The organism is Flavobacterium sp. Root901, assembly GCF_001429765.1.
Taxonomy (GTDB): domain Bacteria; phylum Bacteroidota; class Bacteroidia; order Flavobacteriales; family Flavobacteriaceae; genus Flavobacterium.
This window is the reverse complement of record NZ_LMJB01000011.1, coordinates 57,672-108,992: the sequence shown is the minus strand read 5'-3', so window position 1 is coordinate 108,992 and position 51,321 is coordinate 57,672. Positions and strand designations below refer to the sequence as shown.

Here is a 51,321-nt window from a genome sequence, read left to right as displayed (position 1 = left end):
CTGATTATCCGCATTTGTGCCATTAGCAATTCTTATATAATCTTGTGCAGCATCACTTACGCCCAATTTTAATAATGTCTCTGAACCCGTTATTGCTGGAGTTTTAATTTCTAAACTAGCAGCAGGAAGATTTGTACCAATTCCAATATTGCCATTAGCCAAAATTCTTAATTGTTCCGTTCCACTTGTAGAAAATCCTAAATAACCACCAGAAGAACTAAGTCCTCTGTAAAATGATATAAAGCTATTATTTTCATTTGGACCATATTTCAATCCAATTCTAAATGTTTCAGAATTTATTCCTGTTGTAAGTGTCTTTGTATATAATGAAAATTGCGATTCACTTGCATTAGCCAATATCGCTCCATATGAATTATCTCCATTATTAATATGCAATTTCGCTTGAGGTAAAGTTGTTCCAATTCCAATATTTCCATTTTCAGGATACGGAAATGTATTTTGAGCAAAACCAATTTGAAAACATACAAGTGATAGCAAAATTTTAAATTTCATGTTTTATATTTTTTTTAATGAATTTATTTCTTTTTTTAATTCCTCATTTTCTTTTTCAACATTATCAAGGCGTTTATTTTGCTCAATTAAATACAAAGTCAGTTCTTCAATTTTTTGCAAAAGCTTAGCATTCATTTCTCCAAGTTTAATTCCATTTTTCAAAACTTCTTCCTCACTTGGGATATTCTCTAAATGTCCACTTTCTGCAATATGTTTCTGAACTTCTTCAAGTGTTGGCAGATTATATTCTTTTTTAAACACAAAATCAGACCAGCCAACCATATCAACTTTTACTTCTTTTGAATGAATTGTTCCATTAACGTCTAATTTGTTTGTTGGATTTGTTATACCAATACCTACATTACCATAGATATCAACTCGCATACGTTCTAATCCAAAAGTTCCAAATACGATATTTCTATTCATATCTGGAATTGTTGAATATCCTGATAAATCAATAAAAGATTTTGTATTAGAATTTGTGCCACCACCTGCTGAAATTCTTAAGAAACCATCATCTGACAAATTCGATGAGTTACTAAAACCTCTAATTTCACCATTTGTTAATATACCGGCATTTATCGATGGTCTTTGTTGTGCATTAGTTAAACCACCATTTAAAGTCAAAGATCCAGCGACAGATAATTTACTCACAGGAGAAATGGTACCAATGCCAACATTTCCCTGATTTATAGTTAAATAAGTTAATGCGTCAGTACCCCATGATTGAATATTATCCTTAGGATCTCTTTCCCACCAGGTTTTTGTATCTAAATTTGGGGTTTTAAAAGATGTATCTACTGAAATACCGTCATGAAGTCTTGCATTAAACCAATTATTTAGAGTTCCATCCCTGTAGATCCATAATTTATTCATTAATGTATTGTCCCCAACATTTCCTGAAATACTATTAATCAGCTGATAAGAATTAACTGTAGTGCTAAGAGCTGTTGGTTCGTAGCTGGTTATTGTACCGACAACATGTAATTTTGAAACTGGTGATAAAGTTCCAATTCCTACATTGGAGCCATCTGTAGGAAAAACGCTTTGAGCAAAATTTACCTGTGCAGCTAATACCACAATTATTAAAAAAGTTTTCTTCATAGTCTATTTTAAATTTTGATTTTTATAATGAGCTTCAATTAAACTCCTTTATTTTTCTGCATGATGACCTCAACAAATAATTGATCTGTATTGGTTTTATAATTTCGTTTTTTAATAAAGTTTAAATGTTTAATGTTACCCAGCATTGGATTATTTTCAACTTTGTTAAGTAACGCCAAGCACCCATTAAATGACCCTTCAAGTGAGAAAGTATAACTGGTTGTAATAAATCCTTTTTGAGAAATAATATGCGGTTCCTTAAAATCCACTATCTTCAAATGAAAGGTGTCACTATAAGTAGTTAATTGTTTTAATAAATCATTTTGGAATGATTCTGAGATTTTGACATCATAATTAGACAAAACCTGATCGAGTTGTTTTTCTTTTTGAACCAATTGTGCTACCAGTTTTGGCATATCACTATCTTCAGCTATCTCCTGTTGTTTATTTTTATATTCATTATAATAATTTAGGGTATTAGAAATAGCAAAAGAATAGCAAATATAAAGCACAACCAAAAAGCCAATCGCTAGCATTTTATTTTTTCTGTTCAGCTTCATTTTACTTAAGAGTTAAATTTATTGAAAAGGTCGTTTCATTTTCTTCATTTTTACCAAAATGCGTAATCAGAACTTTATCCACAAAATTCAGTTTTTCAATCTCTTCAACCCAATTTGTAAAAGCGCCATTTGCAATAGTTGTTCCTGAAATTGCAATGATTTTATCTTTTGTTAATATTGGCTCTTCTATCTTAATTTTTTTCTCCAGAGGATTAAAGGTTAACTCAGTCAATAAAATAGAAGACGGAACTTTATTAGCAATTTCATTAATTATCAAAGAACTCTGCGAGGTCATTCTTCCTTCTATATCCTTAACTTTTGCCTCTTTTACAATAATCCTCTGCTTAATTTTGGAAACATCTTCAATGGAAGATTTATTTACCAAAAGTGTTTCTGAAGTTTCTTGCGCCAGTTTATAATAATGTGTAAAAAACATGAAATTGAACAGTAATATTCCCAAAACAATCCCAATCATTATTTTAATCCCTTTATTGAAAAAGGTTTTCTGATTGTAATTATTATACAATTCATCGCTATACCATACAATTGAACCTGTATTAAGTGTAGTATTTAAGATTAATCGCAAAATTCCGGAAAAAGACAATAGCTGTCGATTCTCGATCTGGAGATCATTTATCGTATAAGTAATCGCAGACTCTAAAGTATTTGAAGAAATTATCTGATTTCCTTCTTTTGAGATGCTTTGATGATTGGTAAAGAGTTCTTTTTCTTCTGTATAATTTATAATGTCAGCAATTGAACAGACACCAAGACTGATTCCTGCAACTGTTATTTTTTGGTTTTCGTATTCTTCAAGCAAAGCAGCAATATATGATTTTCTGGCAATGGCAATAACTGATTTTGTTTTGAGCCTCCAGATTTCATAATAAAATTCATCCCAGTTTATATTGGGAAAAGATTTATGCAATAGCTTTTCATCAGACGGTTCAATACCTATTACCTCTTTTTGAATAACCTGATTGGAATTGACAACTAAAAAAAATGGAAGTTTAGTGTCCCACTTTTCCGCTATCTTTCCGTTATAGCTTACTCTGTCTTTTTTACTAATTACTAATCCTTCTTTTTTTTTCTCCACCAAAAGTAATGCGACTTTATCTTCATTATTTAAAGTAAAGTGTTCGACACCAATATATTGTTTTCCTAGTAAAAAAGTAGGTAGAGAAAATGTTGCCATTAATAAATAACTGTAGGTTTAATCAATACACTTAATTTTTTCTTAGAATCTTCTCTTTTTCTGGAACTAAAAAGCCATTTTAATACAGGAATACGCGAAAGTAAAGGAACTCCTGTTCCTGAATCATTCTTTACAGATTCTTCAAGTCCTCCTAATACAATTAAATCCTGGTCTTTAACTCTGATAATAGAAGTAAACTCCCTGGAATTAATTCCCGGAGGTGCATCTTTATCAACCTTTTGTCCATTAAAACTAGACTGAATCACTTTAATATCCATAGTAATCTGTCCATTACCGGAAACCAGCGGCATTATCGTTACAGATAATTCAGCATCGATAGGCTGATAATTTTTTACTTCTGAAGCCTGTGGAATTTGCGATCCGTAATAATTCTGATTTGTTACCACATAATAGGTTGTTTCGCCTATAGATAAATAAGCTTTATGACCATTTAAGGTAGACAATCTTGGGGATGAACGTACTTTTAAATTCCCGTTTGTTTCCATTGCTTTTAGGCTCAGATAAAAGTTAGGCACTACCTGACCAATGTTTAAAGATCCAAACCCGCTGAAACCGTCAATAATTTTATTGATAGTTGAAGCTCCCAAATTGATATCGGCATTTGGATAAACGGTTCCTTTGGTTGTTACAGGTTTATCACCAATTCCGGCCTGAATACCAGTTTCGACTGTTGCACTTCGATTGACCTCTAATAACATCACTTCTATCAAAATTACAGGAACTGCTTTATCAATATAATTTATAAATGACTCAAATCGTTCGATATTTGCTGCAGGACCATTTACTAAAAAACTATTCAGTTCTTTATCAATTTTAATATCAAGATCTTTTTTTATTTCATCAGGAATAATAGTTAAAATAGATTCTGAAGGGGCACTGCTGCCACCTCCTGATGATGAATAATTATTACTGTTTCCGTTGTTATAATTACTGCTTTGATTAGAATAATTTGGATTAGAAGCAGATCTGTTATTACTGTCAAAAGAATTATAATTGGAATAACTATTCGTATTATTTAATCTTCCCGCACTTCTTCCCTCTTTAGACGGGTCACTTAAAAGTTCAATAGAACGATGCATGAGGGGTATAGATTTAATATTTCGCACTACTAACTGATCTTTTGTTCCAAAGTAATACACCGTACCGCTTCTTTTAAAAGTATAACTGCCTCCCGAAGAAGTCGTAGATAATCCGGAATTATTACTATTGAATTGTTGATTAGTGTTTGGCATTAAACTATTGTCCGTTTTAACTTCGAATAATTTTACCAATAGCTCATCGAAAGTGATGTTTTTAGCCTTAACCGTTCCGTTTCCTGCATTTTCTAATGGACTTGATATGAACATATCAATATCAAGTTCATGGCCAATATCATACACAATACTTGAGATTGGAGTATTTTCAAAATCAACATTTAAAAGCTTCTTATCAGCATCAACAACAGCAAAGTAAAAATTGGATTTTCTTGGGCGCTGTGGTTTATTTTGTCTTATTTCACCATTTTGGCTTCCTGCTCCTTCAATAGCAAAATTTCCTTCTAATCTATCGAAAATATAAAAATTATCTCTGGTCTTCGTCACACTTAAATTATTAGCATAAGCTAATTTATTTAATGCGGCATCAAAGGGTACGCTTTTAATATACGCTGTCAAGGGTTGATTTTCCAATCCGGGTGCAAAAACCAGATTTTTTCCGCTTACATCCATTATCTTTCTGAAAACATCGTACAATTTATCATCCTTCAAATTTAATGAAAGCATCAAATTTGCATAATCATAAGTAATATCAATTTCTTTTGCTTGTGGAATCTCAACGGGTTTTTCATATGATTTTATAGCCAGGATATTTCCTGTAAAATCAATAGTAAGATTATATTCTTTGCATAAAAATATAAGCAGGTCGCCAACTGTTACATCTGAAAAATTATTTACAATATTGATCTGGTTTAAGTTTGCAGCCACGCTAAAATTCAATCTATGCACCTGAGAAACAGCTAATAAAAAACTCGACAAAGAAGCTTCTTTAATGTTAACATTCACTTTTTCATTAAGTCCGGGAGCATCGGCAGAAATGGATTCAATATTATTTTTTAGTTGCAAAATCCGGTTTTCCTGCGCAAATGAAATCTGGAAAATTAGCAGCAATAACAGGGTAATTGTTTTTTTCATGAACTTTATATAAGCTGTAAGATTTTTCAAGGCAATTTATCTACAAGAGTAATGAAAAAACTTCATCAACAGAAGTAATTCCCTCTTTTATTAATAACAGTGCATTTCGTTTTAGTGTAAAAATATTTTTTTCATCCTGATACTCATTAATATCCAATTGATTGTTTTTTATTAAATTTGATAGTTCTGCACCGATAGGGAGAATTTCATATATCGCTTTCCTTCCTGAGTACCCCGTATGGTAGCAGTGTTCACATCCAACGGCAACGTGATGTGATATTAAATTATCCGGAATCTCAAAACCACTTGGAAAAACTGCTTCGGTAATAGGCTCTTCTTTTTTACAGGCATCGCATAACTTTCGAACTAAACGCTGCGCAACACTCATATTTAGTGTACTTGCAATTAAAAATGATGGAATCCCCATATCGATCAGCCTTGAAACCGTTGCCCATGCTGAGTTAGTATGGATAGTGGACAAAACAAGGTGGCCGGTTAATGCTGCGCGAATCGCCATATTTGCAGTATTTACATCACGTATCTCCCCCACCATAATAATATCTGGATCCTGTCTTAAAAAGGTTCTAAGAGTAGCAGCAAAATCAAGTCCAATATTCTCTTTTAGTTGTACTTGATTTATTCCTTCTAATGTATATTCTATTGGATCTTCAACTGTTAGAATATTGGTATTAGGAATATTTAGTTTTTTTAAGGTAGCGTATAATGTAGTAGTTTTTCCGGAACCTGTTGGGCCTGAAATAAGTACTATACCGTTTGGACGTTTTATATTTTCTATGTAAGCAGCCAATTCTTTATCTGTAAAACCAAGTGACTGAATGTCGATATGACTTGTATCCTTACTTAAAATACGCAGTACCACTTTTTCTCCGTGCAGAGTTGGCAAAACAGAAACACGGACATCAAAATCCTGATAATCTGTAACCATAGTAATACGTCCATCCTGCGGGAGTCTTTTTTCGGATATATCGAGCTGAGCGCGGATTTTAATTTTATTTACAATTACCGGATATTCTTCTACCGAAATGTGAAACTGCTCTTTTAACTTACCATCCAGACGAAAACGAACCCTTGCATTTTTTTCATAAGGTTCAAAATGGATATCACTGCTTCCAATTTCTTTGGCATTTAATACAATTTTTTCTAAAAAATCAGATGTATAATGAATCTCAGAAACATTATTGGAAGTTTTTCTGTAATTAGTGCTTAAATAACGGTTTATATTTTCAGTAGAGTCTGTTTCTAACGTAACCTGAAAACTAAGCAGAATACTTAATTCGTTCTGAAGCGCGGCAATATCCGAAGCATCTGTTTTTAATAGTACAGTCTGCTGGTTTTTCCCTACCGGAATAATTCTGTAATAATAGGCTTGTTCTGACTTGACAAGCTGTTGGAGTTCTATTGAAATATCAAAACTTCCCATCTAATAAGCGTATAAAAATGTATTATCTACGATAAATGAAACGGTATATACAACACCAAAAAAAAACGACATATAACCTGCTAAAGGTACTGTAGACGCTTCTTTTTTTGTATTTAAAACCAAGTGAATGACCAATGAAAATACAAGTGAAAAAACAAATAAAACTAAAAAAGAAATTATTGAAAAAGAGGCTGCGATGAAAAGAAAAAACAGGATATCTCCAATCCCGAGTGTGTTTTTAAAATCTAATTTTCTAAATTTTACATAAATTGTACTGACCCCTAAAATCAAAATTACAAATAACAGGTTAATTCCAAAATTGGTCAAAGCGATTGTTAAAGGCAGGACATATAATTGAACAGTAAATGCCAGAATGCCTATAATCGGATATAAAAACCAGTACACTAAACGATCTTTAAAATCCTGATATAAAACAAAAGCAAATACAATTATTAATATGATTTTAAAATACCACATTAATCATTTACAGTTTGCTTAGGAACACCATTTTGGTCGATCTCCCAGACATTAAAAACCCCGTTTCCGTTAAAATCTGTAATTGCTGTAGCTTTTACTTTAAACTCACTGTTAGTGGATTGTACAATTTCGTACACGTAATTAGCACTTCCATTTTCTTTTGTCGTTTTCGGAGCTTCAAAATCTATTTCGGTAAAATTAGGGCTGTATTTAGAATACATAAAATAATACTGTTTTTCAGCATTATAAATTGCTTTTAACTGCACCTGTGCTTCTACACTTTTTGCTTTTGTAATAAGCGGCATTAAGTTAGGCAGGGCTATTAAAAGTAAAATTCCAATTATAGCAAGTACAATCAACATCTCCTGAAGATTAAATGACGGTAGTTTTTTAAATAGATTTTTCTTCAAAGTAAAGTGTAATAAATTTTTACAAATATATCTTTTTTATTGGGAAAATCAAGGTATTAATTATAAGAAAAAATTTGTTAAAAATAAATTAAAATACAATGAAAAATATAGTATCATTGCCTTCGAATTTATGTAATTATTAAATTCAAACAATAAACGGATAATCAGCAAATTACCAAATTAACATGTCTTTAAAAATTAAAATCTTTTGTGCTTTAGTATTTATTACTGCTATAAATATTTCAGCACAAACTGTAACTGGTGCAGAAATTCAAAAAAAATATATGCCAAATGCGCCTTTAACTCCAAGTGCAGCATCCTTATTTAAATTTCAGGAAATAGGACTAAATGAGTACAATGGATCTGCCAATATTAGCATCCCATTAGTACAACTTTCTCAAATTCCTCTTAATCTTACTTATACTGCTACAAGCGGCAATAGAGTTAATGATGAACCTGGAATTGTTGGCTTGGGCTGGGATATGAATCTAGGAACAATAGTACAGAGTATTAATGATATTGATGACTTGCAACCTTTTTATTTTCAATACTTTAAACAGAGACCTGATTTTCAAGGTTATGTTTACCCTTCAGATTATCCATATTCATGTTCTTTTAGGTATAATCAATTTCAAGGATGTGATCCTGATGGGACTTCTTATCCTAAGCTTTCAGAGATACCTATAATGATTGGAAATAAGTTAACCTATGAAGGATATACTATTAGTAATGGAATATTTACCCCAACAAATGATGTTATTAAAAATGGAAATTTTGATTCTGAACCTGATGTTTTTACAGCCAATTTTTTAGGCCATTCATTAACATTTATAAATGATTTTTCTACAACTTCTAATACCTTATCATTTAAAGTTTTAAATAAAGTTGGATACCTAATATCACTTACGTATGTCAGTAAAGATGAAATTAAAATTATTATTACTGCTCCAACAGGAACCATATACGAATTCAATGCGCTAGAAAATATAAAAAATGAAAGCTCAGTTCCTTCCATTGAAAAATCTGTAGATTCAAGATCTTGGAAATTAACTAAAATTATTGAGCCAAATAAAAAAGAAACTGTTATTGATTATATAAATATTGCTAATGTTAGTAATAATCCTTCTTATTCCCAGGAATTTACAAAATCAAAAGTAGATTCAAAAGTACATACTTCCTACCGACCGTTCAATAAAGTCACATTAGATTATTTTGGACAGTCACAAACTTCTTATCCAGATTACGTTTTTATTCCTGCTGAAGGAAGCAATGGGGAATATCTCAAAACATTTTATAATCTCTCAAAACAAAATGTTAAACTAATAAGTTCGATAACATCTAACGAAGGAAAATTAAATTTTTATTATTCCAATAGAACTGATCATCCACTATCTAAAAAATTAGATTCTATAGTATTAAATAATCCGAGTAATCGCAAAATCCAAAGTGTCAAATTTGCATATTCTTATTTTAATGCTGTAACATCAACAAATGTTTTTACAGAATATCAGGCTAATGTCAATCCAAATACAAACATTTACAGGCTAAAACTCAATTCAGTTATAATCAACGATCAACAATATGATTTTACATATAACAATCAAAATTTACCACAAAAAAATTCGTTTGCGATAGACTACTGGGGATACTACAACGGAAGCAGTCAGAATACATCTATTATACCAAATCCAACTCATTTTAAATATTATAGTTTTATAGGAGATAATGGAAATAATTTAAACGCTAATGAGACATTTGCAAAGGCCTCAATATTAGAAAGAATAACATATCCTACCAAAGGCTATACTATTTTTGAGTACGAATTAAATGAGGCTAATAATTTATTTTATTCAATACAAGACGATTCTCAAGTAAAAACAAAAGGAAATGGATTAAGAATAAAAAAAATTACAAATTTTGATTCAAACAACTCTTTTTCTAGTGCAAAAACTTATGAATATTTTGAAGGAAAAACCATGCTCCCTCTTTTGACTGCGAGGACTAATTCTTATGGCAATACAGCAAGTCATCCAAGTTCTACAGGATATTTATATTCTGTTAAAGTAGACCGTTTATCTTCAAATAATTATTTTAATGTATCCCCAAATGGAATATCTAATTATGTTGGTTATGGCACAGTTAAAATAACTGAGTTTAGCAATGTAAATAATGGTTTTATTAAAAAGGCATTTCAAAATAGAGCAGAAAACGTGGTTTATCTTGATAATGTTAAAACGATGAACAATTACAGCTTCAGTAATGATGATATTGACAATGGCAGCGTTTTAAATGAGTCTGTTTTCAACTCACAGAGCACAAAAGTTAAAGAAACAAATTTTGAATATTATAAACTTAGAAGTACAGTCGATTATGGGGCCAAAGTAAGTTATTATGGAACTTTCTTTCAATATATGTCAGATGGAAGCATTACAAGCTTAGATCGTTATCAGGTAAGTTTTTATCCTCTATTTGGTAAACAAACTTTGTTGAAAAAACAAATTGAAAGTAATTATTTTGCCACAGACACTATAAAAACCACCACCGATTATGAATACAATACTTATCGTTTAATCTCAAAAATAATAAAATCTAATAAGGCAGGAGAATTTTATAAAGAGCAAAATAGTTATGCCTCCGATTTTACTAAAAACATTTTTAATCTTCCAGATTTCACAACTGTTAGTACTAATGGCAAAATTAAAGAAACTGTGAACTATTCATACGATGAAGTATCAGGTATAACTGTTCCTAAAAAAATAGACGTTTCTCCTTTTGGAAATTCTGTAAATCAAAAATCAGTCTTTTATGATACTTATGATACGACCGGTAATTTGGTGGAGTTTCATTCTAAAGATGCTATTTACACTGTCTTTATCTGGGGTTACAATAAAACAGTTCCCATCGCAAAAATAGAAAATGCAACTTATGCTCAGGTAGCTGCTGCATTAGGAATTACTACTACTACATTGAATACTTATAATGAAACTAATTTGATAGCAATAAATAATCTACGAAATAATTCTTCATTGTCAAACAGCATGATTACGACTTATACACACATTCCTTTAGTAGGAGTTAGTACAATTACGGATCCTAAAGGCGATATTATCAAGTATAATTATGACAGTTTTGGAAAATTAATTTCTATCAAGGATGCCCAGGATAGATTAATTTCAGAAAATCAATATCACTATAAAAACTAATATTCAAAATGAAGAATATATTAAAATATACACTTTTGTTTATATTACTAATTGTTGGAGTTAATAGTAATGCTCAAACTCCAATTACTATTGTTAAAGACAACAATTATACCGTTACAGGCTCAGAAACACTTACTGCATCAGAAAGTATAACTTTAAAACCAAACACTTGGATTAAAGTTGGAAGTACTTTTGTTGCTAAAATAGAATCAGATGCTTACCGAAGTATTTCATTAAGTAATGAAAATTATATTTATACGAGAACATTCCAAGCACCAATGACTTTACCTTCTGATATTACAAAAAATAGTGATGTAATAGAAACTATTACGTATTTTGACGGACTAGGCAGGCCTATGCAAAATATCGGCATTAAGGCTTCTCCTTCAATTCAGGACATTGTAACATCAATATCATATGATTCTATAGGAAGACAAAGAAAAGAATTTCTTCCGTATATGGATACTTCTGTAAATCTAGCTTCATATCGAAATAATGCAATTTCGAATACGAATAGCTATTATATCGCAAATTATTCTGCCGATATCAATAGCTCTAAACCAAATCCTTTTTCAGAAAAAGAATTTGAAAGATCTCCTCTCAACAGAATAATAAAACAAGGATTTCCAGGTTCTGATTGGGCTTTAGGAAATGGACACGAAATAAAACTTGAATATCAAACTAATCAGGCAAACGAAGTCAAACAATATTATGTAACTTCTCAAATAGGCTCATCAATTATTGATTCGAAAATTTATGCTTCGCCTTATTATCCCACTGGTTCATTAAATAAAAAAATAACTAAGGATGAAAACTGGGTTCCTGCTGATGGAAATAATAAAACAATACACGAATTCATGGACAAAGAAGGCCATTTAGTATTAAAAAGAACCTTTGGCGCATCAAAAGTCAATGATGTATTAACGAATGTAACTCATGATACTTATTATATCTATGATGAGTATGGTAATTTAATTACTGTTATACCCCCTTTGGCAGATACTGATGCATTGTTTGTAACAAATCCATCTGCATCAGGTTATGATGATTTTAGTAAAACTTTTAATCAGTCTATTTTTTCGGGAACTACAAGCGGAGGAGGTTCCGTTTATGTAACCATTACAAATAATGTTTTAAAAGTTGTTTTTAGTGGCGGTTATAACACTTCGTTTTTAAGTAATACTCCACAAGATTTACCAACTACTCCTTGCACCCTCCCAGATATGAATTTGGGGTTAATATCAAATGGAGATTATAATGCCAGTATTGTAAATGGAAAATTAAAACTGACTAGTGTTACAGGAGCTCCATCTACAGAGTTTTCGTCTACTTTTACAGTTAATCTCCCTACAAATTGTATCAATAGCAGTACTGAGCCTGATCCGGTTATTTTGAATAATTTATGTTATCAATATAAATATGATGTAAAAAACAGACTTATTGAAAAAAAATTACCTGGTAAAGATTGGGAGTATATCGTATATGATAAACTAGACAGGCCCATACTAACACAAGATGCAAATTTAAGAGTGAATAAAAAATGGCTTTTTACTAAATATGATGCATTAAACAGACCTGTTTACACAGGAGAATATGTTAATACTACGGATATTACCAGAATAGCTGTTCAGACACTTGCAGATAATAGCAACACAGTCGTTGAGAACAAACAAACTTCTGCTTTAAATATTCTTGGTACAAATTTGTATTACTCAAATAGTGCTTTTCCTAATTCAGGTATAGATTTATTTACCATAAATTATTATGACGATTACACTAATATTGATTTAGATGGCGGAACATCAGTTTCATCTTATGGTATTACTCCTATTTCTAATGCTAAAGGATTATCTACTTGTTCTAAAGTACGAGTTCTAGGAACCAGTAATTGGATAACAAGTGTACATTATTATGACAATAAAGGCAGGACTATATATGATTATAATAAAAATAATTTTTTAAATAGTATAGCTACGGTAAAAACCCAGCTTGATTTTGGAGGTAAGATTTTAGAAACAACCAGTACCCATAAAAAAGGTACTGATGCTCTAATTACTATTGTAGATTCGTATTCATACGATCACGCTGGTCGTGTATTAACACAGAGCCAATCTATAAACAATCAAACAAAAGAAATAATTGCAAATAATACCTATGATAAATTAGGACAATTAATTTCTAAAGGCGTTGGAGGAAAAATAAATCAGTCTCGTTTACAAAACGTTACCTACAATTACAATATTAGAGGATGGCTAAAAGGTATTAATAATATATATGCAATTGGTACTAATTTGTTTGCCTTTCAAATCAATTACAATGATATTACTGATTCTTCAAAGAAATTGTATAATGGCAATATAAGTCAGACTTCCTGGAAAACAGTGAATATTGATGATAATAGTCTGAAAAACTACACATATACTTACGATGCACTAAACAGATTAACGCAAGCTATAGACAATTCAGCTTTAAATCCTGGAAGGTATAACGAAGGTTTAAGCTACGATAAGAATAGTAATATCAAGAGCATTTTAAGGCTCGGACATATTAATACAGCTGCAACAACATTTGGAACTATGGACAATCTTACTTATACTTATACAGGAAACAGGCTTGACAAGGTAGAAGATAGTTCTGGAAGCACAGAAGGTTTTAGTAATGGAGCAAATATTCCAATCGAATATACTTATGACAATAATGGCAACATGAAAACTGACGCCAACAAAGGTATTACAGCTATAAGTTACAATCATTTAAACCTACCTACATCTGTAAGTCTAAACGGGGGCACCATAAGTTATTTTTACGATGCAACTGGTATAAAACAACGTAAAACGATTAGCACAGGTGGAAGCACCGATTATGCAGGAAGTTTTATTTATGAAAATAATAGTCTTAAACAATTCTCTCAACCTGAAGGATACATTACTTATAATACAGGAATTTATAATTATATTTACCAATACAAAGATCACTTAGGCAATATCCGTTTAAGTTATCAGGATAAAGACAATAATGGAGTGGTTAATAAGAGCGAAATTGTTCAGGAAAATAATTATTACGCTTTTGGTTTAATGCATAAAGGTTATAATAATGGTATAAATGGTGTTGATAATAAGTATAAGTATAACGGAAAAGAGCTTCAAGACGAGCTGGGACTTAACATGTATGACTATACAGCAAGAAATTATGATCCCGCTTTAGGACGCTGGATGAATATAGACGCATTGTCAGAATTGTCAAGAAGGTGGTCACCATATTCTTATTGTTATAGTAACCCAGTAAGATATGTTGATCCTGATGGAATGCTGGCAAAGTCGGTAATAGATGATTTAATTAGTAAATCGGACAATGACAAAGAAACAAAATGGACATTCAATAACGATGGTACAGCGACAGGCAGTAATGGACGTACTGCCAACACAGAAGAAAATCAAGAAGAGACTTATGGTCCTGGAGATGGTCCTGGATTTGGACATAAACCGAAAGAACCGACGTCAATAGTTGGTAAATTTTTCAATAAAATAGGGTCAAAAATTGACAAGCAAAAAACGGCACTAGCAAATAAACTTGCTAATAGACATGCTTACAATGAAAGATTAATTATGGCCTATTCATTTGTTATGGAAGCCTTAATTGAGACTACGGAAGCAGGTGATCTTTTAACTAATATTAGGGAATCTATGGTTGATACATATGGCAATCAACAGGCCAAAGAAGTTAGTGAAGTATACAGTAATGTTCTTTCTATCGTTAAACAAATAAAAGAAGATGCTCAAGGTGAAGGCGGAAAGTTAGTTGATAGCTATGTTATACGAATTTCCGCTGCTATTGGAGCAAAAGCTGTCGGTTTACAGATTCAAAATAATTCCATTGCTTTGACAATAAAAGGATTAGATAAAAATGTCTACTATAATAGAAGAATAGATCCTGCCGACAAAGGCCCTGAGGTGGGTGGATTTAGTGGTGGCGGATCTGGAGGGTATTATGGCGATAAATAATTAAAATAAATTTATAATCAAAATATGAAAAAGACTTTTAAATACGTATTTATAATAATTGTTAGTATAATAGTTATTATTTTTCTATCGATTCATTTTTATAAAAATGTAGTAGTTGAAAATTTAACTAATAAAAATAAAATAGCAACTGAAAAATGGTCAGAGCTGTATAATTATAGTAATGATCGACAAAAATTATTAGAAAATTTTTTAGATTCTACTAATAAAGACGCAAATGATACTTTAGAAAATGTGTTACATAAGAATAAAGAAAAATATAAATTATATACAGAGAGTTGCTCAATTCAATTCGTTAAATTACAGTACGATATAAATAAGGAATATTTGAAAATTTTGAGTAACCATTCGGTTGATAGTACTTCGAATCAAACTATTGCTTATAAAATTTTACAAGAATTAAAAGAATTAGATATAAAATCTAATAATGTTATAGCAGAATATAACGAAGCGACGTTAGATTATAATAAATATATATCAATTTTTCCTAATTTTTATTTTGCGAAGAGTGGTGGATTTCATAAAAAGAAGTATTTTACGATAAAATATGGAGTGAAAAATGATGATCCGATAGTTAAAAGTAAAGAGTTGCCTGCTTGGGCAAAGGATCAAGATACTTTATAATGTCTAATTTTCTAAAAGAGAAAATTATTCTTTTTTAGTTGTAAATTATTCAAAGATATTTAGGGTGTATTTATACACCTTAAATATTTTAATATTGTTTATTTTTAAATAACTCTTCGAATCTTTCTCTTCTTTTGTTTAAATTGTTTCGATACATAATCGTTTACTTTTTCACCACGAAGCAAAATCTCGGTAAGATTTTCTTTTATATACGCTCTTGATTCAAAATCCTGAAAGTTCGCAGAATTTGTTGAAACAGAATTTTGATGCTTTCGTTCAAATGCAAGAATGTTCATTGCACAGCTTTCCTGAATTCCTTTTGCACTGAATTCTTTTCCCAGACTGCTTCCGTTAAAAACGGATCTGGTTTTATAGTCTACATAAGTTATTCCATACACCTGTCCTTCACTGCTTTTTCTTAGTATCATATGGATGCTTTCAGCTTCTAATATCTTGGATAATTTTTCAGTAGAAAATATGTTTTCACGAAAGAAAGCCAATTTTATGACATTTTTCACATATTTTTTTACAAGACTCTTTCTCTGCGTGATTAGTTTTAAATTTTTCTTCCAGAAATTTTAAGGGCGGCCTGCTGTAGAATTCGCTGGCTTTTATCGGCACACCTATCGGTTTTGAATTCTGGTCAAGTATCTTGTAAAGGAGTCCATTATTTTTAAAAACCCTCGATTCCTCACTTCCTCTATCAGCATGAACGTTATAGAGGTTTAAAACTGCATTGAGTTCAGGCAGGCTTGAATATTTATAATCAAATAAAAACTTGTTTAAAACTGAATTGATAGCTTTTCTGGACTCTGCTTTCCGTATAGGACTCTACCGACATCTATCGGATTTAACGAAAATTGTTCTTTATGCTTTCTTCCTTCGGCTTTTACGAGCCCGAACATTTCTTCAATTTCTTTTCGGGCAGGTCCTGATTTTCTGATTCCCAGTAAATGCAGATCGATTCTTTTTCCGTCTCTCTGAATGTTGTTTGTTACGATATGGCAGTGCGGATGCCCTGTATCATAATGCTTATACACCAGGTAAGGCTGTCTGCCGAATCCCAGTTTTTCCATATAGGTCTCTGCAATTTCAGCCAGTTTTTCTTTCGAATGATTCTCCGAGGGATCAAAGTTGAGCGAGATATGCACTGTGTTTCGCTTCCGATAGCGCAGATTTGTAATCTGTGCCCTCAAAGAGAATCTATAAGCCATTCCATAACGGAGTGGCTTTTGCTTTTATAAGAAAACCTAATGTACCTAAATGCTGATTTTTGGACTAATATGATCCTGTTTCCGCTAGGTAAGTCAGCTTGTGGCTAGTAATTAGGATTCAAACAACCTGTCTCCCTGTATCAGCTGTTTTAATACCACAATCCAAGATTTAGACCTTCAATTTACCTGCCCGCATAACAGACTTGTGTACGTATACCAACCGATACCATCTGTTCTTCAAGTGAAAATTCCAGCCATTTTCAAATTTCCCTGACCAGTGTCTCATTTTGGAACAGTTATTTATTCAGTCAAAAAAATATTTTTGAAAACAAAGTGCCAAAAAGCTACACTTTTCCAGATTCGTTTAGTATTTATTGTAAAGATGCTTGACTAACTTGTATGGAGTTCCTGTATCTGCCAATAACGATATACTAATCAATCAACAAAATGAAATATGAAGATTTAAAGAAATTTATAATAAGCACCAAAGCAAGCAAAAGCACCATCTACAGATTCTTTAAAAAGAATTAAGACTAACTGAGTTTAGAATAGCATGAATAAGTAAAACCTTAAAAATAATCTGAGAAACATTAATATGGTTCATAAAAAAATGCACGAAGTCAAAAAAGACTCGTGCATTTTTTATTTTTAAAGATTACTAAATCCACTTAATAATTTTAAAAATATTGCAAAAATACTACTTCTTTTCCAACTTGTCTATCTTTTTAACTAAAGCCTTATTCTCCTTAACAAGTTTATCATTATTATCCTGAATTACATTTACTTTCTTATTTAAATCTATCATGTAAAGAGTAAGCTCTTCTATTTTCTGCAAAAGTTTAGCATTCATTTCTCCTAGACTTATTCCTCCTTTTAAGACTTCTTCTTCACTTGGAATATTCTCTAAATGACCTTTTTCAGCTATATGTTTTTCTACTTGTTCTAAAGTTACTAAATCATACTGTTTTTTGAAAACATAATCTGGCCATCCGCTTACATCTACTTTTACTTCTTTTGAATGGATTGTCCCGTTTACATCAAGTTTATTCTGAGGTGAACTTGTTCCAATACCTACATTTCCCAAATTATAGGTTAAATTTGTACCATTATTTTGCCAATTAGTTTTCAATTGTGTCAACAAACCAGCAAAAGGAGTTGTAGCTTCGGTATGAATAAAAAATAATTCAGAAAGGCCGACGACACCATTAATACCATTGTAAAAAGTAAATTTAAGCTTACTATAAATTCCAGCAGTTGGTATTTTTACCGAAAAATTAGAACCACTATAATCAACAGTAGAGTTGTCTGCAATAACTCTCCATACATTTGCCGAATTGTATATATCATATCCTTCAATTTTAAATCTGCTTGCAGGTAAAGATCGTGTGGTCCATCCAACCCAGGCACCTGCCTGCGTATGAGCACTAGGCAATCCTTCTATAAGAATTACTACTGGATTATCAGGTGTGACTCCTGAAATGTGATTTGGAAACATGCTTCCATCAAATAATAATGGCAAGTTGGCGGTAGGGCCAGTTTGTGTCACTGTATAGCGAGTTTCAGCATTAAAAAGAATATTATGTTCCCAGCCTACAGGTGTAAAATTTGTTGAGAATATCTGGGCATTTAAAAGTTAGCATAATATCAATGCCGGAATAAGTAATTTAAGTTTCATAATTTATATTTAAAAAGCAAAAATAAGATATTTCATCACAAATATAATTTTTAAAAATATTTTTTACCAAAATAAAAGATCTGTATTTAACACTAAATTATATCCAATTTAGTAGATTTGTTCAAAATTTGTTAAAAATCATTCTCTTATGATTATATTTTTTCAACTAAATAAATAAAAGCATTATGTTAAAAAAAGCTGTTGTCTTTGCGCTCTTTGTTTTTGGCGCTTGTCAGACAACCAAAATTAAAAACGACGACTATAAATTCTCATCTTCGGTCGTTGAATTAGGAAATATTGGAACATCAAAATTGTCATACAATCAAAATACATTTGAGCCAAAAGCTTTAGCTAAATTGGAAAATAATATTCGTGTGGAAATTGGTATTGTTCCTTATAACAAAAAATTAAATAAAATATATAAATCAAAAGCAAAATATAATCAAAGCCAGACTAAAGTTGCTTTTATAGACAGTTTGCCAGTTAAACCAGAATTGGTAACAATTAAAATTTTGGATATAGCTGGTCTTATTCAGGAAATTAATGCCGATTATAACGCTCCTGTTTTAAAATTATTGACCGATACTCAAAACTTAAAGATAATTTCAAGTCTCGCAGTAAGCCTTCCTGTTGAGGAAATTGCAAAAATCAGACAATCTGATGTATATTATATAATTAACAATCAATACAAAAAATATACAATTGCGCTGTTTAAATCCGGAAAAAAAACAGACATTATTGATATTAATCCTGAAACAATTGTTGCCTATCAGGTAAGCTCATTTTGCTGGATAAAATCAATAAAAGGAACCTGGAATGTGGCTGATATTGTAAATGAAAATAATAGCTGCTCCGGAATTACTAAAAGCCGAATAAGCGAGAGAAAAAACAATAAAGATTTATTTGATATGTAATTTCTTTAACGCTTATTTTTTAATTATATACATAAGTCAATTATCATGACAAAAAATTCATTTAAATATTTCTATCTTCTCATCTTTCTAAGCTTTTTTTCTTGCGAAGAAATATTAATGGTTGATGATATATCAAAAGAAGAAGTAGTATTAACAGCACCTGGAAACAATATTGCTTTATCTACATCAGGTGTTACTTTTTCATGGGAAACTGTCGAAAGTGCAGACAAATATCAATTACAAATTGCCATTCCAAATTTTGAATCCCCACAGCAAATAGTAGTAGATACATTAGTTGCTAAAAACTCTTATACACAGCAGTTAAATATTGGAAAATATGAATGGAGAGTAAGGGCTGTTAACAGTGCTTATGAAACTGCTTATTTTAAAAGAAACTTTGAAATCATAAATAATGATGATTTTCAAAATAATACTGTAATTCTATTAACTCCAGCTAATAATCTAATTACTAAAACTGCTTTACAGAAATTGTCCTGGAACTCTATTATTGGGGCAACAGGTTATCAGCTTCAAATTCTGGATGAAAATAACACTTTAGTAAAAGAACAAAATTCAGAAGCACTTTTTCTTAATTTTACTTTTGACGAAGGTAAGTACACATGGAAAGTAAGAGCTAGTAACGGAACGGCACAGACCCTTTACACTTCCAGATTACTTTTAATAGATACAAAAGCACCTAATACTCCTATTCTTACCAGTCCTGTAAATTCCAGCTCAACAACTAATACAAGTATTAATTTTCAATGGAACAGAACTCCTGTTTCAGGAAGTACAGAAAGAGACAGCATATATGTTTATAATGAAAGCGCTTTAACTAATTTAAATTTTAAGGATAGAGCTGTAAACCCTTATAATAAAACACTTACAAAAGGAACTTATTACTGGTTTATAAAATCATTTGATGAAGCTGGAAATCAAAGTGCCAGAAGTACTGTTTTTAATTTTATAATAAATTAATGTCTTTAATCTCTTTTTATTTATCTCAAAATTAAAAACATAATAACTCAATGAAAAAACTATTCTTTATTATCTTATTCTTTACTTATACGGCAAACTTCTCTGCTAAATCATATGACACTTCTTTTATTAAAAACATGTATCTCACAGAATACGAGACCAGCGTTACCTTTCCGGCTGGATTTACTATAGGAGATTATGTAGAATTTTTAAAAGTAAGTCCAAAATCTCTTGCAGGAGGTTATTACGAAATTTCAATCGCTTATACAAGAGGAAACATAGCAGCTGCAGCTACTCATGTAGCCGCAATATCTCACGCTAATCCAGCAATTTGGAGAGAAGTTGGACGCAGTAATAATAATCCTTACACAGGTACATCAATAAATTTTACAGTAGATTGCAATACTGAGGCTGCAAATCCTAGATTTAGGATAAGAGCTATTAACACATTAGGAGTAACAACTGACAATCTAATTGTTTATATAAAAGTAACTGCATTAAATTTAAATAATTCTTTTACGGCACTAAACAATACAGGCAATGATACATCTGTTTCTAAATTTCTTCCAATGACATCTGACTGGGATTTGTATGTCGGAAATGTTTTTTCTTCAAATGGTGCGTCACTTGCTATTAAAGCTATTCAAAACGGAAATGTAGGTATCGGTACCCCTAGCCCAGATGAAAAACTAACCGTAAAAGGAAAAATCCACACACAGGAAGTCAAGGTTGATTTACTAGGACCATTAGTTCCCGATTATGTTTTTGAAAATGAATATAAGCTTAAAACTTTAGAAGAAGTTGAAAAATATATTAAGGAAAATAAACATTTACCTGAAATTCCATCTGCAAAAGAAATTGAAAAAAATGGTCTGATGCTGGCGGAAATGAATATGGCACTTCTTAAAAAAATGGAAGAATTAACTCTCTATATAATTGAGATAAAAAAAGAAAACGAAGAAATGAAAAAGGACATATCTAAATTAAAACAAATAAAATAAGCAACATGAAAAAATTATTATTACTAAAAATAAAATATAAAAAATGAACAAAATATTAAAATTGATAATTCTATCACTCCTCATCACATCATTTACACATGCACAAGTGTCAACAACACCTTTAGCAGGGGATTATAAAATAATTGACATTGGTAGCAGCGGAGGCGATTATACAAGAAATTTAATTTTACTACATGAGATTTACAATGGTACACTAATAAATATGAATAATGCTGTAGGTACCATTACCGCATTTAGAGGTGCTTCGGGAGCGGGAAACCGAATAAATATAATTGAAATAAATTCTTCTTCAGCATATAATAGTACTTCTGCACTTATGAAATCCTTTGATAATAATAGTAACTGGGCTTTAAAAACTTGTATCTACAGTGGAAAAAAATATTTGGCTGTTGATGTCCCTTATTCAAATGCTTATCATAATTGGGGGTTTAAATTTACAGGCTGGACAAAATCAACTGGTGAAAATATGAAATCTGTTACTTATCAGATAAACGGAGCTGCTGTCAATACAGATGTACTTTCTGACATCCAAGACTTTAGCTCAAATATGAATGAAACTCATCAAGTGAACAATTTTTTTGTGATGGCTAATAATGTGGGAATTGGAACAATATCTCCAGATGAAAAATTAACTGTTAAAGGAAAAATCCATACTCAGGAAGTTCGTGTAGATATGCTTGGACCATTAGTTCCTGATTATGTTTTTGAAAACGAATATAAACTTAAAACTTTAGAAGAAGTTGAAAATTATATCCGAGAAAATAAACATTTACCAGAAGTTCCCTCTGCATATGACATAGAGAAAAATGGACTAATGCTGGCAGAAATGAACATGGCTTTACTTAAAAAAATTGAAGAATTGACTCTTTACATGATTGAAATGAAGAAAGAAAATGAAAAACAAAATCAAGAAATAAAAAATCTTAAAAAAACAGTTTTCTCAAAGTAAATGAAAAAAAAATTATACATTATTATATTCCTTAGTATTCCAACCTATATTTTTAGTCAGACTTCTGGAAGTTTTAACGTTGGCGGAGATATCGATAAATTTTACCCTGTCACTTTTTTTGATGGAGGATGGAATACAAATGTACCAACTAATTTAAAGTTAGGAAGAAGTGATATTCATCTTAACTCAACATCTCGAGGAACTTTAATGGCCAATTTTGATTACCATGTAACCAATTTTGGATACGGTTCTTATTTTATTGATGCCAATGTAAAACCTGCGCTTAATGGTCTTTATGAAAATTTTATTGCTGGCTGGAGAGATGCTTCGGAAAAAGGAAGCTGTCGTTGTATAATCATATGGATACGTGGAGGCAATACAACATATTATTATCAATCAAATTATGTTGTAAATCCCACAATTTATGATGGGATTCAAAATGTTCTCCCCTATCAGGAAACTAATGGTCCTTCCCATAGTTTTAAAACATATGTTGATGAATATGCAAGCACAAAAGGGATTTATCAAAGCCGAATGCATATTTTACCTCAAATGTTGGTATAGGAACCACAACACCTGATGAAAAACTAACCGTAAAAGGAAAAATCCACACTCAAGAAGTCAAGGTTGATCTATTAGGGGCACTAGTTCCTGATTATGTTTTCGAAAACAACTATCAATTAAAAACTTTAGAAGAAGTTGAAAATTATATTAAAGAAAATAAACATTTACCCGAAATACCATCTGCAAAGGAAATTGAAAAAAATGGTCTGATGCTGGCGGAAATGAATATGGCGCTTCTAAAAAAAATGGAAGAAATGACACTTTATATGATTGAGATGAAGAAAGAAAATGAAAATATCAAAAAAGAAAATATAGAAATAAAAAAAGATATTCTAATTTTAAAATCTAACAAAAATAAGTAGTAAAATGAAAAACTATAAAACCTTAGCTTTGCGAATTGCAAAAATTGAGAAAGAACTAGATCAAAAATAGGTCTTAATGAAAAATAAGAAAAACATATATATTCTTTTACCTCTTGTATTATTTGTTTGGGGAGCGGTTTTATTTCAGGTATTTTCTTTTACAAATTCCGATGAAATACTCCCTGATGATAATCCTGAGTTTAGCATTAAACCGTTAAAGGTTAACAAAAGGGAACCCTTTATTGTTAATGTAAATTATCGCGATCCGTTTTTAGGAAAAATGTACAATCCAGAAAAAGCTTCTGCCACAAAAAAAACGTCGACTAAAGTGATAAGAACACCAAAAAAGTCAGAGCCTTTAATTTGGCCAAATATAATTTATAAAGGTTTAATTGCAGATGCAAAAAGTAAAAATACAATATACATGCTCATCATAGATAATAAAAATTACTATATGAAAATTGGTGATACAGAAAATGAAGTTTTTCTTAAATCTGGCGATAAAGAGTCTGTATATGTAAAATATAAAGGCAATCTTAATTTAATAATGATTCAAGATTGAAATTAAAGTTAAAAATTAAATCCGGCGCCTTACAATTTACAGTTTTTATTGCTGTATTAATTGCTTTGCTCCTGGCCGGCTTGGTTTTGTATGCTTATACTTTTATTTATATGAAAGAGCAGTCGAAAGGTGCTGTTGAAAATATTCAGATTGCAGATATAGGGATTCAGTCACTATTGGAACAAAAGGAATTAAGCACTGATACAGCCCGGATCGATTTTATAAAAAAAGAAAATCAAACCATTAAAACCCATTTGTCACAATGGGGTGTTTTTCAAAAAGGAATTACTATAACCCAATTCAGAAAAAAGAAATTTACTAAAGCTGCGATCATAGGCTCTCTTATTATTGCCGATAAATCGCCAACTGTATTCTTGCAGGAAACACATAATGCATTAACAGTTGTGGGCAGTACTAAAATACAGGGCATTGCCTATTTACCTACTCAGGGTGTAAATTCAGGTTATATTGCAGGAAATAGTTATTATGGAACACAATTAGTTTACGGACGCATCGAAAAAAGTACTGCACAACTTCCTAAACCCGAAAAATCCTTTCTGGATACTGCAAATTATTATTTAAAAGAGTATAAAATAATTAATCAGGAAGATTATATCAATTTAAATTCTTCTACAAAAATTACTAATTCTTTTAAAGAAAAAACAAAAGGATTTTACTCTGAAAATGCCATAACAATAGAAAACAAAATCATTTCAGGCAATATAATTATCAAATCCGAAACAGCTATTAAGGTAAAAAAAACCGCCTTATTAAATGACTTATTGCTTATTGCACCTATTATCGAAATTGAAGACGAAACTATTGGAACTTTTCAGGCGATTGCCTCAAAAAAAATTTCATTAGGAAAAAAATGTAATTTAAGCTATCCTTCTGCCCTTCTCTTGTTTCAGGATAATAAAAATGCTGTTATCGATAATTCCAACTCAAATACCCTGGCAGAAAATCAAATTTTTATAGGAGAAGAAAGTATTGTAAAAGGATGTGTTATCTATTTACAAACCAAAGAAACATCAGATTTTCAAACGCAGATTGTATTAGAAAAAGATTCCAGAATCAAAGGACAGGTATACTGCAACGGTAATTTTGAAATCAAAGGAATCGTTTCAGGATCTGTATATACCAAGCAGTTTGTGGCAAACCAGGCGGGATCAATTTTTATGAACCATGTTTATAATGCCACTATCGAAAACCAAACTGTACCGCCAATTTACGGAGGCATAATTTTAGAACAAGAACCTAAAACTGTTTTGAAATGGGTGTACTAAAAAAAATAAAATCGGCAACACTGGTCGAAGCTATTGTGGCAACTGTTTTAGTGGTTATTATATTTATCGTAGCCAGTTTGATATTGAACAATTTAGTTTTTAATACTTTCACTAAAAATACTCACAGTATCGAAACCAGAATTAACGAGTTGGAATATGAAATTCAAAATAACAATATAAAATTACCTTATCAGGAAAATTATAAAGAATGGAAAATCAATATTGAAATAGAGAATGTCTTAACAAAAAAGATGATTTCAATTTCGGCACTAAATAATGTATCTAAAAAAGAAGTTACAAAACAACAAATATTATGGCAGCAGGAAAATTAAAATCATTTACATTATCAGAAATGATAGTAGTTATGATTATAACTGCTATTGTAGTAGGTATGGCATTTAGTGTTTTGAGAATTGTACAAAAACAAATTCATACTATTCAGGACAATTTTGAAAAAACAAGCACATTATCTCTTTTTGAGCAAAAACTCTGGCAGGACTTTAATGAACCTCACAATATAATGTATGATAGTTCTAAACAGTTATTACTGCTGACTTCGGAAATAGATACAGTAACCTATTCATTTCAGGATAAGTTTTGTATGCGAAATCTTGATACGATTAAATTGAAAATTATTCCTAAAAAAGCTTTTTTTAAGGGAAAAGAAATAACGAAAGGACAAATAGATGCTTTGTCAATATTTGCTGAAACAGAATTACCCGATTATCAGATTTTTGTTTCTAAAAAAAATGATTTAACCTTTTTTATGAATCAGGAAAATGGCCTTTAAAATAGAAAATACACCCAGCAGAAAAGCTGTTCAGTCCAAAAGTACGAGCAGTATTGAAAGCTTGCTAAAAAAAGAAATTACGCTTTTTGGCGAAAGTTTTAATAATAAAAAAAAACAGGCATTTTATCTGGAACTCGCTGTTTTATTAAAAGCCGGAGTTAGTTTCAAGGAAGGTTTATCCTTGATTATCGAGTCATTAAAGAAAAATGCTGATAAAGATTTAATTCAAACCATCCTCAATGATGTTGTAAACGGAAAACCTTTTTCAGAAGCATTATTAAAATCGAAATCATTTACAGAGTATGAATATTATTCAATTCAAATTGGTGAAGAAACCGGAACGACAGCACAAGTTTGTCAGGAACTTGGCTATTTTTTTGAACGTAAAAACGAACAGAAAAGAATTATAATCGCTGCGCTTACCTACCCTTCTATTGTATTGAGCACAGCGGTTTTGGTAGTTGTTTTTATGTTGAGTTATGTAGTTCCTATGTTTCAAGACATTTTCAAACAAAACAATATGGAACTTCCGTTTTTGACACAGCTGATTGTAAAATTATCGGTCTGGACAAAAACATACGGACTTTATTTTTTCCTTGGAATATTCCTTTTTATCTTTTCAACACAATTCTTTAAAGAAAATTATAAATATAAAAAAGCGCTGCATTATTTTTTAGTCAAAATTCCGGTTTTAGGGCCTTTTATGATCAAGGTTTATCTGGCGCAATTTACTCAGGCAGTAACTTTACTAACAACTGCCAAGGTTCCTTTATTAAATAGTATTCAGATGGTCAAAAAAATGATACGTTTTATACCACTTCAGGAAGCGTTGGAACAAGTAGAAAACAGCATTCTTAAAGGAAACAGTTTAAGTGCCAGTTTAAAGAATACTCCCCTTTTCGACAACCGAATTATATCTCTTGTAAAAGTAGCCGAAGAAACCAACCAGACAGAATATGTTTTCAAGCAACTTAGCGAACAATACAATCAGGAAGTGGTGCAGCAATCTAAGGTAATGACTACTGTTCTTGAGCCATTTATTATTCTTTTTGTTGGGGTTTTAGTGGCTGTTTTATTGGTTGCAATGTACTTACCTATGTTTCAATTGAGTAGTGCGATTGGGTAAAAAATTATGCAAGCAAAATAAAAACAACTACTAATCCATATATAGCAAAAGACAATATTTATTTTTTTTTCTTTCAAATAAAAGCCAAAATTAAAGAAACATATTATATTTTTAACCAATTTTATCAAAGCCAAAAACAATTATATTCATTATATGAAGCATTATTACTTTTTTTTATTTGTTCTTATTTTTTTCTCTTTTACTGCTACATCCCAAACACAAACTCCTGGAGGGAATCCAGCAGTACCAGTTGAACAGGCGCCCATTGGTGATGGAGCATCTGAATCTACGAAAATCAATGATTTGCTTTACAGCGAAATTTTTACACCTAAAATCGCTGCACCAAATGCCGCAGGTTTTAGGCAGGTTAATTTTTCAAATGTGGGCGAATATACTGGTTCGGCAAGTATAAATATTGCTATATATCAAATACAAATAGGTCAAATTACTGTTCCTATCGAATTAAATTACTCTTCAAAGGGTATTAAAGTAGATGAAACAGCTTCAAATGTTGGTCAGGACTGGTCTTTAAACGCCGGCGGAATTATAACCAAAGTAATAAAAGGCATAGAAGATTTTAAAGTTGGGGTTGAAGATGCCCAGTTATATAATCCGAATGATTATAGGTTAAAATTTTCAAGAATTGGTACTACTGGCGCACAAGGTCTTAAATTGAAAGAAGTTGGATGGCTTCTTCAAAATGAAAACATTTCATTAAATAAATATTTTGATATCACTTCTGGTACTGATAAGATTTTTACATTAGCTGAAATGGAATATCCATATACAAAAAAAGATTTATCTCCTGATTTATTTTACGTAAATGCTCCTGGAATAAATACATCTTTTACCCACAGAAAAGATGGCTCTGTTATGGAAATTGCTTATCAGGGAAATAAAATTACAACTACTATTGGGAAAACAGGAATTATTCCATTTTTTCCGGAATTTAGGGACAACATAAAATTTGAAGGAGACTTACGATATTTTGAAGGAGGGCCTGTAAGAAAAATACAAGGTATTAATAAAATTGAGGTTACAAATATAAATGGCACCCAATATGTTTTTGATCAATTGGATATTAACCAATATGTTAATCGAGAAATATTATCTCCATATGCCACTATAGGGTCTAGCAGGGATTTAACATCTCAGGAAATAATGGCTTATAAGCTTAGTTCAATTAAAGATTTTAAAGGAAATGAAGTTACTTTCACATATGAAAAATATGCTGTAAATTATCCGGAATATCGAAAAACTTCAAATTTTCAAACAACCACTGCAGCGGGTGATCAGTTGATTCAAAATTTAAGTTCAACTGAGGTTAGATATCCTAACTTAAACAGAATCAGCAAAATTACATATGCCGAAGGCACAGTTGAATTTAAATACGAAGAACCCAGAAAAGATTTACCTGGGGATTATGCATTATCAAAAATAATTATCAAGGACATAAACGACATTATTATAAAAACTATAAAGTTAGAATATGATTATACCATTTCTAATAATAATTGTAGCGAACCAACTTGTAAAAGATTACGTCTTTTAACAGTGCAGGAAATCGGAAAAAATAATGCAGTAATACCACCTTATCGTTTCTTCTATAACGATGAGGTTAAACTTCCTGAAAGAGGATCATCAATTACAGATTATTTAGGATATGCAAATGGCCCAGTATCAAACCAATATAATAATGTAACTTCAGTGAGCTGTGGCATGTGTCTTATGCCGCCGCCTAAATTATATTACAGCCCTAATAAAAAAGATTTTTCAATTTCACCTTTCTCAATTTTCCCTGGAAGTTTTGCAACAAAAGGGAGATCATTAGAACCATCTTTGGCTTATACAAAATCTGGTGTTTTAATTAAAGTTCAATATCCAACCGGAGGAAGAGAAGAATTTGAATATGAATTAAATGACTTTTATTCACCTTTAAACGGTTTAAATGTTAAATCAGGTGGTTTAAGAATATTAACTCATAAGTTAGTTGATACTAAGGGAGCAATACAAGTTCATAAATACAATTATTTAGATCCTAATGGCAACTCTTCGGGAATTTTAAATAATTTACCCGTACTTGGAATTGCACATGCTTACAGCGAGCAGCTTGCTGCAAACTATATGACTGCATCCTCATATTCACTTCAACCGGGTCTTGTTCTTCATACATTTACAAACTCCAGAGCTGATTTTGATGTTGTTGAGGGATCAAATGTTGGATATTCAAGAGTGTTAATAAAGGAAAATGCCGACAATGGATATATTGAAAAGATATTTACAACAAGAAAAGATTATCCTGTTGAACAGCCTTTATTTACTTATAAAAGTTATGATAAAAATAAAATTGAATTTGGATTAAATAATGGATGGAGACTACCTACAACTAATAATACAGAATTATTAATTGGAAAATTAAAGTCTATTGGAAAATATGAGAAAAACAATAACTTGGTAGAAAATACGAAATACAGTTATCAATATGATATTTTTGACCAAATTAGTGATAAGGTGCCAATTGCAAGAAAAGAAGTTTTCCCTAGTGAAGAAGGTGATCTTGAACCGATAGAACCAGATTTTGCATTTTTCCCTTCAGTTTATGCCAGTAGAAATTTGACTAGCGAAACAAAGACGATTACAAAATACAATCAAAATAAAGTTGAAAACGCAACCTCAACTACTTATGATTTAAAATATTCACTACCAAAATCAGTACAAAATATCGTTAATGAATCTGGAAGTACAACTTCTTTAATAAAAGAAACCACGTACCCGCATGATTATACTATTACACAATTAATGAATAGTCTGGTAAGTGCTAATCGGATTGCTGAACCTATAATTGTAAAAACATCACGTAAAGTCGATAATAATCAAGAAAGTCTTAGTACTCAGGAGGTATTATATAACTCTTTTGTTAAAGGCACTAAAACATTAATTCTTCCAAGAGCGGTTCAAACTATTAAAGGTATCCAAACCACGTCAAACCAATTTGAAGAAAAAATTCAATTTCATGATTATGACAAATTTGGTAATGTAATAGAATCTTCTAAAAAGGATGACTCACATACCGTATATCTTTGGGGATATAACTATTCTAAGCCGATTGCTAAAATACAAAATGCCTCCTATTCGCAAGTTATGACTGCATTAAGCAAAAGCAGTACTGAAACTCTTGAATATTTACAAAGTTATACTGAAAATCAATTAACAGCAGAAATTCAAAAAATCAGAACTAATTTAGCTAGCGCTATGGTTACTTCTTATATCTACAAACCATTGGTTGGTATTTCAAAAATTATAGATCCAAAAGGTACTTTAGTTACTTATGAGTATGATGATTTAAACCGTCTTAAAACAATTAAAGACCAGGATCAGAATATTATTGAAGAATATTGCTATGGTTACACCGGCATTGCAAATGATTGCCAAAGTGGAATAAGAATTCCAACGGAAGAAGATACTTCTATTTATGACACAGATTTACAGGTTATAGTTGGTGATTTTACATCATACAAAGTACCTGTTGCTTGTGGCAGAGGTGTTAGCTGGGAAGATAAATTACCTGATGGAGCACCCTATAAAGGAAGAAACATTTTAAGTCTTCATGATAAATTATATTTTCCAAATCCTGCTCAAACAGGAGTACACTATACGCCTGGTTATTATCCGCTGCCATTAGAATATACACAGCTAAACCTCCCATATCCGACATCGGAATATACCTGTAATTATTTTGCAGAAAGATCTGGGAATACTTTTAGTCTTTCGGGGTTAGATAATCCTAAATTTCAAGGGCCTGACAGAGTAGTTGAACTTACATGGTGGATGGAAATTGATGGTAAAAAAATAGAACTTCCGCAAGTCCAGGAATATTCTAATGTGTTTTTTATACCTAAATGTCTTGATGGCACTTATGGCAGAATAATTTGCTCTGCTAAAATAACGTCTGGATATGATCACGCAGATCCGTTAAGAAAAACAGTTACCTATACTGCAAAAAGTAATTTAATGCAGTTTAAAAGCGGATTGGACATTTATGATAATGTACCGGCTCTTTACAAACTTGGAGTATCTGACTTATATTCTGGTGACGCCTGCAGTAAAACATCAGGAAATGGAATCGGTAATAATACAGGAACAACACCTCCAGATCCAGGATACTGGAATGATGCTCCATGGACTATAGATAATGGAACTGTTGTTACTCCTGATTTTAAAATATATGTTGAAAGATATAAAACATATGACATTCCTGTACCAGCATTTCTTTCGACAACTTTCACATGGACAGGAATTACAACACCAAGTCTACACCCATTATTTAATTTCACAAGACCAACTGGAGGTATCCATAATGAAGACACATTTACTCCTCATGCTTTTGCTGCTTTTATAAAATTTCCATACATGTTAGAATATTATACTAATTTCTATGTAAGCAAAGGAGCATATAAGTTTGACAGAGCATCTGTACTTCAGCAAGTAGAAAACAGCAGTAATTATAACTTTAATTGGTATTTAAAAATTGAAACCACAGGTCAGCAGGTTCCAATAATTAGAACTTTAGAGTCAAAAGATCTTTTCTTTGTTCCACCTGCCTTAAATGGAAAACGAGCAAAATTAATATGTATTGCAACTAAAAAGTTTGATGCTGCAGCTGCACCAATAACTTTTGAAAGTGAAGTATTAACTCTTCAACAAGGATTATCAAGTGTAGATAACCTTAATTATCAGGTACAGTTTCTTGATACTGAGGAATAATAATTTATAAGATCTTAAAATATTAACGATAGTTATGATAAATAATACAAAACGATGTAGCATACAAATTATTTTGTTGTTATTCACAATATATACGCATGCACAAGTACCTGTTACAATTAGTAAAGGAGGTGCTAACGGTCCATACACAGTAACTGGAACAGAGACTCTTATTGCAACTCAAAGTATTGTGTTGAGTGCAACCACACACATAAAACCCGGAAGTACATTTGTGGCTAAAATCAGTCCAGATGCATATATCCCACTTTTTGCTTTTAGCAATGAGAATTTCGTTTTTACGCGTAAATACCAAACTGCATTATTATCTTCTGAAAACATTGTCAATAATTCTGATGTTTTAGAAAGTATAACCTATCATGATGGCTTAGGCAGACCCTTGCAGAGTATTACCATAAAAGGATCTCCTAGTAAAAGTGATATTGTTAACCACATGGCTTATAATAATATCGGAATACAGGAAAAAGAATATCTTCCATATATGGATGATTTGAGTTCTACAGCATCTTATAGAAACAGCACTGATGCAGAAACAAGAACTAATAATTACTATAAACTTAATTATCCGCAAGATATTGATAATACCCTGCCTAACCCATTTTCTCAAAAAAAACTTGAAAATACACCTTTAAATCGTGTACTATTACAAGCTGCTCCTGGGAAAGACTGGGCTTTAAATGGCGGACATGAAATAAAATTAGAGTATCAGGCTAATACTAATACCTCAAGTGGTGACCAGGTTAAACTTTTTGTAGTTACAACAACTGTAAATGCAGATAATGTACATGTTCCTACTGTTACTTCGACTATAAATTATACTGAAAATCAATTGTATAAAACTATTACCAAAGACGAAAACTGGGTAAGCGGTAAAAACAATACAACCGAAGAGTTTAAAAATAAAGAAGGTCAGGTTATTTTAAAACGCACCTATTCTAATTACACTTCTGAAACAGAGGCTAAACATGATACTTATTACATTTATGATACTTACGGAAACCTTACCTATGTTTTACCTCCAAAAGCTGAAGGTTCAACAAGTGATCCTGTATTAAAAGAGTTATGCTATCAATATCGATACGATACCAAAAATAGATTAGTTGAAAAAAAGCTCCCAGGGAAAGAATGGGAATACATTGTGTATGACAAATTAGACAGACCTATACTTACCCAAGATGCAAATTTAAGAGCTTTAAATAAATGGCTGTTTACTAAATTTGATGCTTTTGGCAGGCCTATTTATACTGGCGAATACATAAATACTGTACAAACAACAAGAGCGTTAGTTCAAACGGAAGCTAATAAAAGCACAACTTTATTCGAAAGTAAATCTACCGTTAAGAATATTAAAGGTACTAACATTTATTATCCCAATACTGCGTTTCCTACTGCCGACATTGACATATTTACCATAAATTATTATGATGAATACAGCAATATTGATCTTGATGGGGGAACAACTGCTGCCTCTTATGGTATTACTCCAATCACTAATGCAAAAGGTTTAAGTACTTGTACAAAAGTGCGTATTTTAGATACTTCAAACTGGATAACGAATGTAACTTATTATGATACAAAGGGAAGAAACATCTATGCTTATAGTAAAAATAATTATTTAACAACAATAGCTACAGTAAAAACAAAACTTGATTTTGCCGGAAAAGTTTTAGAAACTACCTCAACACAAAAAAAAGGAACAGATCCTTTAATTACAATAGTTGATGTTTATTCCTATGATCATATCGGACGTCTATTAACACAAAAGCAATCTATTAATAGTCAGGCCCAGGAAATAATTGCGAATAATACTTATGATAATTTAGGTCAGCTGGTTAATAAAGGTGTAGGGGGAAAAACTACACAATCACGTTTACAAAATGTTGATTTTAGCTACAATATACGCGGCTGGTTAAAAAATATTAACAATATAAATAGTTTAGGAACTGATTTGTTTGCATTTCAAATAAACTATAACACCACTACAAGTACGCCTGATAATAAATTATTCAATGGTAATATAAGCCAGACTTTTTGGAAAACGGCAAGTCCCGATAACAGCCTAAAAAATTATACGTATACCTATGATAATTTAAGCCGATTGACGAAGGCTACAGATGTTTCTACCCAAAATTCTGGAAGATACAATGAAAATATAAGTTATGATAAAAATGGCAATATAATGAGTATTGACAGAAAGGGAAATACAAATACTTTAGCAACTACATTTGGTAATATGGATATCCTTGCTTATACATATGATACAGGAAATAAACTTACTAAAGTTGAAGATACCTCTGGAAGTACTGAAGGATTTAATAATGGAAGTAATACTGCTATAGAGTATACCTATGATAGTAATGGTAACATGAAAACGGATTCTAACAAAAACATTACAGCCATAAGTTATAATCATTTAAATCTTCCTACATCTATTACATTAAATAGTGGCACAATAAATTATTTTTACGATGCCACAGGTACAAAACAACGTAAGACCATTAGTACAGGAGGAAGTACTGATTATGCTGGCAGTTTTATTTATGAAAACAATATTTTAAAACAATTCGTACAACCAGAAGGGTATGTTGCTTACAATTCAGGAATTTATAATTATATTTATCAATATAAAGATCACTTAGGCAATAATCGCCTTAGCTATCAGGACAAAGACAACAATGGTGTAATAAACAGCAGTGAAATTGTTCAGGAAAATAATTATTATGCTTTTGGCTTAATTCAAAAGGGCTATAATACAGCTATAAATGGTGTAGACAATAAGTATAAGTATAATGGAAAAGAGCTCCAAGACGAGCTGGGGGTTGGGATCTATGATTATGGTTTTAGAAATTATGACCCTGCACTTGGACGTTGGGTGAACATTGATCCATTGGCAGAAATGTCTAGAAGATGGTCGCCATATACTTATTGTTATAACAATCCTGTATTTTTTATTGACCCAGATGGAATGCTCGCTACTTATGATTGGGATGCCCATAATTCAGGAAGAAAAGGAGTCTATAAAGATGGAGATAAAGAAGTGTCGTTTGAAGAAGCAAAGGCAAGTCATGGTATTAAAAATTCTACACCTAAACAAGAGCAATACAAAAATGGTGATTATGTTGCTATCGTAAATGCGCCAAAAGGAGCAGGCGGTTTTGGACATAATGCTTTATTAGTAGGTAATGACGATACAGGATGGGTATTTATTTCAAAGGAGGGTAGAGACGATGATGAAAATTCTAATAGTGGCAATAATCCATTGACTGGTGGTCCTGCGTTAGAAGCTAGGATACAGCCATTTGCTAAAATTAATGATTTTTTTGCTAATAAAGATTATTCTGAATATAAAGAAGGCGTAGTAATTAAAATACAATCGTCCACAGCTGAAAACGGAGAAAAGGAAATGACAAAACAGGCATTGAGTAAATATTCACTTATTTTTAATAATTGTGGGCAAGCCGTAAATGAAACCTTAAATAAATTGGGTATAAGAACGGTTGACCCTGATAAATACAAAGTATATGGAGGTTATTCTGCAGGAGCAGCTTTATATAATGGAGTAGTTCCAAACGAGATGTACTATTCTGTCAAACAGGCAAATAAAAACGTACCACGAACAATATTTTCAAGAAAATGAGAAAGAAAGTTTTATTTAGTCTATGCATTATAGCATTAATGTATATTAGTTGTAATGAATTCAATACAGCAACCCCACAAGCATCTTCAACAATTTCAAGTTCAAAAGAAAATGGTTTTTATATCTCTACAGCAAATAAATTGCAAACTGGAGATTTAGATATTATTGATTCTGTATGGATTGAAAAAGTTTGGCATTATAAAGTTATAAATGGAGAAAAAAGAAAAGTTGCTTTGTCTCCAAATAATCAAGTTATCTTAAAATTAAAAAAAACGAACACAAAGTTTAAGAAAAGTGAATACTTTTTAGAATGGAAAATAAAAGAAAAACATTTTGGTTATGTAGGTTCTGGCAATGGGGTGTTCATGATAGCATTCCCAAAAACTACTAGAATAGACACTCTTCACTTTCTGTTGCATAAAGTAAAGGATAATTCTACTATAGATATTGGAACATTTGTTAATGTATCAAAGTTGGTAAAATAAGGTAGTGTTTCAAAGTTAGTGATATGAGATTTTAGATTTCTAACGTATTGAAATATAATAAATATCAGTAAAAAATAATTTAAAGATGAGCAGTAATGCTCATCTTTTTTGTTTTAATTGCCTTAAATGGGTAATGTATCAGATGTGTTGGTGGTTAATTATTGCCTCTAACATTTACAGGAAATCAGATATTTATATTAATATGGCATAAAAATTAAGACAGCCTTCGGGCTGTTTTTTTATTTTATAGTGCCTTAAATCGAAAAAAATGAGTTTAAACCAGACTAGGTGTTACAGATGTGTTGGTGCTATTTCGAAAGATGATAAAGCATGGAAAGACAAAGCCTGGCATTCAAAGATATATTTGCAAAGCATGCGGGAAAACTAGAGTTGAAAATTATGGTTATCACACATATAGAACAGATACAAATCAGAAGATTATTCAACTAACTAAAGAAGGTTTAGGAATAAGAAGCACGGCAAGAATATTGAAAATATCAGCGACAACACTATTGAAAAGAATCTTCTTAATTGCCAGAAACATTGTTAACCCAGATAGCGCAGATATATCGACAACGATAGCGCAGATTTGCAATCTGTACCCTCAAAGTAACTCAATAATGAATAGAAAAGTACAGCTTTATACTGTACTTTTTATTTTTAGAAGATGTCTAGTAAAAAGATAAACGGTTAATTTAGCAGAAGATTATTATTTTAGTCCCGCAAGACTAATCTTTGCGGGCGCAGAGTGCAAATCTGCGCTAACTAGCTAAAATTTAAAATGTTGACAAATTAATCAAACAGCCGATAAAACAACTCAAGCAACCAAAGTTGGAGTATCGATATTAGGCAATTTTGGTGGTATGAATGATATTTTTTCTAAATTAAATAGTAAACAAAAAGATGCAATTGGAATATTTGGTTCTTATACAAGTATTGGAGGTTTAACAGGTGTGGCGGGAAATTCATTAAAAAATACTATTGGAAAAAATAATCAATATGCAATATTATATGGAGTTCAACATATTCAAAATGGAGCAATGATGAAGGAAATGAAGACGCCAGCAGGACAAGCAGGTGGTTCTAGATATAGCGTTGGTCCGACAAGTTGGCAAGGATTATGGAAGGCATTCAAAAATTTGTTTTAAAATTTAGTAGAGTATGGATTTTTTAAAAGATAATATGTTACCACATCTGATAGAATTAATAGCTTTATTACTATTATATTTTGTTTTAATGTACTTATTTAAGCTATTTAATTACAAAATAACTAAAGAGAAAGTTGCACAATTAGCAGTATTAATTCTTTTAGCTTATTATATTTTATCTATTTTGTTTTGTTAGGAATATTTTCAATATTAATATTTAAACAGACAACTCAATAATACATAAAAAACCTCGCAGATTGCGAGGTTTTTTTATAGCATAAACTAAATTATTTTTTATAAATTCAGAGTATTAGAAAAGCGTTTGCTTAAGTTTTATATTATAAATTGCCTTATCAATAATACTAAGTTAAATCATTTATTTATATGGTAGATTATCTTTTAAAGTTCTATACCATATAAAAGAAATAAAAGCTATTATTGATAAACACATATAAATAAAAAGTAAATCACCTATTGACGCGAGCATCTCATCGTGAAAACAATCAAAATAGATATGATTCTAATCCTGATTTATAAAAACCAACTCCTCCTCATAATCCGCAATACTTACCAAAGCATTATAAATATACCTACTCACCAAAGCGCCGCCTTCAAAATTAATTAAATCAATATCATCTTCCGGAGTGTGATATTGCGGATGACCGCCTGTGTGAAAACCTACTGCAGAAATTGAAGCTTTGTAAAACGAAACATGATCAGATCCGCCAACATCTCCGGCGAAAACAACAGGATTTAATCCGCTGTTTTGGCCCAGATTTTTCATTAAGTCGACTCCGTTTGGGAAAGTTCCTGCGCCACCCATGTAGAGTTGTTTTTCGGCATTTAATCTTCCTACCATATCCATGTTCAGCATTACTTTTACAGCTTCTTTCTTGACTGGTAAATGGTTAATGAAATATTTCGAACCTAATAAACCTTCTTCTTCTCCGCTGAAAGAAACAAAAATAATACTTCGTTTAGATTTGATTTTCATCTTAGAAACTTCTTTCAGAATACAAAGCAATGCCGAAACTCCAGAAGCATTATCATCAGCTCCGTTGTGAATCGCAATAGTATCTTTCTTTTTGCTTCCGGAACCGCTTCCGCCCCAGCCCCAATGATCATAATGTGCGCCAATAACGATAAATTCATTTTTGAATTTTTCATCAGAACCTTCAATATATCCTAAAACATTTTGAGTCGAAACACTGTCGGATTTTGTTTTGTTGATTCCTTCTTTTACAAATACTTTAAAAGGCTGATAATAATTACTATTAAATTCCTTTAATCCATACTTTTTAAAATATTTTTTGATGTAAGATGCTGCATCGTTATTTCCTTTTGTTCCAACGAAACGACCTCCTAATTTATCTGAAGAAAGATATTTATCGTGTTTATAAAATGTCTGAGCTAAGTTACTTTTTTGAGCATTTGCAATAAAATTCAAAAGCAAAAGACTCAGGATAAATTTAAATTTCATAATTAAGGTGTCTAAAAATTGGTACACGAATGAAACAGATTTGCTTTCGCAAAGGCACGGAAGTACACAGATTTTTTTTTAATTTCTAAAATAAAAAATCCGTTTTAATCAGCGCTTTCGCGAAAGCGAATCCGTAAAATCTGCGTGCGAACTTATTTAAGTTCAAAAATTTTATCCATTAAAATCCATTTTTCTCCGGATTTTGCCTGCGGAAGTGCTTTTTGGAATTTCCACATTAATGTTTCCCATTCCTGCACTTTCGGATTTTCGGCATCTCGTTTCTCTTTTTCTGCAAATGAGAAATTATCATCAGCTTCAATAATCATAAATAAACGATCGCCCACATTGTAAATCTCTAAATTGGTAATTCCCGAATCTTTAATACTTTCGCTGATTTCCGGCCACACATTTTTATGGTATTCAATATATTCTGCAATTAAATCAGGGTGGTTATTTAAATCTAAGGCGAGACAGTATTTTTGCATAATTTCTGTTTTATTTTAAATCGAATGTTGTGTGCTTTATAAACTTTCGATTATAAGTGTACAAAATATGTATTTTTTTATCGGAAGTCTGAATAATGGCCGGATAACTGAATTCCCCTTCTTTTTGGTTTTCAAGGTCAAATAATTTTTTCCAGTCTAAACCGTCTTTTGAATATTCAACATCGAGAACATTTCTTCCGTTAAACCAGTCTTTTCCCATTTTAAGCGGATTATTGACCAATAAAAATGATTTATCAGATAAAGTTACCGCATCAACTCCGGAGTTTGAATTTACAACATTTATACTGTCGGTTTTCTGCCATGTTTTTCCGTTATCTTCAGACCATGATGAGATCAATTTATTGTGTCGGCTTCTGGATAATATCTGGATTTTTGTATCAGAATGTACTAAAAATGTCGGCTGAATGATATCAAAATTTTTCTTGTCATTAATATCTGTAATCGTCCATTTGCCTGTGGCTTCTGTGTAAGTTTCTATAAAAACTCTCCATTTATTATCGTCGACACTTTCGGTACTGCTTCCGCATAAAATGATTCCGGGAGTTGTTTCGATTGGCTTGTTCCTGATTGGACCTAAAATTCCTTTTGGCAGATATTTCGTTTCCCCCCATGTTTTTCCATCATCTTTAGAAACAATCATAGCGCCAAACCATTCTCTTGGATTTTTTCCGACTTTATAAAACAAATATAAGTTTTGCACTTTGCTTTTAAACAAAACCGGATTCCAGCATGGCAGTGTATCTCCGTCTTTAATTAAAGGTTTTATAAGTTCTTTTGGTGCCGACCATTTTTTGCCTTTATATGATGAAATATAAATACCAACATCTTTTGCGCCTTCGTATTTACCGCCAAACCATGCTGCTAATAATGAATTACCTTCTAATTCTACTAATGTTGAGGCGTGGCTCGCTTTTGTAACCGGATTTTCTGCAATATAATTTTGTTTGACATTCACTGCTTTTGGTTCGTTTTGAATTGATTTACAAGCCAAAAAAACAGAAACAAGTAAAACAATTGAACCGTATTTTTTTAAATTCATACTCTGACTTTTATATAAAACAAAAGGAGAGTTTCCTCTCCTTTTGAATTTTTAAGTAAAGATTGTGTGCCTCTTTACTCAACCAAATAATTATTTTGTATCCCACCAAAGTTTTGTTCCTCCAGAATCTGCACCTCCAAGTTTGGAAATTCCGTCTGTAACTGCATCTTTGTTTGAAGAATATTCGTTAGTAACATAAATGATACGTTTCATTAAAGTTTTTCCAACTCCCGGTTCATTGTTATCCGTGTTAAGCGGCGCGTAAATAACTTTTGCATCACTTCTTCGTAAATCTGCCCACGCTTCCCAAGATTCAGGGAAAATAGCTAAATACTTTTGAACTGCGATTTGCGTACGCTGGTTTGCTTCTGTAGAAGACCATGCAACAGGCAGTTTAACCGGAATATCATGCAAATCTAATGTTGGGTAAACAGTAAGAACGTTTGGTAAAGTTGGTAAAGTCGATCCTGCAATATAACTGTTGATTTCGGCTGTATTGGTAATTCCCCATTGTTGTAAAGACAATCTAATTCCTGTCTCGTACAAACTTTGAGCAGTTCCGCCCATGTTCCATCCGTTTAATGCACCTTCTGCTCTGCTTAAATAGTTTTCAGAAGCCATGAAGATTTCAATATTTTTAGATTCGCTTAAATTGTTAGCAGCACCATTCCCCATAACATCGTTGTTGAATGCTGAGAATTTAGTAGTTCCAAATTGATCTTCTAAACCTCCAACCGGCTGTCCTCTGTAAACTGGAGTAGCAGCTGAAGCATCAAGTGGAGCAAACCATTTTGCTAAACGAGGGTCATTATATCCAACTAAAATACTTTCCATAGATGCGGTCATAGTATAACCCCAGCTGTTTACAATCATATTTAAGTTGTTTGGTGTAATATTGCTTGCTTTGAAAAATGCACTTTGATCGTTTGTCTGCATTACTCCTGCAGCTACAGCTGCTTCTGCTTCTGTTTTTGCTTTTGCAGGTTCTTTATCAGAAATTCTTAAAGCTAAACGCAGTCTCATGCTGTTTCCAAAAACTCTCCATTTATCTACACTTCCTGCATAAACTCTGTCGTTTGGCTGAAATGAAGCCACAGTGGTTACAGATGAAGAACTTAATGTAGCGTTTGCTTCGTTCAACAATTTAAAAAAGTCTGCATAGATAAATTCAACGCTGTCATAAGCTACTTTTTCTTTTCCATTTCCTGCTTCTGTGTAAGGAATTGGTCCGTAAGCATCAACCATTTGGTTGTACATAAAAACTTTCCATATTTTAAGAATGGCCAAAGCTTCAGCATTTCCTTCTGATGCCTTAATAGCATTATTCAAAGCCGGCACCGCAACTGTATAAAATCTTGTCCATCCGCGGCCTTCGTAACCATTTACGAATGCGTTTCTTTCAGTACCATATCCACAATTTAAATAGTGAATAAAAGTTGAAGATAAAATACCTGTAGCAATACCCCAGGTTCCCTGATCATCAACTCCGGGAGACGAATACGATCCGTTATGAATACCTGCATAAAGCGCTGATGCAAATGAAGGTCCTGCTAAAGTAGCATCTAACTGATCTTCAGTCAATGAATTAGGATCTTTGTTTATTTCATCAAAATCGCCACTACAGCTTGACAAAATAGAAACTGCCATTAATGCAACTCCTAATGTTTTTATTTTAAAACTATATTTCATGATGTCTCTTTATTTAATTAAAATCCAAATTTAACATTAACTCCATAATCTCTCGTTGAAGGAATGTTGAAAGATTCTATACCCTGCAGGTTTCCTGTTCCTGCTCCTGCTTCCGGATCAAAATATTTTGCTTTGTTCACGAAGAAGAATAAATTTCTTCCTACCAATGAAAAATCAATATTTGTAAATCCTGAATTGCCCAATATACGTTTTGGTAAAGAATAACCAAATACAAGTTCTCTTAATCGAATATTTGTTGCATCATAAATAAATGGTTCTGCGATAGGAGTTCTTTGTCCAATTGCTGTCCAGTATTGTTCTGCAGTAATGCTCGTTGTATTTGGAGAGTAAGTACCGTTTCCATTTGCAACAACCCCATCTACTATAATTCCGCCTTGTCTTCCGTCTAGAGTAACTTCACTAACTCCTAAACCAGCTTGTCTCGCCTGAGTGTATGAAATAACCTCACCGCCAATTCTAAAATCAACTAAGAAACTTAAAGAGAAATCTTTGTATTTAAAACTGTTTCTAAAACCTCCGGTCCAGTCCGGATTAAAGTTTCCTGCACGAACATCGAAACCATTTGTTGCTAATGGAATACCTGCACTATTTACAATGATATTTCCGTTTGGATCTCTTTGAAAACCTTTAATATATAAATCTCCGTATTCGCCGCCCTCAACTACTTTACTTCTTACCAAACGTCCTTCTCCAAGAACTAACTCATCTCTTCCGTCATAAATCGATTTTACTTTTGATTTATAAGAAGCATAGTTGGCTGTAATATCCCAGCTAAAGTTTTCTGTTTGAATTGGAGTTGCTGTAAGTGTAAGCTCGATACCTTTATTTTCAATATCTCCACCATTTACAATTGCTCTTGAATAAGAAGAAGATTCTGGCGTATTGATGTAGAAAATCTGGTTATCTGTTAAAGTATTGAAATATGTAAAATCTAAACCTAAACGATTGTTGAAGAATCTAATATCTGCTCCAAACTCTGTAGAAGAAGAAATCTCTGGTTTCAGGTTAGGATTCGCTTTTGTGCTTTGTCCGTATAACATACCTCCGTTTCCTCCAATATAAGAAAATCTTTGCTGTGTCTGATAAGGATCTGTATCGTTACCTACTTGTGCATAAGAAGCTCTTAATTTTGCAAAACTAATTGTTTCCGGCAATTTAACCATATCCGAAATTACGGCTGACAAACCTACAGAAGGATAGAAATAATCTGTTGGTAAAGTAGATGACCAGTCATTTCTTGCTGTTAAATCCAAGAATAAATAGTTTCTGAAACCAATTTGACCAAATCCGTAAACAGAGTTAATTCTTTTTTCTGAAGCTGTAGAAGTAGATTGAACTGTTTGTACATTAGACAATGCAAAATAGTTTCTTTTGCTTAAAACTCCTCCTGAATTTAAAGCTGAATTGTTTTGCTGAAGTGAACTCGCACCTGCATTAAGTCCAACAGAAAAATCTCCAAATTTCTCGTTATAAGAAAGCAAAGCATCAATATTTAATTCACTTACTGTTTCATACGATTCACTGTACGAACCTAAGTTGCTGTTAAATGCATTTGTTGCATATCTGTTTCTTACGTTTTTGTTTGTCATTTGGTCTAAACCTGCTCTACCTTGCAAACTTAACGTTTTTGTAAATTCATATTTAAGAGAAGCTAAACCAATAAATCTGTTTCTTTTATCTGTACGTGCGTCATCTCTTAAAGCAGACCAAAATGGGTTTCCGCCCGGAGATCCGGTTTCGTCAAGGAAATAGTTTACTTGTCTTTGTCCTGCTGCATCAAAATATTCAAAATTTTTGTAGTCATTGTAAGCGATACTACGAGGTAATAAATAAGCTGATGTTCCAATAGATTCTTCACCTGTTCTTAATAAGTTATCAATATCCTGAACAATGTAGTTTGTTTTTACATCCAATGATAATTTATCTGATATTTTACTTGTCAGCCTTAAGTTAAGATTGTGTCTGTCTAACTGGTTTCCGCCAACAATACCTTCAGCACGGGTGTTAGTGTAAGAGAAGTACCCTTGTGCTTTTTCGTTACCTGCAGTAACTGTTAAAGTATTAGCCAGGTTATAACCTGTTTTGTAAAAATCAATAACGTTATTTGGCTGTGGAGAATAGCTTTGTGTAGCTGGTCCTGCATAATTTGGGTTACGTACTAACTGCCAGTTTGAAACCTGACTTCCGTCTAATCTTCCTCCCCAGCTTGAACTTGAATTTGCAACGTAAGCACCATTTGTTCCCTGACCGTACTCATTTTGTAAGTTCATCAAATTGTAAGCAGATGAAGCCATAAAATTAGACGATAATGTAACTGATGTTTTTCCTGCTTTACCGGATTTGGTTGTAATTACGATTACACCATTACTCGCTCTTGATCCGTAAAGTGCTGCTGCAGATGGTCCTTTAAGTACTGTCATCGAAGCAATATCTTCCGGATTAATGTTTGAAATACCATCTGGCTGAGTAGTTCCTCCTGTATCAATATCAGGATTTGTCGTTGTTGTACCATTACTAATCGGCACACCATCTACTACATAAAGAGGCTGGTTATTACCGTTAAGAGATCTGTTACCTCTTAATGTAATTCTTGAAGAAGAACCAACACCATTTGAAGTTGTAGAGAAGTTAAGACCGGCAACTTTACCAGAAAGTGAGTTGGCAACGTTTAATGATCTTGCTTCTGAAAGCTCATCTACAGAAACATTTTGTGCTGAATACGTAATTGCTTTTTTCTCTCTTTTAATACCAAGAGCGGTTACTACTACTTCTCCTAATTGTTGTGTTGCAGCTCCTAAAGCAACATTAATAGTAGTCTGGGTTCCTACTGGCGCTTCTTGTGAGGCAGAACCGACATAAGAGAAAACCAAAACTGCTGATTGATTTGGAACCGTGATCGTGTACTTACCATCAAAATCTGATGATGTACTTGTCTTTGTTCCTTTAACAACAACATTTGCTCCAGGGATCGGAATTCCGCTTTGAGCATCTGTTATCGTTCCTTTTACTGTTGTTTGTGCTTCCAGATTTTGAAATCCAAATAAGCATATCACAAACAGTAATTTTAGTACGTTCTTGATCATATTTAGTTGTTTTTTGAGTTAATAACATGTTAAACTTAAGAATACATTTTGTTAACAGGATAAAATTTCGACAAATGACAAGTTTGAAAAGGTGTTGGTTGCACATTTATCTTTTGAGGATACGAAAACGTTTTAAATTGTAATCTTAATCCTCTTTATTTACTGGTACTGCATTGAATAAATCGGAGCTATTTATTGTTTCTTTAACAGCATTCTTTTCTAATCTTCTTAATCATTAAACATATTATTCGATTTTACAGATTTTAGTTCAAAACCCTGAAATTGGTTTTAAGTAGATCTGTAGAATTTCCACCCACCATTACTTCAAAATCTCCCGGTTCAACAACGCGCTTCATTTCTCTATTCCAGATGGATAACTCATCAGGTGTCAGTGTAAACTCAACCGTTTTTACTTCACCTTTCTTAATATTTAGTCTTTTAAAACCTTTTAATGTTTTTTCAGGAGTTGTAGTGCTACTGTAAACATCATTTATATATAATTGCACCACTTCATCTCCGTCTCTGTCTCCGGTATTTTTAACTTCAACCGAAACTTTAATTTCTCCGTCTGCTTTAATTTCTTTTGAGCTGATTTTTAAATTTGAATATTCAAACTTCGTATAACTCAATCCGTAGCCGAATGTATATAAAGGATGTTCGCTCTCTGCAACATATCTGTGAATCGCAGATGGTTTTTGATTGTAATAAATTGGCAATTGTCCAACAGATTTTGGAACGGTTATAGGAAGTCTCCCTGCCGGATTATAATCTCCAAATAAAACATCGGCAACTGCTCTTCCTCCTAACTCTCCCGGAAACCAGCCTTCGACAATAGCCGGAATATTTTCGCTGATCCAGTTGGTAGAAAGCGGACGGCCGTTTAATAATACACAAACTACCGGAGTTCCTGTTTTTTGAATGGCTTCAATAAGTTCTTGCTGCATTCCGTGTAAATCTAATGAAGCAACGTCTCTGTTTTCTTCTACCAATTCATTTGATTCTCCTAAAACTACAATAGCAACATCAGCTTTTTTAGCAATTTCTACGGCAGGCTGTAAGTTTACTTTTTCTAAATTCCAGCGTAAGTGCGCTCTGGCTCCCCAGCCGCCTTCCCACATTTCTATGCGGACTTTGTATTTTTTTCCTGCTTCGATATTTTTTGGAGTCGTAACAATACTTGTAGCACCTTTTGTCCAGTTGTCGATTACCAATTGATCGTCAATCCACATTCTGATCCCGTCGTCAGAACTAAGTCCAATCCAGCCGTCAAAAGCTTTATCCGATTTAATAAATCCTGTCCAGCGAATAGAAAAATCATCGTCATTAACACCAACACCTGGAGACCAGGGCCAGTCAAATTCCAGTTGATTGTCTATACGTGTTAATGCCGGGGTTCCTTCTACATTTCTGTTATTGAAATATTCCGCTTTTAATCCGTTTTGAGTTTCATCCGGAGTAAATAAGTATTTAGACGGAATTACCTGCCCCATTACGATCAACGGAACTCCTTCTTCGTACATGACATTTGTTTTGGCGCCGACTACTTCTTTAATTCCTTCCAAAACCGTTTTTCCAACTTTATTATGAACCGAATATCCTCCTAAACGTGAAGCATTTCCATTTGGACCAATAACGGCAATGTTTTTTATCTCTTTATTTAACGGAAGTGTTTTGTTTTCATTTTTCAATAAAATCATCGATTTATGCGCCGCTTCCAGAGCAACATCCTGATTTTCCTTGGTATGAAAACGTTCTTTGATGAGGTTTTTATCAGTATAAGGATTTTCAAATAATCCTAATAAAAATTTCAATCTTAAAACTCCTCCGGCAGCACGGTCTATCTGCTCCATCGTTAGTTTTTTTTCATTTACCAATTCTATAATGCTGTTTTGCCAAAACTCATTGGTAAAATCATAAAACTGCATATCAACTCCTGCAGAAACCGCTTCTCTAATACTTTCTTTTGGAGAACTGGTCACATAATGTGTGGTCTGCAAATATTTAATGGCACCTAAATCTGAAACTACAATGCCTTTAAAACCCCATTCTTTTCTCAAAACATCTGTTAATAACCAATGATTGGCTGCACAAGGAATTCCGTCTAATTCAGAGTACGCACACATTGTTCCTAATGCTCCGCCTTTTCTAAATGCTTTTTCAAATGAAGGAAGATGATCTTCTCTCGCTGAACGTTCTCCTACCAAAATTGGCGAAGAATTTCCTCCTGCCTGCGGAATACCATGAACGGCAAAATGTTTGGGTTCTGCAATAATCGAGCAATCAGATTTTAAATCATCACCCTGCATTCCTTTAATAAATGCCAGACCAATTTCGCTGTTTAAATAGGCATCTTCACCAAAAGTTTCAGCAACACGTCCCCAGCGTGGTTCGCGCCCTAAATCTAAATTTGGTCCCAAACCAAAATGTACTCCGTGTGCCCTTGCTTCCATAGCAATAACTTTTCCCACTTTGTCTATTACATTTACGTCCCATGTGGCACCAAGACCAATGTTCATTGGGAAAGCCGTACTTCCGTCGTCTAAATAACCGTGAAGCATCTCGCACATAATAAGTGCCGGAATTCCCCATTTATTTTTCTTAATGATTTCGCTTTGAAGATCATTAATCATTTTAGACGAACGCGGATAAATGTCATGAATCGCCCCAATTCCAAGATTTCCAATTTTCGCATCCGATTTTGATTTGGAAAAATCTTCTTTTTCTTTAAAAAATTCGCCCTTGTACATATCCATCTGACGAACTTTTTCCTCAAGCGACATACGGCTTAATAAGTCTTTAACCCTGTCTTCTGTTGGTAATTTTGAATCCTGATACGGGTATTTTTTCTGGGCATGGATTGGGTTAAAAAAACCTACAGCCATTACAAAAATAATGGCTGTTTTTTTGATTTTGAGTTGTAACATAATGGTGAGAGTTTAATTTTGAATCACTTTCAAAGTTTTTCCATTCACAAAATCATCGTGTGAAATAAAATAGCTGTTAAGTGATTTTCCGTTTATTTCTATTGCTTTGATTTTTCCGTCTGTATTGACTTCTTTTTCAATCACAATATTTTCATTTTTATAATATTTCGAATCTAATTTGATTGTTATTTTATCAAACATTGGCGTAGTAATGGTATAAATTGGATCGCCCGGAGAGATTGGGTAAATTCCCATCATGGAATAGACTAACCATGCCGACATTGTTCCGGTATCGTCATTTCCCGGCAGTCCTTTTGGCTGGTTCAGGAAATATTCATTTACCAGTTTTTTAACCATTTCCTGACTCTTCCATTCTTCTCCTTTTATATAATTGAATAAATAAGGATAAGCAATATCAGGCTCGTTTGCCATATCAAATTGTTTGAGATCAAAAACCTTTTGCAGCTGATCTGAGAAAGCTTTCTCGCCGCCCATTAATTTCATTAATCCTTTGATATCATGCGGTACCATAAATGCATATTGCCAGGCATTCCCTTCGATAAATCCTACATTTGTCTGAAAATTAGAACCTGCTTCCGGGTCAAATGGCTCGTACCATTTTCCGTTAGCAGTTCTTGGACGAAGTAATTTTAAATCTTTGTCATATAATTTTCGGTACGACAGTGAACGTTTAGTAAAACGTTTGTAATCTTCTTTTTCACCCAAGGCTTTCGCCAAAAGTGAAATCGCATAATCTGAAGTATTATATTCCTGCGTTGTCGAAACTGGACCGGAATAATTGGTTGATAAATATCCTTTTTCGATATATTCTTTAAGTCCCGGACGCAGCGGATTATGTTCAATTTGATCCGCACCTTTTAACATGGCATAATAGGCTTTGTAAATATCAAAATCCTGAATTCCTTTTAAGCAGGCATCAACAATAACTATACTTGCCGGATCTCCAACCATTGTAAAAGTTTCTGTTGAATTTAATTCCCATTTTGGAAGCCAGCCGTTTTCATCATACATTTCCAGCATGCTTTTTATCATATCAGACTGCTGCTTTGGATAAACCAACGAGGTTAACGGATGCATGTTTCTATAGGTATCCCACAATGAAAATACAGTGTAGCGCGTGCCTTCGGTTTTACCAATTTTACTTCTTTTAATCTTCGGGTATTCTCCGTTAAAATCATTTAGAGTATTAGGATGAATCAAAGTGTGGTACAAAGCGGTATAGAAAATCGTTTTATCGTCTTTTGAACCTCCTTCTACCAAAATTTTAGATAATTCTTCGTTCCATTCATTATAAGTATCTTTATAAACGGCATCAAAGGATTTGTTTCCGGTTTCCTTTTCTAAATTTTCACGCGCATTTTCGATGCTTACATACGAAATCCCAATCTTTACTTCAACCTTTTCTTCTTTATCGAATTTATAGGTGATATAACTTCCAATACTATCACCCACAACGGTTTTGATAGTATTTTCCATCATTCTTGTTTTTCCATTGTAACCCATCCATTGTGCTTCAACTCCATTGTATTTTGAAGGTTTTTTCCAAACGCCGAATTTGTCTGCAGGTTTAGAAAATCTAGCTACAAAATAAACTGGATAAGCATCTTCCGGACTATTGTAACAAAAAGAACCCACAGAGCGCATTCCCTCAATTTCTGTCGAAGAAACAACTTTTATCATCGAACCTTCTTCATTCGTTAATCCTAAGCCCAGATTTAATAATATATTAGACTGCCCTTTCGGGAAAGTGAATCTGCTTACGCCGACTCTTTTTGAAGCTGTAAATTCGCCTTTAATTTTGTATTTAGTAAGATCAACACTGTAATAACCGGCTTTTGCCACTTCATTAGAATACGTTGTGCCGTACTTTAAATGATTTGTTTCGACATTGCCGGTTGTGGGCATCAATAAAATAACACCCAATTCCGGACAGCCTACGCCGCTTAAATTTACGTGACTGAAACCGGTTAAAAAGGTATTTTCATTCACATACGGATTCGAAAGCCATTGGCTGTCTTTTTCCATAGGGGTATTTTTTATTCCGGCAACATTAAACGGACTTATACTTGCCATGCCTCTCGGCGCAATTGGTCCCGGAAAAGCGGCACCATAATTAGACGTTCCAATAAACGGATTTACAAAATCAGCAGGATTTTGTGCAAAAATGATGATGCTAAAAAACAGCATGTAAAAACTACACGCTGTTTTTGATAGTATTTTTTGTATCGAAAACATATTTTTATCTGTTAATCGCTTCAATTTTTAAAGTCCATGCTTCTTTTGCAGGTAAATTATTTCTTAAACTTTCCGGAATTACTACTTTAAATCCATTTCCTTCTTTTGTCCATTTTAAAGAAGTTTTAGAACCTAACATTGTAATTTTTGTTCCTTTTTTAGGGCTGATAGATTTTACTGTAACCACTGCAGGAATTTTATCTTCTCCTTCTTTTGCCAGATAAAAAGCAAATACATTTCCGGCTTTATTTTGTGTAAAACATATATTATCTTCTTTAAAAGGCTCTATTGGTTTAGTTTCATAAATCGCTGTACTGTTTACTTTCATCCAGTCTGCATAGGCTTGTAATAAATCGTAAGCGCCTTGCTGCCATTCTCCTTCCGGACTTGGTGCAACATTTAGTAATAAGTTTCCGCCTTTTGCTACAATGTCAACTAACATATGGATACCTTGTCTTCCGGTCATGTATTTTGCGTCGGGCGTATAAGACCATCCTCCGCCAGATGTAATGCAGGATTCCCAAGGATAAGGAAGCGTTTTTGCCGGAACACGTCCTTCGGGAGTTAAATAGTTTTGGTTTTTTCCGTGAACCGCACGGTCAACTACAATTAAACCCGGCTGTTTTTGACGCGCTTTTACAACTAATTCATCCATTTTTGGATCCTGATCGACTACTCTGTGTTTAATAAAACCGTTTTTAGATTCGTTTTCAGCAAATTTCTCGTCATAGTTTTCTTTTAAGTTCTGCTGATCTCTTTTTCTTACCCAGCCTCCATCAAGCCATAAAATATCTACTTTACCGTAATTGGTCAGGATTTCTAAAATTTGATTGTGCGTAAAATCCACATATTTCTGCCATTTTTCAGGATATAATGACGGATCGTAATTTACGTTTCTGTCGAAAGGAGGAAAATACGGGTCCCAGTAATTTTCGTTATGCCAGTCTGGTTTAGAAAAATAAGCACCGGTTGAAATATTTTCGTTTCTGAAAGCAGTAAAAACTTCTTTTAAAATATCTGCTTTTGGATTTGCACTAAAAGGACAATCTTTGTCAGTTACCTTATAATCAGAATATTTAGTATCGTACATATTA

The 51,321-nt window shown here is 32.5% G+C and carries 38 protein-coding genes (1 of these 38 cut by a window edge); 19 read left to right on the top strand and 19 right to left on the bottom strand.

Annotation, left to right across the window (positions count from 1 at the left end; all coding sequences use genetic code 11):
- From ASE21_RS21265 to ASE21_RS21230, 8 genes are all read right to left on the bottom strand, one after another.
- On the bottom strand, window positions 1-513 hold a 513-nt coding region (locus ASE21_RS21265; RefSeq protein ID WP_410503577.1), incomplete at its 3' end, for a hypothetical protein.
- Window positions 514-516: 3 nt separating this feature from the next.
- Window positions 517-1,617 carry a hypothetical protein gene (locus ASE21_RS21260; RefSeq protein ID WP_057124728.1) on the bottom strand — a complete coding sequence of 367 codons (1,101 nt, stop codon included), beginning with the start codon at window positions 1,615-1,617 and terminating at the stop codon, window positions 517-519.
- 38 nt (window positions 1,618-1,655) lie between these two features.
- Window positions 1,656-2,177, bottom strand: coding sequence for a hypothetical protein (locus tag ASE21_RS21255; RefSeq protein ID WP_057124727.1), 522 nt, complete (start codon window positions 2,175-2,177; stop codon window positions 1,656-1,658).
- Window position 2,178: 1 nt separating this feature from the next.
- Window positions 2,179-3,372, bottom strand: coding sequence for a hypothetical protein (locus tag ASE21_RS21250; RefSeq protein WP_057124726.1), 1,194 nt, complete (start codon window positions 3,370-3,372; stop codon window positions 2,179-2,181).
- Window positions 3,372-5,561, bottom strand: a complete 2,190-nt coding sequence (locus ASE21_RS21245) for a type II secretion system protein GspD (RefSeq protein WP_057124725.1) — start codon at window positions 5,559-5,561, stop codon at window positions 3,372-3,374. Before ASE21_RS21245 ends, ASE21_RS21250 begins: the two co-directional genes overlap by 1 nt.
- A 40-nt stretch (window positions 5,562-5,601) precedes the next feature.
- On the bottom strand, window positions 5,602-7,002 hold the full coding sequence (locus ASE21_RS21240; RefSeq protein WP_057124724.1) for a GspE/PulE family protein: 1,401 nt from the start codon (window positions 7,000-7,002) through the stop codon (window positions 5,602-5,604).
- A complete protein-coding gene (locus ASE21_RS21235; RefSeq protein WP_057124723.1) occupies window positions 7,003-7,479 on the bottom strand; it encodes a hypothetical protein in 477 nt (158 codons plus the stop codon).
- Window positions 7,479-7,889 carry a type IV pilin protein gene (locus ASE21_RS21230; RefSeq protein ID WP_262487432.1) on the bottom strand — a complete coding sequence of 137 codons (411 nt, stop codon included), beginning with the start codon at window positions 7,887-7,889 and terminating at the stop codon, window positions 7,479-7,481. Before ASE21_RS21230 ends, ASE21_RS21235 begins: the two co-directional genes overlap by 1 nt.
- Window positions 7,890-8,074: 185 nt before the next feature.
- On the opposite strand from ASE21_RS21230, the gene ASE21_RS21225 reads away from it, so the two are divergent.
- Genes ASE21_RS21225 through ASE21_RS21215 form a run of 3 tightly spaced genes read left to right on the top strand, consistent with a single transcriptional unit; the run spans window position 8,075 to window position 15,735 of the window.
- The gene (locus tag ASE21_RS21225) at window positions 8,075-11,092 is read left to right on the top strand and encodes a hypothetical protein (RefSeq protein ID WP_057124721.1); all 3,018 of its coding nucleotides are present in this window, start codon (window positions 8,075-8,077) and stop codon (window positions 11,090-11,092) included.
- An 8-nt stretch (window positions 11,093-11,100) separates the two neighbouring features.
- Window positions 11,101-15,093, top strand: coding sequence for a DUF6443 domain-containing protein (locus ASE21_RS21220; RefSeq protein WP_057124720.1), 3,993 nt, complete (start codon window positions 11,101-11,103; stop codon window positions 15,091-15,093).
- Window positions 15,094-15,117: 24 nt separating this feature from the next.
- Window positions 15,118-15,735 carry a LemA family protein gene (locus tag ASE21_RS21215; RefSeq protein WP_057124719.1) on the top strand — a complete coding sequence of 206 codons (618 nt, stop codon included), beginning with the start codon at window positions 15,118-15,120 and terminating at the stop codon, window positions 15,733-15,735.
- A gap of 104 nt (window positions 15,736-15,839) precedes the next feature.
- On the opposite strand, the gene ASE21_RS22370 is transcribed toward ASE21_RS21215, so the two are convergent.
- From ASE21_RS22370 to ASE21_RS21205, 3 genes are all read right to left on the bottom strand, one after another.
- Window positions 15,840-16,163: a hypothetical protein gene (locus ASE21_RS22370; protein WP_242410321.1), complete on the bottom strand. Its 324-nt coding sequence runs from the start codon at window positions 16,161-16,163 to the stop codon at window positions 15,840-15,842.
- Between the two features lie 354 nt (window positions 16,164-16,517).
- Window positions 16,518-16,949, bottom strand: a complete 432-nt coding sequence (locus ASE21_RS22365; protein WP_242410320.1) for a relaxase/mobilization nuclease domain-containing protein — start codon at window positions 16,947-16,949, stop codon at window positions 16,518-16,520.
- 697 nt (window positions 16,950-17,646) lie between these two features.
- Window positions 17,647-18,444, bottom strand: a complete 798-nt coding sequence (locus ASE21_RS21205; RefSeq protein ID WP_057124718.1) for a hypothetical protein — start codon at window positions 18,442-18,444, stop codon at window positions 17,647-17,649.
- Window positions 18,445-18,809: 365 nt separating this feature from the next.
- Between ASE21_RS21205 and ASE21_RS21200 the strand changes: the two genes are divergently transcribed.
- The 16 genes from ASE21_RS21200 (at window position 18,810) to ASE21_RS21130 (ending at window position 37,229) form a co-directional block, all read left to right on the top strand.
- The gene (locus ASE21_RS21200; protein WP_057124717.1) at window positions 18,810-19,538 is read left to right on the top strand and encodes a hypothetical protein; all 729 of its coding nucleotides are present in this window, start codon (window positions 18,810-18,812) and stop codon (window positions 19,536-19,538) included.
- Between the two features lie 45 nt (window positions 19,539-19,583).
- Window positions 19,584-20,516: a hypothetical protein gene (locus ASE21_RS21195; protein ID WP_242410319.1), complete on the top strand. Its 933-nt coding sequence runs from the start codon at window positions 19,584-19,586 to the stop codon at window positions 20,514-20,516.
- Between the two features lie 50 nt (window positions 20,517-20,566).
- Window positions 20,567-21,517: a tail fiber protein gene (locus tag ASE21_RS21190; RefSeq protein ID WP_057124715.1), complete on the top strand. Its 951-nt coding sequence runs from the start codon at window positions 20,567-20,569 to the stop codon at window positions 21,515-21,517.
- A 43-nt stretch (window positions 21,518-21,560) separates the two neighbouring features.
- Entirely contained in the window at window positions 21,561-22,487 is a 927-nt protein-coding gene (locus ASE21_RS21185) for a tail fiber protein (protein WP_128414739.1), read from the top strand.
- Window positions 22,488-23,051, top strand: a complete 564-nt coding sequence (locus ASE21_RS21180; RefSeq protein ID WP_057124713.1) for a hypothetical protein — start codon at window positions 22,488-22,490, stop codon at window positions 23,049-23,051. It begins immediately after the preceding gene.
- Window positions 23,052-23,260: 209 nt separating this feature from the next.
- Window positions 23,261-23,413, top strand: coding sequence for a hypothetical protein (locus ASE21_RS22360; protein ID WP_242410318.1), 153 nt, complete (start codon window positions 23,261-23,263; stop codon window positions 23,411-23,413).
- Between the two features lie 76 nt (window positions 23,414-23,489).
- Window positions 23,490-23,975, top strand: a complete 486-nt coding sequence (locus ASE21_RS21175; protein ID WP_057124712.1) for a hypothetical protein — start codon at window positions 23,490-23,492, stop codon at window positions 23,973-23,975.
- A complete protein-coding gene (locus ASE21_RS21170; RefSeq protein ID WP_057124711.1) occupies window positions 23,972-25,261 on the top strand; it encodes a hypothetical protein in 1,290 nt (429 codons plus the stop codon). Before ASE21_RS21175 ends, ASE21_RS21170 begins: the two co-directional genes overlap by 4 nt.
- Window positions 25,249-25,593, top strand: a complete 345-nt coding sequence (locus ASE21_RS21165) for a hypothetical protein (protein ID WP_057124710.1) — start codon at window positions 25,249-25,251, stop codon at window positions 25,591-25,593. Before ASE21_RS21170 ends, ASE21_RS21165 begins: the two co-directional genes overlap by 13 nt.
- Entirely contained in the window at window positions 25,575-26,051 is a 477-nt protein-coding gene (locus tag ASE21_RS21160; protein ID WP_057124709.1) for a type II secretion system protein J, read from the top strand. The genes ASE21_RS21165 and ASE21_RS21160 overlap by 19 nt, the downstream gene beginning before the upstream one ends.
- Window positions 26,041-27,177, top strand: a complete 1,137-nt coding sequence (locus tag ASE21_RS21155; protein ID WP_057124708.1) for a type II secretion system F family protein — start codon at window positions 26,041-26,043, stop codon at window positions 27,175-27,177. Before ASE21_RS21160 ends, ASE21_RS21155 begins: the two co-directional genes overlap by 11 nt.
- Window positions 27,178-27,330: 153 nt before the next feature.
- A complete protein-coding gene (locus tag ASE21_RS21150; RefSeq protein ID WP_057124707.1) occupies window positions 27,331-31,941 on the top strand; it encodes a hypothetical protein in 4,611 nt (1,536 codons plus the stop codon).
- A gap of 34 nt (window positions 31,942-31,975) precedes the next feature.
- On the top strand, window positions 31,976-35,596 hold the full coding sequence (locus tag ASE21_RS21145) for a DUF6443 domain-containing protein (RefSeq protein ID WP_057124706.1): 3,621 nt from the start codon (window positions 31,976-31,978) through the stop codon (window positions 35,594-35,596).
- Entirely contained in the window at window positions 35,593-36,081 is a 489-nt protein-coding gene (locus ASE21_RS21140; RefSeq protein ID WP_057124705.1) for a hypothetical protein, read from the top strand. The genes ASE21_RS21145 and ASE21_RS21140 overlap by 4 nt, the downstream gene beginning before the upstream one ends.
- A gap of 320 nt (window positions 36,082-36,401) precedes the next feature.
- Complete coding sequence (locus ASE21_RS21135) at window positions 36,402-36,767, top strand: IS1-like element transposase (protein WP_057124704.1); 366 nt, start codon at window positions 36,402-36,404, stop codon at window positions 36,765-36,767.
- A 177-nt stretch (window positions 36,768-36,944) separates the two neighbouring features.
- Window positions 36,945-37,229: a hypothetical protein gene (locus ASE21_RS21130; RefSeq protein ID WP_057124703.1), complete on the top strand. Its 285-nt coding sequence runs from the start codon at window positions 36,945-36,947 to the stop codon at window positions 37,227-37,229.
- Window positions 37,230-37,749: 520 nt separating this feature from the next.
- Here the strand turns inward: ASE21_RS21130 and ASE21_RS21120 are convergent.
- The 8 genes from ASE21_RS21120 to ASE21_RS21085 all read right to left on the bottom strand — a co-directional run.
- Window positions 37,750-38,709, bottom strand: coding sequence for a M20/M25/M40 family metallo-hydrolase (locus ASE21_RS21120; RefSeq protein ID WP_057124701.1), 960 nt, complete (start codon window positions 38,707-38,709; stop codon window positions 37,750-37,752).
- A gap of 152 nt (window positions 38,710-38,861) precedes the next feature.
- Window positions 38,862-39,194: an L-rhamnose mutarotase gene (locus tag ASE21_RS21115; RefSeq protein ID WP_057124700.1), complete on the bottom strand. Its 333-nt coding sequence runs from the start codon at window positions 39,192-39,194 to the stop codon at window positions 38,862-38,864.
- Window positions 39,195-39,204: 10 nt separating this feature from the next.
- Complete coding sequence (locus tag ASE21_RS21110) at window positions 39,205-40,254, bottom strand: sialidase family protein (protein WP_057124699.1); 1,050 nt, start codon at window positions 40,252-40,254, stop codon at window positions 39,205-39,207.
- Between the two features lie 90 nt (window positions 40,255-40,344).
- Window positions 40,345-41,943: a SusD/RagB family nutrient-binding outer membrane lipoprotein gene (locus ASE21_RS21105; RefSeq protein ID WP_057124698.1), complete on the bottom strand. Its 1,599-nt coding sequence runs from the start codon at window positions 41,941-41,943 to the stop codon at window positions 40,345-40,347.
- 17 nt (window positions 41,944-41,960) lie between these two features.
- Window positions 41,961-45,047 carry a SusC/RagA family TonB-linked outer membrane protein gene (locus ASE21_RS21100; protein ID WP_057124697.1) on the bottom strand — a complete coding sequence of 1,029 codons (3,087 nt, stop codon included), beginning with the start codon at window positions 45,045-45,047 and terminating at the stop codon, window positions 41,961-41,963.
- Between the two features lie 263 nt (window positions 45,048-45,310).
- Window positions 45,311-47,971, bottom strand: a complete 2,661-nt coding sequence (locus ASE21_RS21095) for a glycoside hydrolase family 3 N-terminal domain-containing protein (RefSeq protein WP_057124696.1) — start codon at window positions 47,969-47,971, stop codon at window positions 45,311-45,313.
- A 12-nt stretch (window positions 47,972-47,983) separates the two neighbouring features.
- Entirely contained in the window at window positions 47,984-50,227 is a 2,244-nt protein-coding gene (locus ASE21_RS21090; RefSeq protein WP_057124695.1) for a GH92 family glycosyl hydrolase, read from the bottom strand.
- Between the two features lie 4 nt (window positions 50,228-50,231).
- Window positions 50,232-51,321 carry the 3' portion of an alpha-L-fucosidase gene (locus ASE21_RS21085; RefSeq protein WP_057124694.1) on the bottom strand. 395 nt of this gene lie beyond the right edge of the window, so 1,090 of the gene's 1,485 nt are visible here — the last part of the coding sequence; its start codon lies off the right edge, out of view; it ends in the stop codon at window positions 50,232-50,234.

Excerpts from the sequence above, each read along its gene's own strand:
- ASE21_RS21165 (WP_057124710.1), top strand. The coding sequence starts at position 25,249 with ATGGGTGTACTAAAAAAAATAAAATCGGCAACACTGGTCGAAGCTATT.
- ASE21_RS21190 (WP_057124715.1), top strand. The coding sequence starts at position 20,567 with ATGAAAAAACTATTCTTTATTATCTTATTCTTTACTTATACGGCAAAC.
- ASE21_RS21220 (WP_057124720.1), top strand. The coding sequence starts at position 11,101 with ATGAAGAATATATTAAAATATACACTTTTGTTTATATTACTAATTGTT.
- ASE21_RS21095 (WP_057124696.1), bottom strand. The coding sequence starts at position 47,971 with ATGTTACAACTCAAAATCAAAAAAACAGCCATTATTTTTGTAATGGCT.
- ASE21_RS21235 (WP_057124723.1), bottom strand. The coding sequence starts at position 7,479 with ATGTGGTATTTTAAAATCATATTAATAATTGTATTTGCTTTTGTTTTA.
- ASE21_RS21115 (WP_057124700.1), bottom strand. The coding sequence starts at position 39,194 with ATGCAAAAATACTGTCTCGCCTTAGATTTAAATAACCACCCTGATTTA.
- ASE21_RS21160 (WP_057124709.1), top strand. The coding sequence starts at position 25,575 with ATGGCAGCAGGAAAATTAAAATCATTTACATTATCAGAAATGATAGTA.
- ASE21_RS22365 (WP_242410320.1), bottom strand. The coding sequence starts at position 16,949 with ATGGCTTATAGATTCTCTTTGAGGGCACAGATTACAAATCTGCGCTAT.
- ASE21_RS21175 (WP_057124712.1), top strand. The coding sequence starts at position 23,490 with ATGAAAAATAAGAAAAACATATATATTCTTTTACCTCTTGTATTATTT.
- ASE21_RS21245 (WP_057124725.1), bottom strand. The coding sequence starts at position 5,561 with ATGAAAAAAACAATTACCCTGTTATTGCTGCTAATTTTCCAGATTTCA.
- ASE21_RS21130 (WP_057124703.1), top strand. The coding sequence starts at position 36,945 with ATGAATGATATTTTTTCTAAATTAAATAGTAAACAAAAAGATGCAATT.
- ASE21_RS21120 (WP_057124701.1), bottom strand. The coding sequence starts at position 38,709 with ATGAAATTTAAATTTATCCTGAGTCTTTTGCTTTTGAATTTTATTGCA.
- ASE21_RS21150 (WP_057124707.1), top strand. The coding sequence starts at position 27,331 with ATGAAGCATTATTACTTTTTTTTATTTGTTCTTATTTTTTTCTCTTTT.
- ASE21_RS21110 (WP_057124699.1), bottom strand. The coding sequence starts at position 40,254 with ATGAATTTAAAAAAATACGGTTCAATTGTTTTACTTGTTTCTGTTTTT.
- ASE21_RS21250 (WP_057124726.1), bottom strand. The coding sequence starts at position 3,372 with ATGGCAACATTTTCTCTACCTACTTTTTTACTAGGAAAACAATATATT.
- ASE21_RS22370 (WP_242410321.1), bottom strand. The coding sequence starts at position 16,163 with ATGATACTAAGAAAAAGCAGTGAAGGACAGGTGTATGGAATAACTTAT.
- ASE21_RS21240 (WP_057124724.1), bottom strand. The coding sequence starts at position 7,002 with ATGGGAAGTTTTGATATTTCAATAGAACTCCAACAGCTTGTCAAGTCA.
- ASE21_RS21140 (WP_057124705.1), top strand. The coding sequence starts at position 35,593 with ATGAGAAAGAAAGTTTTATTTAGTCTATGCATTATAGCATTAATGTAT.
- ASE21_RS21100 (WP_057124697.1), bottom strand. The coding sequence starts at position 45,047 with ATGATCAAGAACGTACTAAAATTACTGTTTGTGATATGCTTATTTGGA.
- ASE21_RS21225 (WP_057124721.1), top strand. The coding sequence starts at position 8,075 with ATGTCTTTAAAAATTAAAATCTTTTGTGCTTTAGTATTTATTACTGCT.
- ASE21_RS21180 (WP_057124713.1), top strand. The coding sequence starts at position 22,488 with ATGAAAAAAAAATTATACATTATTATATTCCTTAGTATTCCAACCTAT.
- ASE21_RS21145 (WP_057124706.1), top strand. The coding sequence starts at position 31,976 with ATGATAAATAATACAAAACGATGTAGCATACAAATTATTTTGTTGTTA.
- ASE21_RS21185 (WP_128414739.1), top strand. The coding sequence starts at position 21,561 with ATGAACAAAATATTAAAATTGATAATTCTATCACTCCTCATCACATCA.
- ASE21_RS21260 (WP_057124728.1), bottom strand. The coding sequence starts at position 1,617 with ATGAAGAAAACTTTTTTAATAATTGTGGTATTAGCTGCACAGGTAAAT.
- ASE21_RS21215 (WP_057124719.1), top strand. The coding sequence starts at position 15,118 with ATGAAAAAGACTTTTAAATACGTATTTATAATAATTGTTAGTATAATA.
- ASE21_RS22360 (WP_242410318.1), top strand. The coding sequence starts at position 23,261 with ATGCTGGCGGAAATGAATATGGCGCTTCTAAAAAAAATGGAAGAAATG.
- ASE21_RS21195 (WP_242410319.1), top strand. The coding sequence starts at position 19,584 with ATGACAAAAAATTCATTTAAATATTTCTATCTTCTCATCTTTCTAAGC.
- ASE21_RS21200 (WP_057124717.1), top strand. The coding sequence starts at position 18,810 with ATGTTAAAAAAAGCTGTTGTCTTTGCGCTCTTTGTTTTTGGCGCTTGT.
- ASE21_RS21255 (WP_057124727.1), bottom strand. The coding sequence starts at position 2,177 with ATGAAGCTGAACAGAAAAAATAAAATGCTAGCGATTGGCTTTTTGGTT.
- ASE21_RS21135 (WP_057124704.1), top strand. The coding sequence starts at position 36,402 with ATGATAAAGCATGGAAAGACAAAGCCTGGCATTCAAAGATATATTTGC.
- ASE21_RS21205 (WP_057124718.1), bottom strand. The coding sequence starts at position 18,444 with ATGTTTCCAAATCACATTTCAGGAGTCACACCTGATAATCCAGTAGTA.
- ASE21_RS21155 (WP_057124708.1), top strand. The coding sequence starts at position 26,041 with ATGGCCTTTAAAATAGAAAATACACCCAGCAGAAAAGCTGTTCAGTCC.
- ASE21_RS21105 (WP_057124698.1), bottom strand. The coding sequence starts at position 41,943 with ATGAAATATAGTTTTAAAATAAAAACATTAGGAGTTGCATTAATGGCA.
- ASE21_RS21090 (WP_057124695.1), bottom strand. The coding sequence starts at position 50,227 with ATGTTTTCGATACAAAAAATACTATCAAAAACAGCGTGTAGTTTTTAC.